This window comes from Cupriavidus sp. 05T41, assembly GCF_056396525.1.
The window spans coordinates 1-40,893 of sequence record NZ_JBFTLQ010000070.1 but is presented as its reverse complement, the minus strand read 5'-3'; the positions used below and the strand labels follow the sequence as shown (position 1 = coordinate 40,893).

Genomic DNA, 40,893 nt, shown 5'->3' with positions numbered 1-40,893 from the left:
GGCGTCCTCAGCGGACGCCGGGGCCGGCTTCGGCAAGTTCGGCCGTTTCATCGCCGCCACGGCGCAGCGCGCGATCGAGCTGCGCGCGGTCCAGCTCGTGCTCCCAGGCCGACATCACCACCGTGGCCACGCMGTTGCCGATGATATTGGTCAGGGCGCGGCATTCGCTCATGAAGCGGTCGATGCCGAGGATCAGCACCATGCCCGCCACCGGGATGTCAGGCACCACCGCCAGCGTGGCGGCCAGCGTGATGAAGCCCGAGCCGGTCACGCCGCTGGCGCCCTTGGAGGTGATCATCGCCACGCCCAGCACGGTGAGCTGCTGCAGCAGCGTCAGCTCGATGCCGGTGGCCTGGGCGATGAAGATCACCGCCATGGTCATGTAGATATTGGTGCCGTCCAGGTTGAACGAGTAACCCGTGGGTACCACCAGGCCCACCACCGACTTGGAGCAGCCGAGCTTTTCCAGCTTTTCCATCAGGTGCKGCAGCGCCGCTTCCGACGAGCTGGTGCCCAGCACGATCAGCAGCTCTTCCTTGATGTAGGAAACGAAGCGGAAGATGGAGAAACCCGTGAGGCGCGCCACCGTGCCCAGCACCACCACCACGAACACGATGGCCGTGAAGTAGAACGTGCCGATCAGCTTKAGCAGCGGCACCAGCGAGCCCAGGCCGTACTTGCCGATGGTGAAGGCCATCGCGCCGAAGGCGCCGATCGGCGCCACCTTGGTGATGACGTGCACGATGTGGAAGAACACCTTGGAGACCTGCTCGACGAAGTCGAACACGATCTTCGAGCGGTCGCCCATGGCCGCCAGCGCGGAGCCGAAGAACAGCGAGATCAGCAGGATCTGCAGGATGTCGCCGTTGGCGAACGCGCTCACCATCGTGTCGGGGATGATGTGCATGAAGAACTCGACCGTGCTCTGGCCATGCGCCTGCGTCACGTACTGCGAGATCGCCTTGGTATCGAGCGTGGCCGGATCGATGTTGAAGCCCACGCCCGGCTTGAGCACATGCGCGGAGATCAGCCCGATCAGCAGCGCGAAGGTGGAGATGATCTCGAAGTACAGCAGCGCCTTGCCGCCCACGCGGCCCACCTTCTTCATGTCGCGCATGCCGGCGATGCCGGACACCACGGTACAGAAGATGATCGGCCCGATGATCATCTTGATCAGCTTGATGAAGCCGTCGCCCAGGGGCTTCATGGCCACGCCGGTGGCAGGCCAGAAGTGTCCGAGCACGATGCCGACCAGGATGGCGAACAGCACCTGCACGTACAGGATCTTGTAAAAGGGTTTCCTCATGATGTCGTCCTCGGTGTTTTTGACCGTGCCCGCCGCCGCAGCAGCGGCAGGTTCGCGCACCCTTGTCGATGAGGGYGCGTMTGGCTTATATAGTTGCAACCGTMGTGCCAGCCATGTGCCTCGCGCCAAACCCCTGATTCAAAAGGAAAAACCCTGAAGCGCAGGCGCGAGCACTCCGGCTTTCCGGAAATCCGGAAAGCCGGCGTCCGGAGATCCGGAAGCGGGCGGCTGCCGCAGGTGCCCGCTACGCCACCCGCGGCGGCGCGCCGATGCACGCAGGCCACGCGCACGCGCGCAAAGCGGCGAAGCGGCCCGCGCGACCCCGTATAATTCAGGGCTTCCACCTGACCCCAGCGGCCGGCGCGCGCGCCGGGCATCCAGCTTCCTGGTGCCGCATGCCGCCCGACGCCCGCCAAGCCACGCATGAGCAGCTTCTATCAGCACCACGTTTTCTTCTGCCTCAACCAGCGCGAGGACGGCGCTGCCTGCTGCGCGGACCACAATGCCAAGGCCATGCAGGAATACGCCAAGAAGCGCTGCAAGGCGCTGGGCATCGCCGGCGGCGAAGGGCGCGTGCGGATCAACAAGGCCGGCTGCCTGGACCGCTGTGAACTCGGCCCGGTGCTGGTGGTCTATCCCGAGGCCGTCTGGTACACCTTCGTCGACGAGCATGACATCGACGAAATCATCGACAGCCACCTGGTGGGCGGCAAGCCGGTCGAGCGGCTGATGCTCGACCGCTGAGCCGCCGGTCCGCKGACACCCCGGGCCTGTTGAACCGTTGCAACCCGGGCGGCGCCCCGCCCGCGCCAGCCATCCCGTTGCCCAGCATTCCCGTCATCCTGTTTCCTGCTTCCCGTCTGCCATGAACGCGCATACCCAGGTACACACCATCGCMGGCCCGGCCGGCGCCATCGACCTCTCGGTCGACCTGCCGCAGGGCCAGGCCCCGCGCGGCCTGGCCCTGGTGGCCCATCCGCACCCGCTGTTSGGCGGCACCAAGGACAACAAGGTGGCGCAGACCCTCGCACGCAGCTTCGTGCAGCTGGGCTACGCCACCGTGCGTCCCAACTTCCGCGGCGTGGGCGGCAGCGCCGGCACGCACGACAACGGCGTGKGCKAGCAGGACGACCTGCTGGCCGTGGTGGACTGGATGCGCACGCAGACCGCCTGGTCGCCCGAGGCAGCCACGCTGCCGCTGGCGCTCGGCGGCTTMTCGTTCGGCAGCTACGTGGCCAGCCACGTGGCCAGGCGCCTGGCCGCCGCCGGCGCGCCGGTGCAGCGCCTGGCCATGGTGGGCACCGCCGCCAGCCGCTGGGAGGTGGCCGAGGTGCCGGCCGACACCATCGTCATCCACGGCGAGCAGGACGAGACCGTGCCGCTGGCCAGCGTGTTCGACTGGGCGCGCCCGCAGGAACTGCCGGTGATCGTGATCCCCGGCGCCGACCATTTCTTTCATCGCAAGCTGCACCTGATCAAGCAGCTCGTCGTCAATGCGTGGGACCAGTGACGCGTGCGACAACCGTGGCGGGGCCGGCAAGCTGCCGCCCGGCCGCGTCGCCTCAGGCACCCCTTCGCAACTTCTTCTTTGCCGGAAAACTGAAACATGTTGAATAGAGCCACGCCGCTTTTCGCGTCCGCCAACACGTCCACCCTGGTCGCCGCCGCCACCGCTGCCGTGATCGGCACCGCCTCGCTGCTGGCCGCGGCCCCCGTGCGCGCCCAGGGCGTGCCGATGCCGCAGGTGGCCGCCAAGTCCTGGATGCTGTACGACGTCACCAGCGGCCAGGCCCTGGCCTCGCAGAACGCCGATGTGCGCATCGAGCCGGCCTCGCTGACCAAGCTGATGACCGCCTACCTGGCCTTCGCCGCGCTCAAGGAAAAGCGCCTGACGCTGGACCAGACCGTGGTGCCGACCACCGTCGTGCTCAAGGTCAAGAGCGATGAATCGCGCATGTTCCTCGAGCCCAACAAGCCGGTMAGCGTGCAGGACCTGCTGCTCGGCCTGATCGTGCAGTCGGGCAACKACGCCGCACTGGCGCTGGCCGAGGCCGTGGGCGGCTCGGAAGAAGGCTTTGTCGCGATGATGAACCGCGACGCCCAGCAACTGGGGATGAAGAACACCCACTTCACCAATACCGACGGCATCCCCGACCCGAACCACTACACCACGGCCAATGACCTGGCCACGCTGACCACSCGSCTGATCAAGGACTTCCCCGAGTACTACRGCATGTACTCGCARAAGGAATTCACCTACAACAAGATCCGCCAGCCCAACCGCAACCGCCTGCTGTACATCGATCCCACCGTGGACGGCGTCAAGACCGGCCACACCAAGTCGGCCGGCTACTGCCTGATCTCCTCGGCCAAGCGCCCGCTGGCCAATGTACCGAACGGTTCGCGCCGGCTGATCTCCGTGGTGATCGGCACCACCACCGAAAGCGTGCGCACGCAGGAAAGCCTGAAGATCCTGAACTACGGCTTCCAGTTCTTCGACACCCTGCGCCTGTACGACCGTGGCCAGGTACTGGCCACGCCGGACATCTACAAGGGCAAGGAATMCACCGTCAAGATCGGCGTCAAGGACGAGACCTTCATCACCGTGCCCAAGGGCACGGGTGGCCGCATCAAGCCGGTGCTGGRGCGCCAGGAACTGTTGCTGGCGCCGATCGCGGCCGGCCAGCAGGTGGGCACGGTCAAGCTGATGGACGGCGCCACCAAGGTGGCCGAGTTCCCGGTGGTGGCGCTGGAAGCGGTGCCCGAAGCGGGCTTCTTCGGCCGCCTGTGGGATACCATCCGCTTGTGGTTCAAGCGCAAGTAGGAGGGCCCAGCAATGAGCACCGATGATCCCAAGGGCAAGCCGGGCGAGATCACGCCGGCCGAGTCGCTGATCGAATACCCCAGCCATTTCCCCATCAAGGTGATGGGCACCATGCAGGACGGCTTCGCCGAAGCCATTGTCACGCTGGTGCAGGACTTCGACCCCGACTTCCATGCCGGCAAGATGGAAATGCGCCCGTCGCGCAATGGCAACTACCTCGGCCTGACCGTCACGGTCTGGGTCACCAGCCGCGAACAGCTCGACGACCTGTACCGCGCGCTGACCTCGCACCCGATGGTCAAGGTGGTGCTGTAGTGGCCGGGAGACCGGCTTGCGCCCCTCTCCCGCCCGCGGCAGAGGGGCCGGGGGAGAGCGCGGGCGCCTGATACGTCGCCATCCGGGACATACGCCGCAGGCTTCGCTTCTTGCGGCTCCCGGCCAGACCACCGCTCTCCCCGGCCGCCTGCGCAAGCGGCTTTGGCGCATCCGCCGGCTTCGTCCGGCGACAGCTTTTTTCCCCTGCCGCCCTGAAGCCGCCACAATGGCCCACCGCCGAACCCGCGCGCCCATGCCGTCGCTATGGCGCCGCGCCCAGATCCAGAACTAGAAAACCATGAACACCATCACCCTCAAGCCCGGCAAGGAAAAATCCCTGCTGCGCCGCCATCCCTGGGTCTATGCCACCGGCGTGGCCGCCACCGAAGGCCGCTGCGAACCCGGCAGCACCGTGGTCATCCGTGCCGCCGACGGCCGCTTCCTGGCGCGCGCGGCGTACAGCCCCTCGTCCCAGATCCGCGCGCGGGTGTGGAGCTTCGACGAGAACGAGCCGGTCGACCACGCCATGTTCAAGCGCCGCGTGTCCGCCGCGCTGGCGCATCGCAAGCAATGGGTCACCGACAGCAATGCCGTGCGCCTGGTCTTCGGCGAGTCCGACCGCCTGCCCGGCCTGGTGGTGGATTACTACGGCAGCGGCGCCACCGGCCAGCTGGTGTGCCAGTTCAATTCCGCCGGCGTCGAGGCATGGAAGGACGCGCTGGTGCAGGCGCTCGTCAAGGAGACCGGCTGCCCCAATGTGTACGAGCGCTCCGACGCCGCCGTGCGCGAACGCGAAGGCCTGCCGCTGGTCACCGGCGTGCTGGCCGGCGCCGAGCCCGATCCTGAACTCAATGTCACCGAACACGGCGTGCGCTATTACGTGGACGTGCGCAGCGGCCACAAGACCGGCTTCTACGTCGACCAGCGCGACAACCGCAAGCTGGTCGGCGACCTCGCCGCCGGACGCGAAGTCCTCAACTGCTTCTGCTACACCGGCGGCTTCTCGCTGGCCGCGCTGCGCGGTGGCGCCACCGCCGTGACCTCGATCGATTMCTCCGGCGAAGCGCTCAAGACCGCCGCGAACAATGTCACGCTCAACGGCTTCGATCCCGCGCGCGCCACCTGGCTCGACGCCGACGTGTTCAAGACCCTGCGCCAGTTCCGCGCCGAAGGCCGGCAGTTCGACCTCATCGTGCTGGACCCGCCCAAGTTCGCCCCGTCGGCCCAGCATATCGACCGCGCCGCGCGCGCCTACAAGGAAATCAACCTGGTCGGCATGCAGCTGCTGCGCCCGGGTGGCCTGCTGTTCACGTATTCGTGCTCGGGCGCGATCAGCATGGAGCTGTTCCAGAAGATCGTGGCCGGCGCGGCGACGGACGCACGCGTGGACGCGCGCATCCTGCGGCGCCTGTCGGCCGGCACCGACCACCCGATGCTGTCCGCGTTCCCGGAAGGCGAATACCTCAAGGGCCTGCTGCTGGAAAAGATCTGAGTCTGAGGCGGGGGCCGGGGCCGGCGGCAGCGCCGTCATCGCAATTTCACGCGGGCGTCGCCGCTCCGTCACAAACCCCGCCTATAGTCCGGTATGCGGATGCGGCATTGGCAGGTGTCCTCCGCCTCTTCCTATCAGTCTTCGTGGTAGTTGCCCCGCGGCGTAGCGGGGCTTTTTTTTAGGCGCGGGCCGGGCTGCCTAGCGCGTCCTGTCCCATCGCCGCCCGCACCGCGTTGCAATGCCGGACGAGATTCGGGCGCGACAGCACGAAGCGCTTCAGCGGCGTGTCGATATCGTAGCCATGGATATTGGCGACGAACCCGTACAGGCCCGCATCGGTGCTGGCGGGTGCCGCGCCGAACAGGAAAGGCTGGTCGCCGATCAGGCCGKAGAGCACCGCGAGATCGGCCACGCCGCGCGCGTACACCTCGTCCGCTTCGAAGCGCCCGATCCCCTGGTAGTAGTACCGCTCGAAGTTGTATTTCTGCGCGCCGGCCAGCGCCGCTTCGGTGAGCTCAGGATGCTCGCGCAGCAGGGCCGCCATGAAGCTCGGCCAGTAGCGCTCATCGCGCCAGCGCGAGTACGACATGACCCAGTAGAGATCATCCAGCGTGCGCCGGATCATGTGGTCCAGGCCATGCTGCGCCTCGGTCAGCGACGCATCGATGGCCAGGCTGTACTTCTGCTTGAGATGCCGCACGATGGCGTCGCTGTCGCCGATCGCCTTGCCGTCGTCGTCCACATAGGGAAGCTGCCCGCGCGGGGCCAGCTTCGTGTCGAGGATATGGCGGTGCGCGAATGGCAGGCCGCTGAGCCGCAGGAAGGCAAAGACCTTGAGGCCGTAGGGATTGTTGTCTTCGAGGCCGAACAGGCCCGGGTAGGAAAAGAGGGTGATCATGCGCGCTCCTCTCGGGCCCTTCCCGCGGCCGTCTCAAGGGTTCGGGAAAATGCGGGCGACTTCAGGATCTTTGCACCGGCGCAAGGCGGCGCGCGTCAGGCGTTGCGGCCGCCGCGCCGCCTGCACGAGCGCGACCTACACCAGCGCGACCTTCCCGCTCTGCAGATCGTAGACCGCGCCGACGATGTCGATCTTCTTGTCGCCGTAGCGCTTCTGCACCACCGGCGGCGAGGCCTTGAGGCGGATCACCTGCCGCCGCACGTTCTCCGCGACCGCGCTGCCGGGCAGGTCGGCGGGCCCGGTCTTTTCCGCGGCGATCACCGCCGGCTTGATCGCCGCCACGAGGCCCGGCAGATGCCCGGGCAGGACCGCCTTGTCCTTCAGCACCTTGATCGCGGCGTCGACCGCGCCGCAGTTGGTGTGGCCGAGCACCACGATCAGCGGCACCCCCAGGAACTCGATGCCGTATTCCAGGGAGGCCAGCAAGTCGGGACTGACGATATTGCCGGCGACGCGCACGACAAACAGGTCGCCGGGCGCCTGGTCGAAGGCCAGCTCCGGCGCGACACGGGAATCGGCGCAACCCAGGATCGCGGCAATKGGGTACTGCACCTGCGCGCGGGCGGCGCGGCCGGACGAAAAATCGCGCTCGTCGGGCGTGTTCGCCGCATAGCGCGCGTTGCCGTCCATCAGCCGCTTCAACGCCTGCGCAGGCGCGATCGCGTTCTGCGGCGGCGCGCCCGGTGCCGGCGCATCGGCCGCGAGTGCGGCACCGATGCTCCACGGCGCCAGCGCGGCGAGCGCGCCGGTCCTCAGGAAGCCGCGGCGCGAAACATGGCTCGCATGCCGGGCGTCATCACACAGTTCACACAGATCGCACATCTCGTCCTCCCTTCGCCGTCCGATTCCGCGAGCCGCCGCAGCGGAGCACGGGCCCGGGGGCCGATGGCCGGCGACGTCGCGATTTGCGGCTGCCCGCAGCTTGCGCGAGCGCCTGCGATCCAGTCCGTGCAGGAAGGTTAGGAGATCCCGCGCGACATTGGGAGCCAATCTGGCGCCCGGCAAGCGCCGCCATCCGGAAAACCCGGCGGCGCCTCACCCGGGCCGGCAGGATCGGGCGGCACCATGCTGCACTGCGTTCAGGCCGGCATGACCGGTCGCGGCGCCAGGAACGTGCCATCCGGCTGGTAGAAGACGAGCGCGTCCACCACGCCCGGCGAGGGGCTGCGAAACGCGACGCGATATCCGGCGAGCCCCTCGATATCGAAGGACCGCCCGTCGAACGGCAACAACCGGCGAACCTGCTGCGTCGCAATGCGCAAGGTCAGCTCGCCCGCCGCGTCGAGCACGACATCGATTTCCTGCGCGCCATGCAGGAACCTGCCGGCGCACAACGCGCGGAAGGCGGGATCGAGCACATCGCCGGCGGCCTTGCGGCGAAAGACAATGTCCGCGACCATTGGCTCGAATGGTGCGGTGATCCGGTCGATGACGCCCTCCCGGTCATAGCCGAAGGTGAGTGCCAGGCAATCCGGATTGATCTCGGCCGGCTTGTCAGGGACGGTGAACACGTCGTAGTGGCGATGCTCGAGCGGCCCCGACATGCCGCGCCAGCACCACGCCAGCTTGCCACCCTCGCTGGCAATGCCGATCCGTCCGTAGGCCGGGTGTTMGTACTCGCCGACATAGTCGTCAAGCGCGTGGCTCGGTGCCGTTCCGGTGCGGCGCAATTCGCCGCGCGCCTGCCGGTMGACCTTCTGCTGGGCCAGCACCTCGCGGCRCATGGCGCGGAACCGCCCGAACCAGTCGACCGGCTGGTGGCCACAGAGCCGGTCGAACGCGGCATAGGCGAGAATTTCCGGCACGCTGCTGGCGTCGCGGTTGGTCAGCACCGCGACGCCGATCCGGCGTTCCGGCAGCATCGCCATCGCGGTGCCCCAGCCGACCCACGAGCCGGTATGCGACACCTTGCGCTCGCCGCGATAGTGCTCCACCGTCAGGCCGAGCCCGTAGTGACAGTCACCGACCTCGCTGAACACGGAGCGCCCGGCATGCACGTTCGGCGTCATCATCTGGCGCACGACATCTGCCGACAGCAACGGCTTGCCGTCGATGGCGCCCTCGTTCATGAGCAAGCGCATCCATCTTGCCAGGTCGGACACCGAGGCATTGAGCCCGCCGGCGGCTAGCGCGCGGATCGGCGTKAGCGTCGCGCGCCGGCTTTCTTCGCCCTGCCTGATGTGGGGATGCGCGTGGTCGGGCGCAGCGGCGAGCGCCTCGATGCCGAGTCCGAAATGCGCGAAGCCCAGCGGACCAAGCAGGCGCCCGGTGGTGAACGCCTCCCAGCGCTGCCCGCTGATGCGCTCCGCGATGTGCCCGGCCACCACATAGCCGAGGTTCTGGTACTGGTACGCAGCGCGCAGATCGCGGCTTGGCTCCAGATGGCGCAACGCCGCCAGGATCTGCGCCATKGAGAGGTCGCCCGGCGAGTGGATCCAGTCGTGGCGCGGCAGTCCGCTGTGGTGGGAAAGCAGATCCCGCACCGTCACGCGCTCCGTCGCCACGGCATCGTGCAGCCGGAACTCGGGGATGATGTCGCKCACGGGTTGCGCCCAGTCGAGCCTGCGCTCGTCCACCAGCAGCCCCAGCCCGGCGGCCGTGAAAGACTTCGTCAGCGAGCACAGGAGAAACTGCGTGTCTTCCGTCACGGGCAGGCCGGTGTCGGTATCCCGCACGCCATAGCCCTTCGACAGGAGGATCTCGCCATCCCGGATCACGGCGACGGCAACGCCCGGCACCCGCCACTCGTTCATCGACGCTTCGACAAGKCTATCGAAATCACGCAGCGCGGGGCTTTCCATCTTGTGCATGCTCGCTCGGGAAGAAGCCTGGAGGAAGGTGTGCCATCCGCGACGATTTTCCCGTTTCCCGCCAGCGCTCTMAAGTCGGCATTCACCCGAGTGCCTGCATTCGGGTTTATGCCAGCTTTTCGCAGGTTCTGCGTTGCGGTCTACTGAAGGCGAGTTGAGACGTGGCTGGAGCGTGGATCGGTACCGATTGGCTTGCCACTACATTCCAGCTGTGGATTCCTACTTCAGGAGACAAGACCATGGTGACCAAGCAGGATGATGCCTTCGTTCTGAAGAACCTTCTCGCGCTGGCGGCAGTGGAAGCGCTAGGCGGCGCGATTGCGCTAGGGTTCGCCTTCAACCTGCTGACCTGACTGCAAGGACCTCGGCGGTCCTTCATCGGCGTCACGTACTTCGCGTACTTCACGTACTTCAAGCACTCCACCTATTCGCGTTCCCCGGTGCCGGCCTGACGCCGGCCGGTCCCGGGGAACGTCGTCAACTCAGTTCAACMCGCCCGGATTCTGCGCAGTMGCGCGCTGCTTGGCCTTGGCAGCCCAGAACGCGCCAATCTGCCTTTGCGAGACCGAGCCGGTCTTCTTTACATCGATCTCGTCGAAGTGCTTGTAGACCTCGGGCATGCCGGCCTGCGCCTCCTCGCGCGTGAGCTTGCCGTCGTGGTCGGTGTCGGCAGCCTTGAACGTTTCGGCGAATTTCGCCTTGGCTTCCTTTGCGTTCATCGGCTGCTGCGGCTGCTGCGGCTGCTGTGCGCCGACGGTTCCGCATGCGAGGATGGCGGCCAGAGCCAGGCTGGCGGTCGACATTAGTCGTGGAATCATCAGAGTCTCMTTGAGCACTTCGATAATGAGTCCGGCCGGTCCCGCGCTTGTCCGCGGCCGGCCTGCTCTTGCTGGGGTCGGGAGAAGTCGATCCGCGGCCCCTTGGCAACGATCATGGTCGGCTTTCGGGTATTGCGGAATTCATTTGTTTCGGCAGCCGATATTAGACTTTCCGAGGGCGGACGGTGGCGCGAGGCAGGTCCGGCGCGGCGGCGGACCGCGCCATGCCGTACGCTGCAGCACGGCAACTTCCTGGAAATATCCCTGCCGGCGTGCCGGCGCGGACTGCGATCTTGCGGGATCGGGGGCAAGGCGGGGGGCGGAAAAAACAAAAGGCCTGCATCGCTGCAGGCCTTTTGCTTCATGACTTGGTGCCCAGGAGAGGACTCGAACCTCCACAGTGTTGCCACCGCTAGGACCTGAACCTAGTGCGTCTACCAATTTCGCCACCTGGGCAAGGTGAGCGGCGCATTTTACCGGACAATCCAGAAAATGCAAGCACCACTTGCCTGCCTGCGCGGAAATGGCCCGGATGCCGAACGCCAATGCGCAAACGGCGCAGCGGCGGCCGGCAACGGCCGATGTCACTGCCTGCCGGAGACAAGCCGGTCGTTGCGTTCGGCGAGGGACCGGATCAGGCCGTCCACGCCGCCTTGCTGGATGATGTCGTTGAATTGCTGGCGGTATGTCTGCACCAGCCACGCGCCGAGCACGTTCAGGTCATATACGCGCCAGCCTTCGGTGGTCTTGTGCAGGCGGTAATCGATCTGCAATGGCTGGCCGCCCGTCATATTGGTAGCGACCGTGCGCACCACCACGTCGGTCTCCGTCGGCTCGATGCGCGACGGCGGATACTCGATCTGCTGGTCCGGGCGGAGCTGCGCGATTGCGCCTGCGTAAGTGTGGATCAGCAGCAACTTGAACTGTTCGATCACCTGCTGCTGCTGTGCCGGCGTCGCCGCGCGCCAGTAGCGGCCCATGGCGAGCTGCGTGGTGCGGTGCAGGTCGGTGTAGGGAAGGATGTCCCGGTTCACGATCGATATGATCCGCGGGATATCGCCTGGCGCGACCGCATGCGTGCGCACCTCGTTGAGCAACTGCTGCGTCACGGTCTGGATCAGCGCCTGCGCCTTCKACTGGTCGTCGACCTGCGCAAAGGCCGCGCCGCTGAACGCGGACAACGCCAGGAAGGAAGTGATCAGGAATGCTTTCATCTGGGAACCTGCGCGGATAGTCGGTGCGTTCCCTATTGTGCGAGATTTTCCGGTGACCCGCCAAGGCGGGGCATTTCACCCGCCTCCGTCTCGCCACCGGCGGCCATCGGGCGCTATTCGATGAAGACGTAGTCGGCCCGGTAGGGCACGCGGTCTTCCTGCCCTTCCTGCGTGCAGGCCTGGGGCAGCGCCACGCCGCCATGCGTATTCAGCCGCTGGACGTAGCGCGCGGACCCCAGCAGGCCGGCGCCGCCGACACTCGTCGCCTGCAACAGCAATAGCGGAATGCTGCCCGGCTCCCGCGCATTCGCCGCCTGCCGCAAAACCTTGCCGGTCAGCTTGCTGCCATCGGGCGCTTCCCAGCTCGGGCCGGCGTAGTGCTTGACGGCGAGCTTGCCGCCGGCGTCGTACAGGTCTGCCTCGGGCGCCTTGAAGCTCCATAGCAATTGCCCGTTCTGATCGCGCTTGCACAGGTAGATCTGCACGCCGGAGGCGCGCATGGTGGCGATCGTGCGGACCGCATCGGCGGGCTGGAGATCGGGCGGCGCGGCGCCCTTGTCGACGGCACAGCCCGTCACGGCGCAGCAAGCCAGCGCGCATGCCATGCCGCGCACGATGCGCTTCGCCCTGCCACTACTGCGGGAACCCGGCAACATACGGCCTCCTTGCCCAAGCCTAGGCAGCATAGTACTTGGCGGACCGGGCTGCCAGGATGGCGCCGCGATCTGCGCCGTGTTCGCCGCGTTCGCCGCGGCATGTCCGCGCTCGCCCGCCGCGACGGCTCGGGCGCCATCTTGACCGGCACGCAAACAGCAAGGCGCGTCGCCTGGCGGCACCGCGCCGTGTGACTTGAACGCTTGCGTATAATCCAGGTTTCCGCGATCCGCTCGCCAGCGAGCCAGCCGATCGCCTGAATCCCGGTCATCACACCCCRMGCCAGCCAGGCCGGTGCAGGCCCCGAGCGCGGTAACACCGCCAGGCCACTGACCACCCCTCGCGGAAGTGGATCGCCGGTCATGCGGCGCCCCTTCCTTGTGTTCCTCCCCGGCGCCCCGGCCGTCCAGCACCTCGATTGTCGTTCCCCGACGCTCCGCCAGCAGGCGAAGCCACGACAATCGCAAGCCATTGTGCGATTGCCGGCTCAGCCAGACCATCCGAAACGTGTTTCCGCTATGAGCCATTTTCCCAAGCTCGCGCTGAGCCTTGTGCTGGTCGCACTGTTCCACCTGACGCCGGCGGCCCTGCCGGCAGCCCTTGCCGCCGAAGCGGCGTCGGAGGCCGCCGCATCGCAGCCGGCTATCCTGACGCACGCCGAGGCGGTGGCCGAGCTCAAGCGCCTGCAGACCGAGCAGGATCGCATCAAGCAACTGGCGTCGAGCGCCACCAGCGGCACCAAGCTCGACGGGCTCGACGACGTCATCCAGCAACTGGCGACGGACGTCGACAAGCTGGCCACGGCATTGACGCCCCAGCGCGCGCAGTTGCAGGCACAGCTCGATGTGCTCGGCCCGCCGCCCGAAGCCGGCAGGACGCCGGAGGCACCCGCCGTCGTGCGGCAACGGGCTGACCTCAATGCGCGCAGGGCGCAAATGGACGTCGAGCTCAAGCAGGCGGCCGAGAGCAAGGAAAACATCGCCAACCTGAAGTCGCAACTCGGCAAGCTGCAGCGCAGCCAGATGAAGAACCAGCTCGCCTTGCGCTCGGAAAGCATCCTGAACCCGCAGTTCTGGGCGCCGTTGTCCGCGCCGTCGATGGACGACCAGGAGCGGCTGGGCGAATTCAAGGAACAGCTCGTGTCGATGCTGCAACTGGCGTGGCAGCCCGGGCAGCAGGCCGTCACCGCCGCGCTCCTCCTGCTCGCCCTCGCCGTGTGGACACTCGGCCGGCTGCTGATCGAGCGGGCGCTGGCATGGTTCTGCCTGACGCGGCTGCCGGAAAGCCGGTTGCGCCGCAGCGCCCTGGCGCTGGCGACTACGCTGACCACCCTGGTGACGACGGCCCTCGCGGTACAGATCGCCTACACCGCCTTCACCCGCCACTATGCATTGCCGCCTGAACTGCAGGACCTGCTCAGCGAACTGGCGAAGCTGACCTTGACCAGCGCGCTGATCGCGGGCCTGGGGCGGGCGCTGCTGTGCACGCGCCACCCGTCGTGGCGCCTGCCCGCGCTGGCCGACCCGGTGGCGCTGGCAATGAAGCCGTTCCCGACCGTGCTGGCCGGCCTGTTGCTGCTGGCCGGTACGCTCGAACAACTCAACCGGACCGCCGACACCAGCGTGCAGGTCACGCTGCTGGGCCGCGGCCTGGTCTCGCTGGTGGTGGTGCTGACCATCGGCGCGGCGCTGCTGCGGGCCAACCGCGTGCGCACCGCGCTGGCGGCGGCCGGTGAGCCGCCAGAAGCGCGAGCCGCGCTGGCAGGCATGATCCACGCCGGCGTGACGATCACGATCATTGCCTCGCTCGGCGCCCTGCTGGTCGGCTATATCAGCTTCGCGCGCTTCCTGACCTACGAGCTGGTCTGGTTCGACATCGTGCTGTGCAGCCTGTACCTGCTGACACGGCTGACGCGCGATATCTGCCAAGGCCTGTTCTCGTCGCATCACACCAGTGKCCGCGTGATCAAGCAGCTGTTCGGCGCGAACGACAGCCACCTGGAGCAGGTCTCCACCGTGTTGTCCGGGATTGGCGCGAGCCTGCTGCTCCTGGTGGCCGTGATCGCCCTGCTGACCGGCGGCTTCGGCACCACGCCCGTCGACCTGCTCAACAGCCTGCTGACAGTGCTCGGGGGCGAGAGGCTGCGCAGCCTCAACATCATGCCCGAGCGCATCATGAACGCGATGATCGCGCTGACGGCCGGCATCTGGCTGCTGCGCTCGGTGCGCCGCTGGCTCGACGCGGAACTGCTGCCCAAGGTCTTCACGGAGCCCGGCCTGCGCGCCTCGCTGATCACGCTGTTCAGCAATGTCGGCTACGTGCTGGTGGTACTGCTGACCTTGTCGCTGCTGGGCGTCAGATGGGAGAACCTGGCCTGGATCGTCAGCGCGCTGTCGGTTGGCATCGGCTTCGGCCTGCAGGAGATCGTCAAGAACTTCGTCTCGGGGCTGATCCTCCTKACCGAGCGGCCGGTCAAGGTGGGCGACATGGTCAGCATCGGCGGCGTGGAGGGCGACATCCGGCGCATCAATGTGCGCGCGACGGAGATCCAGCTCGGCGACCGCTCCACCGTGATCGTGCCGAACTCGCAGCTGATCTCGCAGAACCTGCGCAACGTGACCATGAGCAACAGCACCCAGGGCGTGGCGACATTGCTGCTGACCTTCCCGCTGAACATCGATCCGGAGCAGGTGCGAGACCTGCTGCTCGATGCCTATCGCGAGAACGAGACCATTCTCGACCTGCCCGCGCCGTCGGTCACGTTCAGCCAGCTCGCGCCGAACGGGATCACGCTGAGCGTGACGGGCTATGTCGGCAGCCCGCGCATCGCCACMACCACCAAGAGCGATCTGCTGTTCGAGATCCTCAAGCGGCTGCGCGCGGCCGATATCGCGCTGTCGGTGCCGCAGACGCTGAGAGTCGAGAACATGCCGGCGCCGGGCACGGAATCGCTGGCGGCGGCCGGCTAGGACCCCCGGCGCGGAAGCGGTTGGTGAGGTAGCGCTTCACCGACGTGCGCGCGAAGCCGGGACCGGCGGCGAGATCCCGCGGCCCGCCATGGGACCGGAGGACGCCGCCAGTGCCCCGGGGTGGGCAGGCCTCAGCGCGGCCCGCCCGCGTTGCCCGCGGCCTCGGCGCGCACGCGCTCTTCCTGCGCCCGCAGCTCGGGCGTGAATTCATCGCCGAAATCGGCGGCCTCGAACAGCGGGCGGATTTCGATCTMGGAGTCGCCTTCCATGGGGTTGGGGCAGCGCCTGACCCATTCCACCGCCTCTTCCATCGACTTGACCTGCCAGAGCCAGAACCCGGCGACGAGCTCCTTGGTCTCCGCGAACGGGCCGTCGATCACGCTGCGCTGGCTGCCCGAGAAGCGCACCCGCTTGCCCCTGGCGCTCGGATGCAGGCCCTCGCCCGCGAGCATCACGCCCGCCTTGACCAGTTCTTCGTTGAACTTGCCCATCGCCGCGAGCAGCTCCTCGCCGGGCATCTTGCCGGCTTCCGACTGGCTCGTCGCCTTTACCATCACCATGACACGCATCGTCTTTCTCCTGGAACAAGTGGCTGGAGCCGCGCGGCCGCGCGGCCACGAAGCCGGTTCAGGGCCCGCGGGATGCGGGCCCGACGGGCAGCTCTGACACTACGACGGGCCGGGGCACCGGAAATCGACACCGCCCGCGAAAAATCCGCGCCGCGGCAATCCTGCTCACGCGCCCGAGCGCTGTAGTCGCATCGATACGGAATACCGCTCGGCGGGATGCACGGTCACGGATACCTCGAACGCCTCGCCAGCCGTGTCCAGATAGCGGCGCACGATCTTCAGCGCCGCGGCACCCACCTCCAGCTGCAAGGCGTGCGCCATGGCCGCATCCGTCACCGTGCAGGCGCGGATGTCCTGGTAGATCTCCGCGATGTGGCGGCCATAGCGCTCTTCGATCAGCGCGCTGATCAGGGTGCCAGGCGATGCGCGCACGATGTCGCCAAGGTCCGCGTAGGCCGGATCGACATAGACGTCGGTCCAGCCGATCGGTGAGCCGCCCGCCTCCCCGACCATCCGCAGGCTGGTGATGCGCAGCCACCGCGTGCCGCTTGCGCAACCCAGCTCAGCGGCCAGCGCGCCGGTCGCTTCCAGCGACTCCACCGAGCGCACCACCCGCAGGTGTTCCGAGCCGAACTGCACGAGGTCATCCACCGAAGCCAGGGTCGGGCGAAAGACATTGGTTGGCCTGGCCGCCTCGACCCGCGTGCCTACATTCTTGCGMCGCGATACCAGTCCCAGCTGCTGAAGCTCCTGCAACGCCGCCCGGATCGTGTGGCGGCTGGTCTGGTACTGCTCGCACAACTCAAGTTCGGTCGGCAACAGCGAGCCAACCGGGAAACGTCCCGAGGTAATGCCATCCGTGAGTTCACGGGCGATGCTTGCGAAATGGGGTCTGCTCATAAGGCGGAATCTTGGGCCAGGGGAATCACATTTGTCCAGCTGCGGGTTAACACTGGTTTGCTGRATATGTTCGGACATACTAAAGTATAGATATGTCMGAACATATTGACACCCCCCTTCACCAGCACCAAKAGACCCTCATGCCGAATCCCACCCTCCCCATGGCCAGCACCGTCGTCGACTCCATCCTGTTCCGCGATGCCTTTGGCACGCAGAAGATGCGCCAGATCTTTTCCGACGGGGCGCTGATCCAGCGCTATATCGATGTCGAAGTCGCCCTGGCGGCGGCCGAAGCACGCGTCGGCGTGATTCCCGCCGAGGCGGCGGCAGTGATCGCGCGGGAATCGCGCCTCGAGCGCATCGACTTCGATCACATGCGCGAGGAAACCGATATCGTCGGCTACCCGATCCTGCCGCTCGTGCACCAGCTTGTCGCGATGTGCGGCGAGGCCGGCCGCTTCGTGCACTGGGGCGCCACCACGCAGGACATCATGGACACCGCCGTCGCGCTGCAGGTGCGCGACGCGCTCGATTCCATCGACGCCGACATCCGCGAACTGCGCGGCATCCTGGCGGGACTGGCGAAGACGCACCGCGACACGCCCATGGCCGGCCGCACCCACCTGCAGCAGGCGCTGCCGGTGACCTTCGGCTACAAGGTCGCGATCTGGCTGGCGATGTTCGATCGCCATCAGCAGCGCATCGCCGAACTGCGCCCCCGCGTGGCCGTGGTCGAATTCGCCGGCGCGGCCGGCACCCTGGCCTCGCTCGGCGACCAGGGCTTCGCGGTGCAGGAAGCGCTGGCCGAAGAACTGGGGCTTGGCGTGCCCGACACCACGTGGCACGTGGCGCGCGACGGCTTCGCCGAGGCCGTGAACCTGCTCGCGCTCGTCACCGGCTCGCTTGGCAAGATCGCGCTCGACATCATGATCATGGCCTCGACCGAGTTTGCCGAGGTCTACGAGCCCTTCGTCAAGGGCCGCGGCGCCAGCAGCACGATGCCGCAGAAGCGCAACCCCATCTCCAGCGAACTCATGCTCGCCGCATCGAAGGCCGTGCGCCAGCACGCGGGGTTGATGGTGGATGCGATGGTGCAGGACTTCGAGCGGGCCACCGGCCCGTGGCACGCCGAGTGGATCGCCATCCCCGAGAGCTTCATCCTGACGGCCGGCGCGCTGCACCAGGCCAAGTTCGCGCTCGGCGGCCTGATCGTCGACACGSAGCGCATGAAGCACAACCTCKGCATCTCCAGGGGCCTGATCGTGGCGGAGGCCGTGATGATGGGCATGGCCCCGCATATCGGCCGCCAGCAGGCCCATGACGTGGTCTACGACGCCTGCCGCACGGTCAACGAGCAAGGCGGCTCCCTCGCCGACGCGCTGGCCGCCCTGCCCGAAGTCACGAAGCACTTCGACCGCGCCGCCATCGAGCGGCTCACCGACCCGTGCAACTACCTCGGCCTCGCGCCGCAGATGGTTGACCGCGCCATCGCACGCTCCGCGCGCGTGCCTGCCTGAACTGAGGGTGGAGGAAGACAATATGTACAACGAAACCAAGCAAACCCCCGAGGCGCCGCCGCCGGCGCGCAAGCTCCCGTGGTACCGCAAGCTGGGCATGCAGGTGCTGCTGTCCCTGGTGCTCGGCATCATCGTGGGCTTCGCCTTCCCGAAGTTCGCCTCGCAGCTCAAGCTGCTGGGCGACATGTTCCTGTCGCTGATCAAGGCGGGCGTGGCCCCGCTGGTGTTTCTCACCATCGTGCATGGCATCGCGTCGGCCGGCGACGTGAAGAGCGCGGGCCGGGTCGGCTGGCGCTCCATCGTCTACTTCGAGGTGATCTCCACCATCGCGCTGGTCGTTGGCCTGCTGGCCGGCAACCTGCTGCAGATCGGCAAGGGCATGACGAGCGTTGCGGCAGGCGCCGCGCCGCCGGTCGCCAAGGCGGCGGCGCCGCAAGGCTTCCTGGAGTTCATGGCCCACATCGTGCCGGACTACTTCGTGGGCGCGTTCGCCAAGGGCGAACTGCTGCAGGTGGTGGTACTGGCCGTGATGGTCGGCATCGGCATCCTGGCGATTCCCGAAGGCCGGCGCGAGAAGATCAACGGCGGCCTGGACACCATCTCGGAGGTGCTGTTCTCGTTCATCAACCTGGTGATGAAGCTCGCGCCGATCGGCACCTTCGGCGCCGTGGCCTACTCGGTMGGCAGCAACGGCGMGGCGGTGCTGGTTGCGCTGGCGCAACTGGTGCTGAGCTTCTACGCCGTGGTGGCGCTGTTCATCGCGGTGGTGCTGGGCCTGATCGCCAGGCTGGCGGGTTTCAGCCTGTGGCGCTTCCTGCGCTACATCAAGGATGAAATCMTCATCGTGCTGGGCACCGCGTCCTCGGAAAGCGCGCTGCCGCGCCTGCTGATCAAGCTGCAGCGCCTGGGCTGCGCCAAGCAGACGGTGGGGCTGGTGCTGCCCACGGGCTATGCCTTCAACCTCGACGGCACCTCTCTGTTCATGGCGATGGGCGTGATGTTCATCTCCCACGCCTACGGGGTACCGCTCTCGCTCGATCACCAGATCGGCATCCTGCTGCTGATGCTGCTGACATCGAAAGGCGCGGCGACCGTCTCGGGCGGCTCCTTCGTGGTGTTCGCCGCGACCGTCACCTCCACCGGCATGCTGCCGGTCGAGGGGCTGGCGGTGATCTTCGGCGTCTATCGCTTCCTGTCGATGGCGATYKMSACCTGCAACACCATCGGCAACAGCGTSGCGACCGTGGTGGTGGCGAAGTGGTCCGGCACGTTCGACCCGGAAGTGGCCGCGCGCCATCTCTACCCGKAGCGCTATCCCGATGCCGCGGCCGCCGATGCCGCGCTGGACGACGGCAACCTGCTGGGCGAAGACGCCAGMGAGGCCAACCCGCATACCCCCGGCATTCCGCTGTCGAAGGCCACGACCTGAAGCTCACAAGAACATATCCGCCCACCCGGAGGAGACCATCCATGACCCGTACCAAGCCCTCGTTTCTTGCCACCCTGGCGCGCGTGGCCGGCGCCGCGGCGCTGATCGCCGCCAGCCATCCGGCCGCCGCGCAAGGCTATCCCGCCAAGCCGGTCACGTGGATCGTCCCGTTCGCCGCCGGCGGGCCCACCGATGCCCTGGCGCGCACCATCGCGGAGCGCGTATCGCGCGAAGTCGGCCAGTCGATCGTGATCGACAACTCGCCCGGCGCCGGCGGCACGGTGGGCGCGGCCAAGGCCGCGCGCGCCGCGCCCGATGGCTACACCATGCTGGTCGGCCACATGGGATACATGGGCGCCGCTCCGGCGCTGTACAAGAAGCTTGCCTACGATCCGGTCAGGGACTTCGCGCCGGTGTTCCGCTTTCCGGATACGCCGATGGTATTGATGGTCCGCAAGGACCATCCGGCCAAGGACATCCGCGCGCTGGTCGACTTCGGCAGGAAGAACCCCGGCAAGCTCTTCATCAGCAACGCCGGCATGGGCTCCAGTTCGCATCTGATCGCCGCCCTGTTCGCGTCGGCTGCCGGCATGAAGGTGTCCCTGGTGCCCTACAAGGGCGCGGGGCCGGCGCTGATCGATGTCATCGGCGGCCAGGTCGACGGCATGTTCGACCAGACCAATACCGCCTTGCCGCAGATCACGGAGTCCAAGGTGCGCCCGCTTGCGGTGACCTCGGCCACCCGCGTGGCGCAGCTCAAGGACGTCCCCACGCTGGCCGAGAGCGTGTTGCCGGGCTTCGAGGCCGCGACCTGGTACGGGATCTATGCGCCAAAGGGCACGCCGCAGGCGGCGCTCGACAAGATGCAGGAGGCTTACCTCAAGGTCATGTCGGATCCGGCGTTCACCGCGAAGATGGCAGGCCAGGCGATCCAGATGCTGCCGCGCGAACAATACACGGGCCGCGCGCTCGGCCTGCACACCGAAGCCGAGATCGCGCGCTGGAAGGCCGTGGCGGCAAAAACGAACATCTCACTGGACTGAAGACGATGACCATGACCCGAGTCGAGCACGACGCCTTCGGTCCGGTGGACATTCCCGCAGACCGCTACTGGGGCGCGCAGACGCAACGCGCCCTCGGCCTGTTCACGGTGGGCGAGGAACGCTTCCCGGCCTGCCTGATCCGCGCCTTCGGCCTGCACAAGATGGCGGCGGCGCGCGCCAACGTGCGCTGCGCGGCGCTGGACGCGGGGCTGGCGCAGAGCATCGTCGCGGCCGCCGGGGAACTGCGCGACGGCCGCTTCGACACGCACTTCCCGCTCACCATCTGGCAGACCGGCTCCGGCACCCAGACCAATATGAACGCGAACGAAGTGATCGCGAATCGCGCCAACGAGTTGCTGGGCCAGCCGCTGGGTACCAAGTCGCCCATCCATCCCAACGACCATGTCAACGCCTCGCAGTCCTCCAACGATAGCTTCCCGAGCGTGATGCAGATGGTCGCGGCGCTGGAAGTCAGAGACCGGCTGCAGCCGGCCTTCGCCTGCCTGCGCGATGCGCTCCTGGACCGCGCCCATGCCTTCGCGGACGTGATCAAGGTGGCCCGCACGCACCTGATGGACGCCGTGCCGATGCGCATGGGCCAGGCGTTCGAGGGATTCGCCGCGCAGGCCGCCAATGGTCTCGCGCGGCTCGACAGCGTGCTGCCGCGCCTGCTGGAATTGCCGCAGGGCGGCACGGCGGCGGGCACCGGCCTCAATGCACCCGCGGGATTCGACCAGGCGTTCTGCGAGGAAGCCGGCCGGCTCGCCGGCCTGGCGTTCCGCCCCAGCCCCTGCAAGGTGGAGGGCATGTCCGCGCACGATGCGCTGGTCGAACTCTCCGGCGTACTCAACGTCATGGCCACCTCCCTGACCAAGATCGCCAACGACCTGCGCTGGATGGGGTCGGGACCGCGCTGCGGCCTGGGAGAACTGACGATTCCGGATGATGGCCTGACGTCGTCGATCATGCCGGGCAAGCGCAATCCGACCATCGCGGAGGTGGCCGTGCAAGCGGCCATCCAGGTCATGGGCAATCACGTCGCGGTCACCATGGCGGGCGCATCCGGCAACTTCGAACTGAATGTCGCCAAGCCGGTGCTGATCCACAACGTGCTGCAGTCGATCCGCATCCTGTCGGACAGTGCCCGCCTGCTGGCCGAAAAGCTGGTCGCGGGACTCGAGGTGAACCAGGAGAAGCTGGCCGCCAACGTGGAGGGTGCGCTGCTCGCCGTGACCGCACTGAATCCGGTCATTGGCTACGACCGTGCCGCGCAGATTACCCGCACCGCCATCGCGCTCGGCATCACGCCGCGCGCCGCGGCGATGCAACTGGGCCTGCTGAGCGKGGAAGACTACGACCGGCTGGTCAATCCCGAGCGCATGGCGAAGGGGCTCCCCTGAACTAGTACCCCCGTGCGCGATCGACTTCGTTCAACACGGCCAGGCCGCTCCTGACCCGACGCACGTTCTCCACGCACTGCTGCGCGACGAGATCGAACGAGGCCTGGGCGGCKATATGCGGCGTGGCCAGGATGCGAGGGTGGCGCYAGAGCGCGGAGTCCGCGGGCAGCGGCTCGGCACGGTAGACGTCGAGCGCCGCGCCCGCCAGATGCCCGCTGTCCAGCAGCGCGATGAGATCGGACTCCACCAGATGCTCGCCGCGCCCCACGTTGACCAGGTATGCGCCTTGCGGCAGCTGCGACAGTCGCCTGCGATCCAGGATCTCATGGGTGTCGGCGGTCAGCGGCAGCGTGCAGACCAGGATATCGCTCTGCGACAGCAGCGTCCCGAGTTCGCTCTCGCCGGCAAAGGTGGCGATACCCGGCAAGGCTTTCCTGCTCCGGCTCCAGCCGGCCACATGAAACGCCGCGCCGTGCATGGCGCGTGCCACCGCCTGCCCGATCTGCCCGAGACCGAGGACGCCCACCCGCGTCTTCTGCGCCGGGCGAACCGGATGCCGGTGCCATTCGACCCGCAACTGCTGGGCTTCATAGCAAGGCAGTTCGCGCGTATGGCGCAATGTCACCGCCAGCACGTACTGGGCGATCTCCAGCGGCTGGCGCGGGTCGACCACGCGGGTGACCGGCATGCCGGGCGCAAGGTCTGTCGCCGAGAGCAGCTTGTCCACGCCGGCGCTCGGCGCGCTGATCAGCTTGAGAGCGGGGTACGACGAGGCGACGCCGTCTTGCAGGCTCCACGCCATGATGCACTCGACTTCCGGCACGGGGGCTTGCGCCGCGCTTGTCCACACGGGAATGTCGGGCGCAGCCTTGCGCAGTGCATCGGCCAGTGGCGCGGACAGCGATGGATGGATCAGAACCAGGATGCCCATGTTCAGGTCCTGAACGAGGGATCGATGCGGTCCAGGCGTCGCAGCAGCCCGGGCCAGACCAGGCCGGCGCCCTGGCCCTTGGTGACCTCCTTTGCCTGCCCGGCCATGCCTTCGAGGATGGATGCCGGCACGTGGGTCAGGCTGGTGCCGCCGCTTTGCGCCAGGATCTGCACGCGGCATGCGGTCTCCAGCGTGTACATGGCCAGGAAGGCTTCGGCGATGGTGCTGCCGCATGTCAGCAAGCCATGGTTGCGCAGGATCATGTTGCTKGCTGTGCCCAGGTMCGCCACCAGCCGCGCGCGCTCGGCGTCTCGCAGTGCCAGGCCTTCGTAGTCGTGATACGCGAGCGCGCTGAGCGGAAACATCGATTGCTGGGAGATCGGCAGCAATCCCTCGCGCTGCGCCGAGACGGCAATGCCGTGCAGCGTATGGGTGTGCAGCACGCACTGCACATCGGGCCGCGCCTCGTGGACTGCGCTGTGGATCAGAAAGCCGGCCGGATTCACCAGGTGCTCGGTCGGCCCGACCGGCGCGCCGCCGTGGTCCACCTTCACCAGACTGGAAGCMGTGATCTCCTCGAACATCAGCCCGTAGGGGTTGATCAGGAAGTGCTGAGGCGCGCCGGGCACGCGCGCGGAGATGTGGGTGAAGATTAGGTCGTCCCAGCGGAAATGCGCGACCAGCCGATAGCAGGCCGCCAGGTCCACGCGGGTGCGCCACTCCGCATCGGTCATGTCTGTGCCGGCATGCGGCTCGGTATGTGCTGTCATAGGTTGACTCCAGGATTTGCGGGGCGAAACTCAGTGAAGCTGTCCCATACTGGAAGCATTGCAACCTATCGTCAAATGCAATATTTTTCAGTTTTCCATGCGTAAAAACTTAATTTCATGGCCCTGAGGAAGTACCAGCACTTTGTCACCCTGATCGAGGCCGGCAGCTTTGCCAGGGCGGCGGACGAACTGCACCTGTCGCAGCCTGCCTTGACGCGCAGCATCCAGGCCCTCGAAAGCGAGCTGGGCAAGATGCTGATCGACCGGGCCTACGGGCGTGCCGCGCTGACCGCCGAGGGCCTGGTCGTGCTGGAGCGCGCGCGGCGCATGCTGCGCGAAGCCCGCGAGATGAAGCGCGACCTGGAAATGATGCAGGATCTGACCCGCGGCCATATTCGCGTAGGTTTCGGCGCACTTGCCGCGTCGTTTCTGCTGGACCCTGTGCTTGCCATGCTGCTAGGCCGCTATCCCGGCCTGCGCGTGGACGTCGAGATCGATGAGGCGCGCGCATTGGGCGAGCGGATCGAAGCGGAGGAGCTGGATGTTTTCCTTGGGGAGAGCACCAGCATCGACAAGCGTCCTCAGTTGCTCGTCGAAGACTTGCCGCCGATCGAAACCGGCTTCTTCGTGCGCGCAGGCCATCCGCTGGCGCGCAAGTCGGCAGTGGCGCTGCAAGACCTGCTGGGCTATCCGGTCGCCGGCCCGCATCTGCCGAAGAGAATCGCCGCGATGCTTCGCCAGCGCCTKGACGAACAGGTCCCCGGCACTGCTCGCGATCTGCTGACGGTGGCTTGCGACCAGTTGCTGACCGTTCGCTCGCTGGTGCTGGAAACCGAAGCGGTGGGTCTCGTGCCCAGCGAGATGATGAAGGCCGAATGCGCCGCGGGAACGGCGCGCAGGCTCGCCGTGCTGGGCTTCGATGACATGTGGTCGCCGTATGGCGTCGTCACGCTGGCCGGGCGCACGCGGTCACCGGCGACGCAGGCATTTATCGCGATCCTGCAGGAGAGCGTTGCGCGCTACAGGTAGCCGGCCAAGTCCCCGATGGATTTGCCACGCCATCCCGACGATATGCCCGGGCTTGCGCGATCGTCCGCGGCCACGTCAGAACACGCCCAGCGCGATGCCGGCCGCCAGTCCGGCGCCGAGCTCGGCACAGCGAGCGAGATCATCGGCGCTTATTTCCTTGCGCGCCAGAATGCGTTMGGGCGTCTGTGCATGGGTACAGACGATCAGGCCTGGCGCCACGCAGTTGAGCCGCCATCCGGTGGCGATGCGTTCGACCTGACGCAGTGCGTTCTGCCCGTCGCTGCCGGCGCAGATCATGGCCGCGTACGGGCGGCCGTTCACCTGGTCAAGCGCCGCGTAGTAGCAGCGATCGAAGAAGTCCTTCATCAGCCCGGACATCGAAGCCAGGTTTTCCGGCGTCGCGAACAGGTAGCCGTCGGCCGCCAGCACATCGTCCGGGCCGGTCTCGGACGCACGCTGCAGCCTGACCGCGACGCCCGACTGGGTGCGCGCCGCGCCGGCTGCCGCCTCGGCCATCTGCTGTGTTCCCCCGGTCATCGTGTGGTAGATGATCAGCAACGTCTTCATTCATGCTCCGCCATATGCAGGTCCGCGGGTCCGCGGGTCCGCGGGTCCGCAGGTCCGGTCAGCCAGGAATCGCCCAACCTGTCCGGGTTCTCGCAAAGGTAGCCCTCGATTCCCGTCGACGTCAACTTCGGCAAGCGAGCAGGCGCTTGCGGGCCGCATGGCAGGGCTACCMGCCTTTCTTGCGTGATTCGCTTGCCATCGCGGGCTTTTGAAACTGCGCCACCAGGAAGTCGATGAACGTCCTTGCACGGGCGGTCTGATTTCGACGTTGCGGGTAGTAGACAAAGAGATCGGCCGACGGCAGCGCGAAATCGGGCAATACCACCCTCAACCTTCCGCTTTCCAGATACTTCGCCAGATCMCACTCGGACCGTATCAGGATTCCATGGCCATCGAGCGCCCAGCCGAGCACGATATCGCCGTCATTGCTGGACAGCGCGCCGTCAACCTTCACCACTTCACTCTGCCGCTTGTGCAGAAACCGCCAGACGCCGTGGGCGCCGTCGTTCTGCCTGTGGATGATGCAACGGTGGCTTACCAGTTCGGCGAGCGTCGTCGGCGTCCCGAACTTGTCGAGATAGACCGGTGACGCGCAAAGAAACCGGCGGTTCGACATGATCCGCCTGGCGTTCAAGCGATTGTCGGGCAAGGCCCCGAACCGGATCGCGAGATMGAACCCGCTCTCGACCAGGTCCACGGGCCTGTCAGTGACCTCCAACTGCACTTCKACGTTGGGATAGCGCCTGGCGAAATCGGAGACGAGCGGCGCAATGGTGGTGCGACCGAAGCCCAGCGTGGCGTTGACACGCAGGAGACCGCGAGGCTCGGCTCCGCTGCTCGATACGGCATCTTCCATTTCACGAAGGTCCGCGAGGATCCGCGTCGCATAGGCGAGGTAGGTTTCGCCTTCGTTGGTCAGGCTGATGCTGCGTGTCGTGCGGTTGACCAGGCGCACGCCCAGCCGGCCCTCCATGAGCGCCAGCCGCTTTGTCGCCGCCGGCGGCGTCAGGTCGAGTTCGCGCGCCGCGGCCGACAGGTTGCCGTGACGCGCCACCAGCACGAAGAACTCCAGTTCGGAGGCGAGGTCAGTTTTCACTCAAAGTGAATAATCAAATTAATTTGATTCAATTTTAGTTCACGCTCCAGCCACTAAGCTACCGATTCCCACACCCCACGCACCGTAGCKCCAGCGCGCCAGGAGACACAGCATGAGAATCGTCGAAATCCGCGAAAAGACCCTCCCCATCAGCTMGCCCATCCGCAACGCCTATATCGACTTCAGCAAGATGACGCTGAGCCTCGTCGCCGTGATCACCGACGTGATCCGGGACGGCAAGCCCGTGGTTGGCTACGGCTTCAATTCGAACGGCCGCTATGGCCAGGGCAAGCTGATGCGCGAGCGCTTCATCCCGCGCCTGATGGAAGCCGATCCGGAATCACTCATCGACGCCACCGGCGACAACCTGGACCCCCACAAGATCTGGGACACGATGTTCACGAACGAGAAGCCGGGCGGCCACGGAGAGCGTTCCGTGGCGATCGGCACCATCGACATGGCCGTCTGGGATGCCGTGGCAAAGATCGAAGGAAAGCCACTGTTCCAGTTGCTGGCGGATCGCTACGGCAACGGTACGCCCGATCGCAAGGTCTTCGTGTATGCAGCCGGCGGTTACTACTATCCCGGCCAGGACCACGACAAGCTCAAGGACGAAATGCGCAGCTACATCGATCGTGGCTACACGGTCGTCAAGAAGAAGATCGGCGGCGCATCGCTCGACGAGGATCTGCGTCGCATCGATTCGATCCTGAGCGTCCTGCAGGATGGCCAGAAGCTGGCGGTCGACGCCAATGGCCGCTTCGGCCTCGACACCGCGATCGAGTACGCCAAGGCGCTTTCGCAGTACGACCTGTTCTGGTACGAAGAGCCGGGCGACCMGCTAGACTTCGAACTGCAGGCGACCCTGCGCAACTACTACGCCAACCCGATGGCAACCGGCGAGGATCTCTTCTCGATGCAGGACGCCCGCAACCTGATCCGCTACGGCGGCATGCGCCCGGACCGCGACTACCTCCAGTTCGATTGCGCACTGAGCTACGGCCTGGTCGAGTACCTCCGGACCCTCGACATGCTCAAGCAGCATGGCTGGTCGGCCAGCCGCTGCATCCCGCACGGTGGCCATCAGATGTCGCTGAACATCGCCGCCGGCCTGGGCCTCGGCGGCAACGAGAGCTACCCGGACCTGTTCCAGCCGTTCGGCGGCTTTCCCGATGGCGTCAAGGTCGAACAGGGCTATCTCACCATGCCGGACCTGCCAGGCATCGGCTTCGAAGCCAAGTCCGACCTCTATCGCGTGATGCAGGAACTGTCGGCCTGAGCGGCATAGCCAGGGCAAGAAACATACAACGGAGACAACCATGTCGAACAAGCAAGCGGCTTCCTATGCCGTCACCCTTTGTCTTGCCGGCGGTGCACTTGCCGCCCCGGGTCCCGCGTACGCCGAGTACCCGGCKAAGCCTGTCACACTGGTTGTCCCGTTCGTCGCCGGCGGCCCGAGCGACAAGATCGCTCGCGATGTGGCAGAGGCATTGCGCAAGACCCTGGGGCAGACGGTCCTGGTCGAGAACACAGCCGGCGCGGGGGGAACGATCGGTACAGCGCGCGTTGCGCGCGCCACGCCGGACGGGTACACGCTGCTGGTACATCACATAGGCCTGGCCACGGCGCCGTCGCTTTACAAGAAGCTGGGCTACAAGACGGCCGACCTGGAGTTTCTCGGTCTGATCAACGAGGCGCCCTCGACCCTGATTGGCAGGCCAAACCTGCCGCCGAATGCGCTACCCGATCTCCGCAAGTTCATCGCGGAGAATGGCGCAAAGCTGAACCTCGCCAATGCCGGAGCGGGTTCCGCCTCCCATCTGTGCGGCCTCATGCTGCAAAGCGCGCTCAAGAGCAATATGACCTCTGTGCCTTACAAAGGCACGGCTCCCGCCATGTCCGACATCATGGGCGGCCAGGTCGACCTGATGTGCGAGCAAGCCACGAACAGCACACCCCAGATCGAGGCCAGGAAGGTGAAGGCCTACGGTGTGACCAGCGCACAGCGATCATCTGTGCCCGCGCTGGCAAGCATTCCGACCCTCAGCGAAGGAGGGCTGGCGGGTTTCAACTTCACCGTCTGGCATGGCCTCTACGCACCGCGCGGGACGCCGCCAGCGGTACTGGCAAAGCTCAACACGGCCCTGCGCGCCGCGCTGAAGGACGCGGCGCTCATCAAGCGCGAAGAAGCGCTCGGCGTCACGGTCGTCAGCKACGACCGCCTTTCGCCGGCCGGGCACAAGAAGTTCTTCGACGGCGAGGCCAATCGCTGGTCGAAGATCATCCAGGACGCCGGCATCCAGCCCGAGTGATTCCCCTGTTCGCGCATCCCCGGCACAGGCTGCGCGGGCAGGCCGGTTCCCTTGGGAGAATGTCGCGCCGGCCCGCTCCTTGTCCGCCCTCCGCGACAAAGCGCGGCGTGACCCTGACGATCAGCCGGCCAGGCACCACCGGCCAGAATCCTGGCACACACCGGCCCTTGCACCGTTCAGCCAGACCTGCTCTTCATTCAGTTGCAGCGAGGTCGAGGCAGAGATGTCGAAGTCAACCTCGAGCGCGTGCCCGACACCGGCATCCTCGATGGGAAGCTCCCAGGTCAGGAATAGCTGGACCCAGTCGTGGCCGGGCGGGAAGTCGCCCACGTCGAAGCCGCTGCTGTGGCGTGGAATGACGCCATGGGGCTGGCAAGTATCGAATATCACAACCGTGCCCCGGCTCAGGGGGATGCGCAGTCCCAAAGAGGGGAAATGCAAGTCCAGGCCCTTGTCCTCGCTCAGGAAGAGGTTGCAGAAGGCCGCGCCGCCATATTGCTCGCCGTCATGGTGGTACCTCGCGCCGCGGCAGGCCATGAGGGCGATGTCACTGGCGGCAAGCACCCCGGGTAGTCCGAGCGCGCACGTCCAATCGGACGCCGCCTGCACGCAACGCGTGTAGTCCGGCCAGCGCGCCCGCGCTCGTGCCAGGGGCATGGCTTCGACATCCCCGGGTTCCAGGATCAGGCGTGACGATATCTCCCTTGCCCAATCCGCAAGCAGACGTGCAGGGGGCACGGGGACGTCGACCGTGCCTGACAGCACGATGTCGCTCACGCGCCGGCTGCGGATGGCGTCGCCACTCCAGAAATAGGAAGTGAGGAGGTCCCGTGGCTGATGCTGTTCAGGGCGGCTCATCTGCCAGGACGCTTCGGCATCGACATGCCCCAGCCCGGCTACGAGCGCAGGCCGAACAAGCCGTGCCAGAACGAATCGAAGGTGCCGGGGTGACGCCTGGACCGCGTCGCCTCATCGGCATTTGACGCCGCCGCGCCGGCAGGCGTCGGGGCGGCTTCGCTGTGTGGCGCGTCCGCGGCCGGCGCACCTGCCCGCCGCGACTCCTGCAAGGCCCATACGCTGTCCGCGATGCGTGCCGCCAGCTCCGCCTCGCAGTCACGGCCGAGCAGCACGCCGAAGAGGACTTCGCGGTTGTGTCCGTCGTCGGCAAAGCGCATCGCGATCGCGACCATCTTCTCGTAGTGTTCCTGCGCGACGCGCTGGGCTTCGCGTTGCGCCTCGCACTCCTGTTCTTCCTGCGCCTCGCGTTCAGCCTGCCAGCGCTGCATCTCCTGCTCGAATACCTCGTCGTAGATCCGGCGCTGCTCCGCATCGGAAAGAATGCCGTAGGCATCGCGGATTTCCTGGAACGCCTTGTGCGCCTCCGCCTCGCGGCCAAGATTGCGGTCGGGGTGCCACTTCATCGCGGCGCGGCGGTAGGCACGCTTGATCTCGTCGAGGGTGGCGTCCGATTGCACGCCGAGGGTCGCGTAGAGGGTGGTCATGGGCCTGGGGCGGCTGCTGGGGAGCGTTCATCCTAGCACGGGGTGACCCGCCAGCACGGTCACCGCCGCGTCGTCGTGGCGCCGTTGCCGACAAGGCACTTATGCGCGTATCGCCGCCACCCGGCACGGCGCACGCCTCGGTGCGGGCGGCACGCCATCCATCGACCCGCCGCCTCACCACTCAGGCATCACATCTTTACTACACTTCATGACAGGGGGTGCCGTCCATCGACGCACTGATGAGAGCCTGGTCTGGCGGGCCTCCATCCGCGCTGGTGGCCGCCAGGCGAACGCTTGAATAAGCGCTGGCTACGATACTTTGCGCTACGCCCGCGCAAGCCGATACCTGGCGGGTCTGCTCCCCCACGCCACGAAGGAGCCTTGGGATGGCCGGGAGTATCCGTAAGCCGACCGGTAACGGCGAACAAAAGCCAATCGCGCTCGCTTTGCAGGGCGGCGGGATGCATGGTGCGTTCACGTGGGGAGTCCTCGACCGCTTGCTCGCGGATGGGAGATTCACCATCGAAGGMATCAGTGCGACGAGTGCGGGCGCGATGAATGCCACCGTGCTCGCCCACGGCTTGCTGCAGGGCGGGCACGACCGGGCGCGCGAGGCGCTCCACGAATTCTGGCTCGCGATCGCGCAATCGGCAAAGAAGCACAGCCCGTTCCGCTGGATGCCCTGGCTAAAGGGAACCCATAGCTTTGGACTGAACTACTCGCCCCTTTACGCGATGGCGGACATCGTTCTCCGGATTCTGTCGCCATACCAGTTCAATCCCAGCAACAGCAATCCGCTGCGGGATGTCCTCGAGCAACAGGTCGACTTCGCGGTGCTGCGCAAGCAATGCCCGATACAGCTTTATCTGTGCGCGACCAATGTCGAGACCAGCAGGATACGCATTTTTTCAAGCACGGACATTTGCATCGAGGCCGTGCTGGCTTCGGCCTGTCCGCCCACCCTGTTTCAGGCTGTGCCGATAGACGGCGAGTACTTCTGGGATGGCGGCTATGTCGGCAACCCGGCAATTTTTCCGCTGATCTATCACTGCAATACAAGCGACGTCGTGATTGTCCACATCAATCCGATCGTGCGCCCTGGCGTGCCGACCACCGCCGTCGACATCCTCAATCGCGTCAATGAAGTGAGCTTCAACTCATCGCTCATGCGGGAGATGCGCGCGATTGCCTTCGTGACTTCGCTGATCCAGCAAGGCAAGGTCAATCGAAGCGAGATGAAGGAAATGCTGATCCACTCGATCAGGTCTGACGAGACCATGAGCGCCCTCGGTGCGTCGAGCAAGTACAACGCCGACTGGGACTTCCTTTGCTCCCTGCGCGACAAGGGGAGGACCGAGGCCGAGGCATGGATCAAGGAAAACTACGATCATGTTGGCCAGCGCTCGAGCATCGACATCAAGAAGGAATTTCTTTGAGGATCGCGATCGCGAGCCATGTCCGCTCGGGCATTGGCCCTTCGCGCGCCGATGATCCGGCCACCGCCTCCGTGCGAGCGCCGAGGCCGCCCCCCATTTCTCCCTCCCCGACGCCCCGGCGGATAGGTGCGTCCACACGACCGACCGGCTCCGTGTCGTGCCGCGCCGGCATCCCGCCGTTCTGACAGCAGCACATATCCTGCGCGCCTGCATGCCCTGGCTGCGCCGCGGTGGTGCGCGAGGTGCCAGCGGCGACGCCTGGCGGCACGCCGGGGAGCACCGCCCTGCCCGTGCAGGCAATGGCGATTTCAGGGGCAACCGCCAGGCAGCGCTTTGTMCACTTCGAACCAGCGCGCGGGAAATTGGGAGTCGCGCCGGCTGATGAAGCTGTGCACCTGATTTGTTCCTGCCGCGCAAGACTGATTCGCCTTGGCGGGTATGCGAGTTCGACGGCGATGCGCCTAGATTGGTGCCCAAGGGTAACGAGCAATCCCCGGGCGGCGCCAGGCGGCATCCAGGACGACAGCGGCTCGTTTCACTGGCTGGACTCGCAGAGTCCGCCATCACACGGCKAGCATGCCGGACTGCACACCAGGAAGGAAACATCATGAAGATTGCAAACATCGAGACGATACCCCTGCGCATTCCCTTCACGGCGKGGGGCCGATCAGATGACGCCGTGTGGGGCAAAAGCGGATTGCAGACCGCTGACTCGCTGGTCGTCAAGGTCACGACCGATACGGGCGTGGTCGGCTGGGGCGAGACGTTCGGCTTCATGGCGGTTCCTCCGGCCAAGGTCGTGATCGACACGATTCTCGCGCCCGAAATCATCGGCCGGGATGCCTCGCAGCTCGAGAAGCTGATGCTCGACCTGCAAAAGAAGTTCCATGTATTCGGGCGCAGTGGCGCCTTCATCCACAGCCTTTCCGCCATCGACATCGCGCTATGGGACATCGCAGGCAAKGTCGCGGGAAAGCCGGTCTACCAATTGCTCGGAGGCAGTAGCGCCACCTCGCTGCGGGCCTATGCCAGCCTGACCCGGTACTCCGACCCGGATCTCGTCAGGGAAAACGTGGCGCGCGCGCTGAACGACGGATTTCGCCATCTCAAGCTGCACGAGATCGATGTCGAGAGCGTCCGCGCGGCGCGCGAGACGGCCGGTGACGACGTCGACATCACGCTCGACGTCAACTGTCCGTGGACGGTCCGCGAAGCGCTCGACATGGCGGAAAAGCTTCGGCCTTTCAACCTGCGATGGCTCGAAGAGCCGGTCTGGCCGCCGGAAAACTATGCCGGGCTCGCGCGCGTCAGGCAGGAAGGCCGCATCCCCGTCGCCGCCGGCGAGAACGCCTCGACGTTGATGGACTTCCAGCATCTGTTCGAAGCCAAGGCTGTCGACTTCATCCAGCCGAGCCCGGCGAAGATGGGCGGCCTGACCGAATTGAAGAAGGTGTACGCCCTGGCCAATGCCAACAATGTCACGGTGATGGTCCACACGTTCTACGATGGTCCCGGCCTGCTCGCCAGTGTGCACGCAAGCGCCGCGCTGGGCGGTCCCGATGCGCTCGTCGAATGGCGCTATTTCGACCTCGAGGCACAGCTCTACGGCGACGCCATCATCCCGAAGAACGGTGCGTTCGCCGTGCCGCAAGGTGCGGGTCTCGGCATCGAGCCCAGCGCGGAAGTGATCCGCGACTACCGGGTGGCCTGATCAGGCCATGCATGAAGGCACGGCGCGCAAGAGGCGCCGTGCATCAAAGGCGATCGCGTGCCGGGCGAAGGAACAGACCTGACGGTACGGATGCCAAATCCAAGGAGTGTCATCATGCTGGACCGTATCGCAGGGCCCCTGCTGCCGGTTGCGTTTGTCATCGTGCTCGGATTTCTCGCGGGCAAACGCGGCAAGCTCAACCATTCGGATAGTCTCGTCATCAGCCGCCTGGTTCTCAACTGGATCTTCCCCGCCCTGCTGCTGGTCGGCATGGCCGGCACGCCGCGTTCGCAGTTGCTGGATTTCCGGTTCGTCGTCGCAACGTTCATCGGCATCATGGGGATGTACGCCGTGGCGTTCGCGCTCGGCTGGTTTCGCTATCGCGAGCTCAAGGCCGCCACGCTGAAGGGCTTCGTGGTCGGCTACCCGGACGCTGCCTTCATGGGCATCCCRATCCTGCAGGCCATGTTCGGCCCCAGCAGCCTGTATTCCGTACTGGTGCTCAACCTGGTCGCAAGCCTCGTGATGATTCCGCTGACCACGATGCTGCTCACGGTCGCCAGTGGCAAAGGCAGCGGCGCCAAGGCCTTCGTTGCGAGCGTATCGGGCGCCGTCCGCCGGCCGCTCATGTGGGCGCCCGCCATCGGCATCCTGCTCTCCCTGTTCGCGGTCAAGCTCCCGCCGGTAGCGGCCGAATCGCTCAATCTGCTCGGCAAGGCAACGCCCGGCGTTTCGCTGTTCTGCCTCGGCCTGATCATGTCCTCCGTGCGGCTGAATCTTTCCAGCGAGGTGTGGGTGAACATGGGACTCAAGCTGCTCGTGCACCCGGCCCTGATGATTGGCGCAACCATTCTGCTTTCGGTCAAGGGTCTCTACGCTCAACAGATGATCCTGCTGTGCGCGCTGCCGTCCGCGACGATTCCGGCCATGTTCGCCAACGAAGCCGGCGCCTATCGGAGCGAAGCGGCAACGTCCATCCTCACCAGCACGGTCATGTCTCTCGTGACGTTCTCGATCGCGATCTATCTGATCGACGGCGGTCTTGCGGCAGCCTGAGCGCGGCTCGCCAGCCACGCCGCTTCCGCGGGTCGGCTGCAAGAGGACACGGGCCAGCGGTTGAAGCCGGCCGATAGCAGCGGCCGGCTCATGGACCTTACAAGAACGGAATGGCCCCTCAGGGATCCCTCGGGGATTTGAACTTGCGGGGCCTCTTCTTTCGAGGCAGACGCTCGAAAAGGCCGGGATGCGGGTAGTGGGGCGATGCTGTCAGACGGCTGCGATCGGCCCGTACCGGCCGATCGCGCGCTTATGCGGATCGCAATCGAATTACCGCTTTGCCGAGCCCATGGACAAGCGCGACATCATGACGTCTGTCGCGGGCCGCCCCAACAGGCCAGGCCGCCCTCCCCCGAGGGCGTGGCTCGCGACTCAACTCCCGACAGCGTCCACAGCCGTGCGCGGCTTGGCCGCGGCCTTCTGATGCGCGTCCACGTCCAGCTCGCGCTCCGCGGCGTCGCCGGTGGCACCCTTGTAGTAGAGATGCACGCCGATGGCCAGTGAGTCGTGGCGGATTTCCTGGAGTGCCTTCCACGCCTTGGACGGATCGCGGAACACCAGGTAGTGCGCTTCCTGCGAAACCAGGTCCGCGACCTGGTGCAGCCCGTGCCCGTGCAGCGCGCTGACGAGCGCGTCGAGKCTGCGGTGGGTGCGGGCGTCGGTGCGCGGGTAGAGCATGTGCAGCACGGCGACGCGCTGCTCCGCGACCAGCGCCGACAGGGCGACAACGATTTCCTGATGGTTGAGCGCGCTGACGATGTGCTCGGGGTCGCCGACATGCCTTGCGAACAGGGCTTCGAGAATGGAACTCATAATGCACTCCTTTGCTGCTACGGCTGACTGCTGGCTGGGGACGGCGCGCCGACCGGGTCGACGCGGCTGCCTGGCTCCGGCGGCTCTCTTGCCGGAGACGCTGAGCGGAAGCCAGGCGGTTCACGCAATGTACGCCGCCTGGAACCAAGGGAAAACCCTAGATTCGTCAATACACTGTTCTGTAAAGGAAACAATGGCGACGGAACCTGTACGCCTGGATGCAATACACGGTGCGTGGCGGCACCCATACTGACTTAACGCCCGCCCCCGCTTCGCCGTAGACTTCCTCTAATACCAGCCACGCCGAAAGCACCCCGAACTCCCTATAATCGAACGCTCGTTCATATCCAGGGCGCCCCATGCGGCGCCCGCCGTGGTTCAGGAGACGCCATGCCCGCCGCCAAACAACTGCCCCCGGTTCTGCAGAACCTGTCGCTGCCCGTCATTTCCTCGCCGATGTTCATCGTCAGCTACCCCGAACTGGTGCTGGCGCAGTGCAAGGCGGGTATCGTCGGTTCCTTCCCCGCGCTGAACGCGCGCCCGGCGGAGATGCTGGGCGACTGGCTGACGCAGATGCAGGAGGATCTGGCCAGCTTCCGCGCGGCCAACCCGGGCGCGGCGGTGGGCCCGATCGCGGTGAACCAGATCGTGCATGCGTCCAACGCGCGGCTGGAGCACGACATCAAGGTGTGCGTGGACCACAAGGTGCCCATCTTCATCACGTCGCTGCGCGCGCCGCCCAAGGAAATGATCGACGCGGTGCACAGCTACGGCGGCATCGTGCTGCACGACGTCATCAGCATCCGCCACGCGGAGAAGGCCATCGAGGCCGGCGTGGATGGCCTGATCCTGGTGGCCGCCGGCGCCGGTGGCCACGCGGGCACGCTGTCGCCGTTCGCGCTGGTGGGCGAGGTGCGCAAGATCTTCGACGGCGTGATCGCGCTGTCGGGCTCCATCGCCACCGGCGAATCGGTGCTGGCCGCGCAGGCCATGGGCGCGGACTTCGCGTACGTGGGCACGCGCTTCATCGCCTCGCAGGAAGCGCACGCGAGCGAGACCTACAAGCAATCGATCACCACCTCGGCCGCGGCAGACATCATCTACACCAACCTGTTCACCGGCGTGCACGGCAACTACATCCGCGAAAGCATCCTGGCGTCCGGGCTGGATCCGGAGAACCTGCCGCTGGCGGACAAGAGCAAGATGGACTTTTCCAGCGGCGCTTCGAAGGCGAAGGCCTGGAAGGATGTGTGGGGCGCTGGCCAGGGCGTGGGCCAGATCCACGACATCCCCACCGCCGGCGAAATCGTGGCGCGCATGAAGGCGGAGTACAACGAGGCGCGCGCGCGCCTGGGGCTGGCGGTCTGAATACGGCGCCGCCCGCAAGCGCCAACGCCGGCTCCGCTGCGCGCAGCCGCCGCGAGCGGGTGCTGCGCGCGCTGTTCGTGGCGCTCGGCGCGCTCAGCCTGCTGCTGGGCATCGTCGGGATCTTCCTGCCGGTGTTGCCCACCACGCCGTTCGTGCTGCTGGCCGCGGCGTGCTTCGCGCGCGGCTCGGAACATTTTCATGCGCGGCTGCTGGCGCATCCGCGCCTGGGGCCGCTGGTGCACGACTGGCAGCAGCACCGCAGCGTGCCGCTGCGCGCCAAGTGGCTGGCCATCGGCACCATGTGGCCGTCGCTGGGCGCCACGGCGTGGTTCTTGCGCGAGCGCCCCTTCGCCTCGGTTGCCCTGCTGGCCTGCGCGGCGGCCGTGACCGCGTGGCTGCTGTGGCTGCCGACGCGGCCGCGCGGCGGCTATGCGCAGTCCGCCACGGACGGCGCAGCCTGAGCGCGCCGGCTCAGGCCACCTCCTCGCCCTGCGCCGCCGCCGCGGCTGCCGCACGCGCCTTGAACCAGCCGAAGTAAGCCACCGTCAGCGCCACCAGGAATGGCACGCCGAACACCAGCGTCATGCGGAACGCCTGCGTGAACGCCGTGGTGAGCATGACGGCCAGCATCAGCCCCGCGCCCAGCAGCGTGAGCACCGGAAAGCCCCACATGCGAAAGCGCAGCGGCGCGTCGCCCCGGGCCCGCCACGCGCGGCGGAAGTAGTAGTGGGTGATAAAGATCATCATCCACGTGAACAGCGCGCCGAACATCGACACGGCCATCATGATGGTGAACGAAGCATCCGGATAAACGATGCTCACCAGCGTGGCGATGCCGATGCCGCCGGTGGACAGCAGCAGCGCCGGCAGCGGCACGCCGCGCGCGCTGAGCTGGCCCAGTTGCCGCGGCGCGTAGCCCGCGCGCGAGAGGCTGAACATCATGCGCGTGGTGATGTAGAGCTGGCTGTTCATGGCCGACAGCGCGGCCACCAGCACCACGAAGTTGATCACGCCGGCCGCGCCCGGGATGCGGATGGCTTCCATCACCTTGACGAAGGGGCTCTGGTCATGGCCGGCGGCCGTCCACGGCAGGATGGCCAGCATCAGCGCGAGCGTGAGCAGGTAGAACAGCACCAGCCGCACCATGGTGGAGCGGAACGCGCGCATGACCGCGCGCTCCGGGTCCTGCGCCTCGCCGGCGGCCACGGCGATCATCTCGATGCTCAGGTAACTGAAGATGGAGACGATGACGGCTATCCACGTGCCCCGGATGCCGTTGGGAAAAAAGCCGCCGTGCGCGGTGTAGTGATGGAAGCCGGCCTGCTGCGCGCCGCCGCCGACCAGCGTCGGCGCGCCGAAGACCACGTAGGCGCCGAGCAGGATGAAGCCGACGATGGCGGCGATCTTGATGACCGAGAACCAGTACTCGACCGCGCCGAAGATATCGACGCTCAGCGCGTTGACCAGCACCAGCGCGCCCGAGAACGACACGATCCAGAACCACCCCGGCACCGCCGGGAACCAGTACTTCATGTAGAGCGCGGTGGCCGTGACCTCCGCCCCGACCGCCAGCACGATGCAGGCCCAGTAGGCATAGCGCACCAGGAAGCCGGCCAGCGGGCCGATGTAGTGCTCGGCATAGGCGCCGAACGAGCCGGAGGTGGGGTGCGCGACCGTCATCTCGGCCAGGCAGCCCATCAGCAGCAGCGCGATGAACGCGCCGATGGCGTAGCTCACCAGCACGCTCGGGCCGGCAAAGCCGATGGCGAAGCCGCTGCCGAGGAACAGGCCGGTGCCGACCGCGCCGCCGATGGCGATCATGGTCATCTGGCTGGCGCTGAGGCTGCGCCGCAGCCCCTTCTCGCGCTCGACGATCTGCTGGAACTGCTGCGGGGGATTGGTCATGGCTTGTCTCCTTCGGGTKGCCGGCCGCGCCGGCGCGAGGCCTGGCTGTTGCCTCGTCCGGCGCGGGCCGCATGGTCCCCGGAACCGGGGGCTGGGGGATGCGGGACGCCGCGGCTCAGAAGATGTGGCGGATGCCGAGCGCCACGCCGGTCTGGTTGCCGCGCCCGGGCAGCTCGGTGGCGGCGCCGCCGCTGACGACGTTGTGGTCCACCGTGCCGTACAACTGCGTGCGCCGCGACAGCGCGTACTCGGCCAGCATCACGCCCGCGTAGCGCCGGCCACCGTTGCCGGCGATGCCGTTGGCGTTGCGGATGCGGTCGTGGTAGAAGACGGCGGTCAGCGCCAGCGCCGGCATCACCTGACAGGTCAGGCCGGCGTAGACGGTGTCGTCCCTGCGCGGGTTGGCCGTGAACGTGCCATAGCCGACGGTGCGGGAGGCATCGTTGAGCGCCGCATCGAGCGAGCCGGTGGCGTCCCTGCCGCCGAGATAGCCGAGGAAATACTTGCCGGCGCCCACCGCGTAGCGCGCGGCCGCGCCCCACATGCGCTGCGTGTTGCTGGCGGCGTCGCGCGTCTCCTGGTAGACGCCGCCCACGCTGACGCCGCCGAAGGTGTAGGCGGCACGCGCGCCCCAGTACGCATTGCGGCCCACGCTGCCGGGCTGCTCGCCGAAGCCGTAGCTCGCGCCCACGTTGAGGCCGCCGAAGCTGCCGTCATAGCTGACGGCGTTGTCGACGCGGCCCACGGTGATGAAGTACGGCCAGTAGTTTGCGATGTAGTTGGCGATGCCGAGCGGGTCGAAGTCGCCGAACAGGTTAAAGCCCTCKGTGGACTGGCGGCCGAGCCGCAGCGTGCCGAGGCTGCCGGACAGGCCGACGTAGGCGTAGCKGCCGAACAGCCGTCCGCTCTGGTTGGCGCGGCCGGTCTGCGGGTCGAAGCCGTTTTCCAGGCGGAAGATGGCCTTGAGGCCGGCGCCCAGCGTTTCCTCGCCGCGCAGGCCGAAGCGGCTGTTGGTCACGGCGCCGTTGGCCTGCCCGATGTCGTGGTCGTCGGCGGCGTTGGCGTGGGTGGTGAAGCGCACGCTCTGGTCGACGATTCCGTAGAGCGTGGCCGAGCCCTGTGCGCAGGCGCTGCCCGTGACGAGCATGCCCGCCAGCAGCGGGGGGCAGAATGTCTTCATCGATGCGTCTCCTCTCTTTTTGTTTTTCCGGCTCCGCGCGCCTCGCGGCGAAAGAGCCTGCCTGATACGTGGCACCGCATGCCAGCCAGTGCTTTTGCGTCCAGGGAGAGGTATATTAACAAACAGATAATCTAATTTTCTTCGAGTTATTACCGAATTAAATCATCTTGCGCTGCATTTATTTCGTACAAGACCGATTTTTCGGTTAAATATTCAGAATGAAACTTGACCTGATCGATGTCCGCATCCTGCGCCACCTGACCCGCGACGGAAAAACCACGAACCAGGAACTGGCCGAGGCCGTGAACCTGTCCGCCTCGGCATGCTTCCGGCGGGTGAAGCTACTGGAAGAGGCCGGCGTGATTGCCGGCTACCGCTGCGTGCTCGACGCCAAGGCGCTGGGCATGGAATTCGAGGCGCTGGTCCAGGTATCGATGCGCACCGACGTGGAGCGCTGGCACGAAAACTTCGTGCAGGCCCTGAACGGCTGGCCGGAGGTGGTGACCGCGCGGATCGTGTCCGGCCCATCCAACTATGTGCTGACCGTGCGGGCGCGGAACCTTGAGCATTATTCCGAATTTGTTGTCAACCGCTTGCATAAGGCRCCGGGGGTGATGGCGATTAATTCTAATATTGTGTTGGCTACGGTTAAGAGGACGGGGTCGGTTTTGGAGATTTTTGAGATKGGATAAGTCTTAGATTTTTACTCAGAATCTTAACTTCAAAGGCGAAGTCTTAAAGACTAAGACTCAAAGTCTCAAAGAGGGCTCGGGCCTTTTTGGTCCTTCAGGCGCATGCAAGTGCGCCTGTCTCTGTGGGCCTAGCGGCGCGGGCTTGGTAGCCCGTTCGGGCACATGTAAGTGTCACTTTTCTTTTCTCGAAAAGAAAAGTAACCAAAAGAAAGCGATTCTTGCAGAAGGCTGGGCGCTCAGACTTCTCGTCTGAGGCTGGTTTCGTGGTGGGCGCGTTGGCTTTGATTGGGCTGCTGACGCTACCGGC

The 40,893-nt window shown here is 66.3% G+C and carries 37 protein-coding genes and 1 tRNA gene; 19 read left to right on the top strand and 19 right to left on the bottom strand.

The window, feature by feature from the left end; translation table 11 throughout:
• Positions 1-7 precede the first annotated feature (7 nt).
• The gene (locus tag AC1DKV_RS30690) at positions 8-1,309 is read right to left on the bottom strand and encodes a dicarboxylate/amino acid:cation symporter (protein ID WP_477138728.1); all 1,302 of its coding nucleotides are present in this window, start codon (positions 1,307-1,309) and stop codon (positions 8-10) included.
• A 420-nt stretch (positions 1,310-1,729) separates the two neighbouring features.
• Between AC1DKV_RS30690 and AC1DKV_RS30685 the strand changes: the two genes are divergently transcribed.
• From AC1DKV_RS30685 to AC1DKV_RS30665, 5 genes are all read left to right on the top strand, one after another.
• The gene (locus AC1DKV_RS30685; protein ID WP_441613783.1) at positions 1,730-2,050 is read left to right on the top strand and encodes a (2Fe-2S) ferredoxin domain-containing protein; all 321 of its coding nucleotides are present in this window, start codon (positions 1,730-1,732) and stop codon (positions 2,048-2,050) included.
• A gap of 121 nt (positions 2,051-2,171) precedes the next feature.
• On the top strand, positions 2,172-2,816 hold the full coding sequence (locus AC1DKV_RS30680) for an alpha/beta hydrolase (RefSeq protein WP_477138726.1): 645 nt from the start codon (positions 2,172-2,174) through the stop codon (positions 2,814-2,816).
• Positions 2,817-2,912: 96 nt separating this feature from the next.
• Positions 2,913-4,130 carry a D-alanyl-D-alanine carboxypeptidase family protein gene (locus AC1DKV_RS30675; protein WP_477138725.1) on the top strand — a complete coding sequence of 406 codons (1,218 nt, stop codon included), beginning with the start codon at positions 2,913-2,915 and terminating at the stop codon, positions 4,128-4,130.
• 12 nt (positions 4,131-4,142) lie between these two features.
• Positions 4,143-4,445, top strand: a complete 303-nt coding sequence (locus AC1DKV_RS30670) for an HP0495 family protein (RefSeq protein ID WP_441613786.1) — start codon at positions 4,143-4,145, stop codon at positions 4,443-4,445.
• Positions 4,446-4,743: 298 nt separating this feature from the next.
• Positions 4,744-5,937 (top strand): class I SAM-dependent rRNA methyltransferase, encoded by a 1,194-nt coding sequence (locus AC1DKV_RS30665; RefSeq protein WP_477138724.1) that lies wholly within the window; start codon positions 4,744-4,746, stop codon positions 5,935-5,937.
• A 178-nt stretch (positions 5,938-6,115) separates the two neighbouring features.
• Here AC1DKV_RS30665 and AC1DKV_RS30660 read toward each other — a convergent pair whose 3' ends face one another.
• The 7 genes from AC1DKV_RS30660 to AC1DKV_RS30630 form a co-directional block, all read right to left on the bottom strand.
• Complete coding sequence (locus AC1DKV_RS30660) at positions 6,116-6,835, bottom strand: glutathione S-transferase C-terminal domain-containing protein (RefSeq protein ID WP_477138723.1); 720 nt, start codon at positions 6,833-6,835, stop codon at positions 6,116-6,118.
• Between the two features lie 135 nt (positions 6,836-6,970).
• Positions 6,971-7,885, bottom strand: a complete 915-nt coding sequence (locus AC1DKV_RS30655) for a carbonic anhydrase (RefSeq protein WP_441613789.1) — start codon at positions 7,883-7,885, stop codon at positions 6,971-6,973.
• Positions 7,886-7,974: 89 nt separating this feature from the next.
• Positions 7,975-9,705 (bottom strand): serine hydrolase, encoded by a 1,731-nt coding sequence (locus tag AC1DKV_RS30650; protein WP_477138722.1) that lies wholly within the window; start codon positions 9,703-9,705, stop codon positions 7,975-7,977.
• A gap of 482 nt (positions 9,706-10,187) precedes the next feature.
• The gene (locus AC1DKV_RS30645) at positions 10,188-10,523 is read right to left on the bottom strand and encodes an EF-hand domain-containing protein (RefSeq protein ID WP_477138721.1); all 336 of its coding nucleotides are present in this window, start codon (positions 10,521-10,523) and stop codon (positions 10,188-10,190) included.
• Positions 10,524-10,892: 369 nt separating this feature from the next.
• Positions 10,893-10,979, bottom strand: a tRNA-Leu gene (locus AC1DKV_RS30640).
• 128 nt (positions 10,980-11,107) lie between these two features.
• Entirely contained in the window at positions 11,108-11,737 is a 630-nt protein-coding gene (locus AC1DKV_RS30635) for an MlaC/ttg2D family ABC transporter substrate-binding protein (protein WP_477138720.1), read from the bottom strand.
• Positions 11,738-11,850: 113 nt separating this feature from the next.
• Entirely contained in the window at positions 11,851-12,393 is a 543-nt protein-coding gene (locus AC1DKV_RS30630; protein WP_441650169.1) for a DUF3455 domain-containing protein, read from the bottom strand.
• Positions 12,394-12,909: 516 nt separating this feature from the next.
• Between AC1DKV_RS30630 and AC1DKV_RS30625 the strand changes: the two genes are divergently transcribed.
• A complete protein-coding gene (locus tag AC1DKV_RS30625) occupies positions 12,910-15,360 on the top strand; it encodes a DUF3772 domain-containing protein (protein WP_477138719.1) in 2,451 nt (816 codons plus the stop codon).
• 131 nt (positions 15,361-15,491) lie between these two features.
• Here the strand turns inward: AC1DKV_RS30625 and AC1DKV_RS30620 are convergent, their stop codons facing one another.
• Together AC1DKV_RS30620 and AC1DKV_RS30615 are read right to left on the bottom strand one after the other, a co-directional pair.
• On the bottom strand, positions 15,492-15,929 hold the full coding sequence (locus AC1DKV_RS30620; protein ID WP_477138718.1) for a YciI family protein: 438 nt from the start codon (positions 15,927-15,929) through the stop codon (positions 15,492-15,494).
• Positions 15,930-16,094: 165 nt separating this feature from the next.
• On the bottom strand, positions 16,095-16,829 hold the full coding sequence (locus AC1DKV_RS30615; RefSeq protein WP_441650167.1) for a GntR family transcriptional regulator: 735 nt from the start codon (positions 16,827-16,829) through the stop codon (positions 16,095-16,097).
• Positions 16,830-16,969: 140 nt separating this feature from the next.
• On the opposite strand from AC1DKV_RS30615, the gene AC1DKV_RS30610 reads away from it, so the two are divergent.
• Genes AC1DKV_RS30610 through AC1DKV_RS30595 form a run of 4 tightly spaced genes read left to right on the top strand, consistent with a single transcriptional unit; the run spans position 16,970 to position 22,218 of the window.
• Positions 16,970-18,346 carry a class-II fumarase/aspartase family protein gene (locus AC1DKV_RS30610; protein ID WP_477138717.1) on the top strand — a complete coding sequence of 459 codons (1,377 nt, stop codon included), beginning with the start codon at positions 16,970-16,972 and terminating at the stop codon, positions 18,344-18,346.
• A 22-nt stretch (positions 18,347-18,368) separates the two neighbouring features.
• The gene (locus AC1DKV_RS30605) at positions 18,369-19,775 is read left to right on the top strand and encodes a cation:dicarboxylate symporter family transporter (RefSeq protein ID WP_477138716.1); all 1,407 of its coding nucleotides are present in this window, start codon (positions 18,369-18,371) and stop codon (positions 19,773-19,775) included.
• A gap of 41 nt (positions 19,776-19,816) precedes the next feature.
• On the top strand, positions 19,817-20,818 hold the full coding sequence (locus tag AC1DKV_RS30600; RefSeq protein WP_441613799.1) for a tripartite tricarboxylate transporter substrate binding protein BugD: 1,002 nt from the start codon (positions 19,817-19,819) through the stop codon (positions 20,816-20,818).
• Positions 20,819-20,823: 5 nt separating this feature from the next.
• A complete protein-coding gene (locus AC1DKV_RS30595) occupies positions 20,824-22,218 on the top strand; it encodes a class II fumarate hydratase (RefSeq protein ID WP_477138715.1) in 1,395 nt (464 codons plus the stop codon).
• 1 nt (position 22,219) lies between these two features.
• On the opposite strand, the gene AC1DKV_RS30590 is transcribed toward AC1DKV_RS30595, so the two are convergent.
• Together AC1DKV_RS30590 and AC1DKV_RS30585 are read right to left on the bottom strand one after the other, a co-directional pair.
• Complete coding sequence (locus tag AC1DKV_RS30590; RefSeq protein ID WP_477138714.1) at positions 22,220-23,149, bottom strand: 2-hydroxyacid dehydrogenase; 930 nt, start codon at positions 23,147-23,149, stop codon at positions 22,220-22,222.
• A 2-nt stretch (positions 23,150-23,151) separates the two neighbouring features.
• Positions 23,152-23,919 carry a class II aldolase/adducin family protein gene (locus tag AC1DKV_RS30585; RefSeq protein ID WP_477138713.1) on the bottom strand — a complete coding sequence of 256 codons (768 nt, stop codon included), beginning with the start codon at positions 23,917-23,919 and terminating at the stop codon, positions 23,152-23,154.
• A gap of 117 nt (positions 23,920-24,036) precedes the next feature.
• Between AC1DKV_RS30585 and AC1DKV_RS30580 the strand changes: the two genes are divergently transcribed.
• On the top strand, positions 24,037-24,948 hold the full coding sequence (locus tag AC1DKV_RS30580; protein WP_441650162.1) for a LysR family transcriptional regulator: 912 nt from the start codon (positions 24,037-24,039) through the stop codon (positions 24,946-24,948).
• Between the two features lie 75 nt (positions 24,949-25,023).
• On the opposite strand, the gene AC1DKV_RS30575 is transcribed toward AC1DKV_RS30580, so the two are convergent.
• Both AC1DKV_RS30575 and AC1DKV_RS30570 read right to left on the bottom strand, forming a co-directional pair.
• The gene (locus AC1DKV_RS30575; RefSeq protein WP_477138712.1) at positions 25,024-25,515 is read right to left on the bottom strand and encodes a flavodoxin family protein; all 492 of its coding nucleotides are present in this window, start codon (positions 25,513-25,515) and stop codon (positions 25,024-25,026) included.
• 166 nt (positions 25,516-25,681) lie between these two features.
• The gene (locus tag AC1DKV_RS30570) at positions 25,682-26,611 is read right to left on the bottom strand and encodes a LysR substrate-binding domain-containing protein (protein ID WP_477138711.1); all 930 of its coding nucleotides are present in this window, start codon (positions 26,609-26,611) and stop codon (positions 25,682-25,684) included.
• Positions 26,612-26,723: 112 nt separating this feature from the next.
• Between AC1DKV_RS30570 and AC1DKV_RS30565 the strand changes: the two genes are divergently transcribed.
• Entirely contained in the window at positions 26,724-27,890 is a 1,167-nt protein-coding gene (locus tag AC1DKV_RS30565) for a mandelate racemase/muconate lactonizing enzyme family protein (RefSeq protein ID WP_477138710.1), read from the top strand.
• Positions 27,891-27,930: 40 nt separating this feature from the next.
• Positions 27,931-28,923: a tripartite tricarboxylate transporter substrate-binding protein gene (locus tag AC1DKV_RS30560; RefSeq protein WP_477138709.1), complete on the top strand. Its 993-nt coding sequence runs from the start codon at positions 27,931-27,933 to the stop codon at positions 28,921-28,923.
• Between the two features lie 120 nt (positions 28,924-29,043).
• On the opposite strand, the gene AC1DKV_RS30555 is transcribed toward AC1DKV_RS30560, so the two are convergent.
• Positions 29,044-29,781, bottom strand: a complete 738-nt coding sequence (locus AC1DKV_RS30555; RefSeq protein WP_441613808.1) for a hypothetical protein — start codon at positions 29,779-29,781, stop codon at positions 29,044-29,046.
• Positions 29,782-29,819: 38 nt separating this feature from the next.
• Positions 29,820-30,425, bottom strand: a complete 606-nt coding sequence (locus tag AC1DKV_RS30550; protein ID WP_441613809.1) for a J domain-containing protein — start codon at positions 30,423-30,425, stop codon at positions 29,820-29,822.
• 386 nt (positions 30,426-30,811) lie between these two features.
• Here AC1DKV_RS30550 and AC1DKV_RS30545 point away from each other — a divergent pair, with 386 nt between their 5' ends.
• From AC1DKV_RS30545 to AC1DKV_RS30535, 3 genes are all read left to right on the top strand, one after another.
• Positions 30,812-31,861, top strand: coding sequence for a patatin-like phospholipase family protein (locus AC1DKV_RS30545; RefSeq protein ID WP_441650159.1), 1,050 nt, complete (start codon positions 30,812-30,814; stop codon positions 31,859-31,861).
• A gap of 607 nt (positions 31,862-32,468) precedes the next feature.
• The gene (locus tag AC1DKV_RS30540; protein WP_477138727.1) at positions 32,469-33,572 is read left to right on the top strand and encodes a mandelate racemase/muconate lactonizing enzyme family protein; all 1,104 of its coding nucleotides are present in this window, start codon (positions 32,469-32,471) and stop codon (positions 33,570-33,572) included.
• A gap of 57 nt (positions 33,573-33,629) precedes the next feature.
• A complete protein-coding gene (locus AC1DKV_RS30535) occupies positions 33,630-34,628 on the top strand; it encodes an AEC family transporter (protein WP_477138708.1) in 999 nt (332 codons plus the stop codon).
• A gap of 372 nt (positions 34,629-35,000) precedes the next feature.
• On the opposite strand, the gene AC1DKV_RS30530 is transcribed toward AC1DKV_RS30535, so the two are convergent.
• Positions 35,001-35,441: a hypothetical protein gene (locus AC1DKV_RS30530; RefSeq protein ID WP_477138707.1), complete on the bottom strand. Its 441-nt coding sequence runs from the start codon at positions 35,439-35,441 to the stop codon at positions 35,001-35,003.
• 390 nt (positions 35,442-35,831) lie between these two features.
• Here AC1DKV_RS30530 and AC1DKV_RS30525 point away from each other — a divergent pair, with 390 nt between their 5' ends.
• Together AC1DKV_RS30525 and AC1DKV_RS30520 are read left to right on the top strand one after the other, a co-directional pair.
• Positions 35,832-36,809, top strand: coding sequence for an NAD(P)H-dependent flavin oxidoreductase (locus AC1DKV_RS30525; protein WP_441613814.1), 978 nt, complete (start codon positions 35,832-35,834; stop codon positions 36,807-36,809).
• A 59-nt stretch (positions 36,810-36,868) separates the two neighbouring features.
• Entirely contained in the window at positions 36,869-37,270 is a 402-nt protein-coding gene (locus AC1DKV_RS30520; protein WP_441650158.1) for a YbaN family protein, read from the top strand.
• Positions 37,271-37,280: 10 nt separating this feature from the next.
• On the opposite strand, the gene AC1DKV_RS30515 is transcribed toward AC1DKV_RS30520, so the two are convergent.
• Complete coding sequence (locus AC1DKV_RS30515; protein WP_441650157.1) at positions 37,281-38,714, bottom strand: amino acid permease; 1,434 nt, start codon at positions 38,712-38,714, stop codon at positions 37,281-37,283.
• Between the two features lie 115 nt (positions 38,715-38,829).
• Positions 38,830-39,894, bottom strand: coding sequence for a porin (locus AC1DKV_RS30510; protein WP_477138706.1), 1,065 nt, complete (start codon positions 39,892-39,894; stop codon positions 38,830-38,832).
• A gap of 218 nt (positions 39,895-40,112) precedes the next feature.
• On the opposite strand from AC1DKV_RS30510, the gene AC1DKV_RS30505 reads away from it, so the two are divergent.
• Positions 40,113-40,586 carry an Lrp/AsnC family transcriptional regulator gene (locus AC1DKV_RS30505; RefSeq protein WP_477138705.1) on the top strand — a complete coding sequence of 158 codons (474 nt, stop codon included), beginning with the start codon at positions 40,113-40,115 and terminating at the stop codon, positions 40,584-40,586.
• Positions 40,587-40,893: the final 307 nt, after the last annotated feature.

Bases quoted from the DNA above. Each gene is read 5' to 3' on its own strand.
- AC1DKV_RS30685 (WP_441613783.1), top strand. From the start codon at position 1,730: ATGAGCAGCTTCTATCAGCACCACGTTTTCTTCTGCCTCAACCAGCGC.
- AC1DKV_RS30670 (WP_441613786.1), top strand. From the start codon at position 4,143: ATGAGCACCGATGATCCCAAGGGCAAGCCGGGCGAGATCACGCCGGCC.
- AC1DKV_RS30630 (WP_441650169.1), bottom strand. From the start codon at position 12,393: ATGTTGCCGGGTTCCCGCAGTAGTGGCAGGGCGAAGCGCATCGTGCGC.
- AC1DKV_RS30600 (WP_441613799.1), top strand. From the start codon at position 19,817: ATGACCCGTACCAAGCCCTCGTTTCTTGCCACCCTGGCGCGCGTGGCC.
- AC1DKV_RS30555 (WP_441613808.1), bottom strand. From the start codon at position 29,781: ATGAGCCGCCCTGAACAGCATCAGCCACGGGACCTCCTCACTTCCTAT.
- AC1DKV_RS30550 (WP_441613809.1), bottom strand. From the start codon at position 30,425: ATGACCACCCTCTACGCGACCCTCGGCGTGCAATCGGACGCCACCCTC.
- AC1DKV_RS30525 (WP_441613814.1), top strand. From the start codon at position 35,832: ATGCCCGCCGCCAAACAACTGCCCCCGGTTCTGCAGAACCTGTCGCTG.
- AC1DKV_RS30515 (WP_441650157.1), bottom strand. From the start codon at position 38,714: ATGACCAATCCCCCGCAGCAGTTCCAGCAGATCGTCGAGCGCGAGAAG.